The sequence below is a fragment of the Calidifontibacillus oryziterrae genome (genome assembly GCF_000331575.1).
Taxonomy (GTDB): domain Bacteria; phylum Bacillota; class Bacilli; order Bacillales; family Bacillaceae_J; genus Calidifontibacillus_A; species Calidifontibacillus_A oryziterrae.
On the sequence record NZ_KB223527.1, the window covers coordinates 1,601,626 to 1,659,296 of the forward strand.

Below are 57,671 nucleotides of genomic sequence, written 5' to 3' on the forward strand. Positions count from 1 at the left end.
GTCGTCCACAAGAATTCCGATTGCAAAAATTAGCGCAAATAGCGTAACCCGGTTTAATGTATAGCCGTACATCTTACTTAGAAATAATGCGAGCGAAAGCGTAACTGGTACGGCAATTCCGACGACAATTGCTTCACGGACGCCGAGAACAACCCCAATTAAGAGAGTAACAGACAATGTTGCGATTAATAAATGCTTAATGAGTTCATCGGCTTTCTCCTCGGCGGTATCACCGTAATTTCGCGTTGTTGTCACATGGAAACCTTCCGGAATGACTTTCCCTTCCATGTCTTCTATCTTTTTCTCGATATTATCAGCAATCCAAACAGCGTTTGTATTTGGCTTTTTCGATACAGCAATCGTGACAGCAGGAAAGATCTCTCCTTGCTCCTTCTCAATTCCTTTTTCCTCAGCCATTGGACCGACACCGAAAAGAACGTAATTATCAACCTCTTTCGGTCCATCTTTGACTTCGGCGACATCCTTCACATAAACAGGACGATTTTCATAAATGCCGATAACGAGGTTTTCAATTTCAGTTTTATCTTTGAAGTATTGGCCGGTCTTTACTTTATATTCTTCGTTGCCTTGGTCGAATGCTCCCGATGCTAACGATATATTCGCTTGCCTGATCGTTTGTTCTATCGCAAGCGGTGACAAGCGGTAGCTCGCAAGGCGGTTAGGATCAATTTGGATTGTAAGCTCTCTTGAAAGACCTCCAATGACTTCTGTTTTCGATACATTTTCAATTTTGTTAATTTCATCAGCAATGACATCTGCAACCCTTTTGATTTCGTAATGGGTATACTCGTCACTCCAAACCGTTAACGACACAATCGGAACATCGTCGATTGTAATTGGTTTCACTAACGGTTCCATCGCCCCTTCTGGGAGCTCGTCAATATTGGACATGAGTTTGTTGTATAACCTGACTAAGCTTTGGTCTAAATCGCTTCCAACTTTGAAGCGCGTAATAAAGTTTGCCATCCCTGGTGTTGATGTGGAGTAAATGTATTCAATCCCATCAATTTCCCAGAGCTTTTTCTCGATCACCTTCGTAATTCGGTTTTCGATATCCTCTGCAGTATGTCCCGGATAGGCGATATATACATCCATCATCGGTACGGATATTTGCGGTTCTTCTTCGCGCGCTGTGTTGAGAACAGCAAAGACGCCTAGTAAAATTGTTGCTATTACGAGTAATGGTGTTAACTTTGAGTTGATAAATGCTTTTGCAATTTTGCCCGATAGGCCGATTTTTTCGTGATTGTTTTTGTGATTGTGTTGATTGCTGTCGTGATTGTGGTTGTGATTGTTGTTGTAATTGTTGCCGTGATTGTTGCCGTGATTATTATTGCGATTTTGTTGATTGTTGTTGTGATTGTTGCCGTGATTGCTGTTGTGATTGTGTTGATGCTCGTTTATGCGTTCGTTCTTACGCTTACTTATGTGTTCGTTTTGAAGTTCATTTTGTTGTGTGTTTCGGCGCAAGTTCGGATCCTCGTTTGATTGCTGGTTTTGAGACAAACCATCGTATTCGCTTTGATTTAAGTTTTCGGACAAGCCCCCGTCCTCGCTTTGATTTCGGTTTTGGGATAAGCTCTCGTCCTCGCTTTGATTTTGGTTTTGGGATAAGCTCTCGTCCTCGCTTTGATTTTGGTTTCGGGACAAGCCCTCGTCTTCGCTTTGATTTTGGTATTGGTGTTCATTTTGCTGATCTTTTTGAAGTTCATCTTGATGTTCATTGTGGCTCAAATTTTGGTTCTCTTGTTCGTTTTCATTTTTGTTTATATCATGGCGTTCATTTTCGTGATCGTGTCCGTTTTTGTTTTTCACTCAACGTTCACCACCTTGAAGCCATCCTTTACTTTTTCAACATCAGTAACTACAATGAGCTCACCAATATCCAGCCCGCTTAACACCTCAACACGACCATCATTTTCTTCACCGAGCTGCACATAACGAAGTCGGGCGATGCCTTCCTCATCAACAACAAACACCGCTGTTAGCTGTGACCAATAATAAATCGCTGTTGTAGGTATAAAAATTCCCTTTTCGTCCGTTTCCGGAAAAACAGCATAGCCAAACATCCCGCTTTTTAAACTTTCTTGGTTGTCATCGATTTCAATTTTTACTTTAAAGGTGCGGCTTGCCGGATCAATCTTCGGTGTAACCTCCGCTACCTTGCCTTGCAACGTTTTATTGAGGGCATCTATTGTCACTGGGATTTCTTCACCAAGTTCGATTTGGTTTTGCTTTCGCTCATCCACAAATACCTCAAGAAAATACGGCGATTTTTCTACTGTAATCAACTGCATCCCTGGATTTACCATATCACCAATATCAACTAACGTTTCAACGACAACCCCATCAAACGGTGCTATAATGGTTGCATCTGCTGCCGTAATACTTGCAGAACTGTAAGCCGCTTCAACCACGCCTAAATTCGCGATGACTTCAGCACGATTCGCCTTTGTCATTTCTAACTGCGCTTCTGCTTGAGCAAGCTGAGCTTTTGCCGCAAGGTACGCTGTTTCTGCTTCTTCTTTTTCCTGAAGGCTTGCCGCACCTGCTTCGTATAAGCTATTTACGCGTTTATAGCTTTTTTCCTTCATCGTAAAATCCGCTAATGCTTTTTGTACAACTGCTTCGACTTGTTTAATCGTTTCCTCAATGCTTGTTACCTTTGCTTTTACTGTGTCCACACTTGCTGAAGCTTGACTTAAGGCTGCGTCCACTTTCTCTTTGTTAAGTTGTACTAAAGTTTGCCCTTGTTTCACATAATCCCCACTTTTGACGAGGACATCACTTACATCGGCCATAATTTCCGACGATATCTTAGCACTTTCATCGGATACGGTTGTTCCATAAACCTTATTCCCAGAATCATAGTTTTCATTTTTGATTTCAACGACTTTAATCCCGTCTATTTGCTTTGCCTCTACGGCCTTCATTCCAGGCTCCACTTTTTCAATAAATACCCCAGATAAAATTAATAAAAATACTGTAACTGGAACAATTAGAAAAACAACTACCTTTACCCAACCCTTCATTCAACTTCCCCCCAATGTTTGATTTTTGTGTGTTGGATGTAACATTGCTTGAAAAGTAAAACTGTTGACTACTGCGGTTTGCAAATCCCCCCCATTTGCTTCACCGCTGAATCTAAAGTATCTAGGGCTACTAAGTAACGCCCCTATGTACTATTAACCCCATTTCAAATTGGTTAACCTTATACCCATAAGGGTATATTAATATTAAAAGTATTAGAAGTCAACTTTAATATATCGACAATTTTAGATTTTGGTTGGTGAGATAAATGATGCAATTATTATGATTACGAATATTTTTCAAAGAGGTAACAAGTAAGAAAAAATGGGCTATACAAAAAAAATAAGAGAGCTTTTTTTCGCTCTCTCTGAAATACTAGTCTTTTTTTTTAAAATGTTTTTTCATTTCTTCTAACCCAAGTGATTGGCTCAATTTATATATCATATATTGATTTAGAGAAACCCCTTCTTGTTTTGCTTCACCAGCTAATCCCCAGTGTAAAGTTTTGGACATTCTTAATACTATTATATATGAAATTTTTAAAGGAAAATAAAAAGACAGGTTTAAAATTCTCCTGCCTTTTGTTCCAGATGTATTTTAGTTTTTCGGTGTGTCTTTTTCTACAAGGTCGATTAAGTGCGACCAAGTGGATGTTTTCAATATATCGATGGCTTTGCCATCACCAATGACACCATAGCCAAACATTAAGCCTGCGGTTACACTGATCAGCAATAAAAAGGCAATAATTAGCAAGCGAGCCCATATTGGAATGAGACGTAGCTTTGGACGTCTTTCGTAGCTTGACTCATTAGTTTGGCTTTCTGATAGTTGTTCTTGTTCTACTTGGGCAGAAATCCGGGCTTGCCTTCGCTCTTGGCGAAGCTGTTTGCGTGTATTCCGTTCGCTTTGCCTCATATTTTCAAATTCACTTGCCATTGGTTTGTGACTCCTTTTAGTGCAGATATTATTTTGCAGGTAAATGATGCATGTTCTGTTTGGCTTGTCTTAGGCGACTGTGCGTTTATTTCTCGATTTGTTTGTTCGTTTAAGGTGGAAATTATTATTGCATAAGTTGCTATCATAAATATGATTGGCGTTTTGTTGCTTTCTACCATGTTCGCATTAGAAGATGGCCTTTCTCGAAAGCAGGTTATGTTTCTTCTATTATATAGAAGGTTTATTTTCGTATTTTATTTTATCTTAGGCTTGTGATTAATCCAGCCATTTGATCAGAGATTGAGATTGATTTTGCATTGAACTGATAAGAGCGTTGCGCTGTCATTAGTTCGGTCATTTCTGCTGCGAAATCAACGTTAGACATTTCTAGCGCACCTTGTTGGATTGAACCTTCGGTCGGATCGACATATTCAAAGACTTCTTCTTCAAATAGGTTTAATGCTTCAAGGTCAGGTAATCCGTATTGATTATCACCCGTTGAAAGCAGAAGCTGTGGACGAATTACACGCACGAGCTGAAGCTGACCGACTGATTGTTCCGTATTATCGTCGTTTGTAACAATAATTTCCCCAGTTTCAGTAAATTTTATATTTTTATAGTTGTCAGGAAGGTAAATCGGTTCACCTTCGCCATCAACGACATAATCACCTTTGCTAGTTACAAGGGCAAGCTGGCCTTCCTCTTCTGTAGGTGACAAGTAAAAGGCACCGTCTCGCGTATAGCGTGTTAAGTATTGACCGTTTTCCTCTGTTAACAATTCAAAAAATTCATTCGGTCTTGTCAACGCCAAATCTAACGGGCGCTCTGTGATGTTGAGCGCACCTTGTTCCATGCGGATATTTGTTTCTGATAGCTTTGCGCCACTGCCTTGGCGAATTCCGTCTGGTGTGCGGCGACCAACTTCCTTCGGTGCGTCCGGTTGGTTATTGATTTGCTGGAAAAGAAGGTCGTTGAAGCTTGTTTCTCTTCGCTTGAAGCCGTTTGTATTCGTATTAGCAAGGTTTTGACCAATTGTATCTATTTTTTTCTGTAGCTGCGCCATTGTGGAGCTAGCTGATAATATTGAACGATTCATTGATCATCCCTCCTTAGCGAATTCGGCCGATTTCGTTAACCGCTTTTTCCATGCTTGAATCATAGGCTTTTAAGATTTTTTGATTGGCTTCGAACGTGCGGTATGCCATCATCATTTCGGTCATCGTTTGTTCGATGTCAACATTCGAGCGCTCGATGAATTTTTGCTTCACTTGAAAAACAATTTCAGGATCCTCGATTGCACTTGGCAGCTCTTGGCCCGCGCCTTCAACACGGAAGAGGCCATTGCCTTCTTTGACAAGGTTGTCCGGATTTTCTGCATAGACGATGTTGAGCTGTTGATCGGTATCTTCGCCATCTTCAAAGAAGCGACCGTCAGATGTGATCGTAAATTCATTTCCGTAAATGATAATCGGGGCCCCGTATGTATCAGTGACATAGTAGCCATCGTTTGTTGTAAGGTATCCTTCTCCGTCAATGGTGAAGTTGCCGTTGCGGGTATAGCGCGGTTCACCATCGGCGTTTAGTACTTGTATGAAAAGCGCACCAGGTCGATTTGTTTCTTCGTTAATCGGAAGATTGACGTCAACGAGGGCGATGTCGGTTTGATTGCCAGTTTCTTGAATATCACCTTGGCGGAATTTCGGCTGCGTTTCTTGCATGTATACGCCCGTATTAATTGGACCGACTGTGTAGGCGCCTTTAATTTGGTAGCGCTTCGTGACAGGCAGTGTTTCGGTATTCATGCTTGTGATCAGCATTTCCGGGAATGCACGTAAACTGCCTTGGTCTTCCTTGAAGCCCGGTGTATTAGCGTTTGCAAGGTTATTCGTTAGCATTTCTTGGCGGCGTTGCTGCGATATCATACCGGCTGCCGCTGTATAAAAACCACGGAGCATGTTAATCTCTCCTTCCGGGGACAGGTTTGATGTCCCATTATTTAAGAATCACTGGGACAAGGAACCTGTCCCTATGTCTTTTATCGACACGTTTAGCCCCAACGTTTACTTGGAAGTTTATCCATGTTATCGAGCATGATGCCTGTGCCGACGGCAACGCAGTCTAGTGGGTTTTCGGCTATTAGCACTGGTACTTTAAGTTCTTCGGCTAGTAGCATGTCGATGCCGTGTAGTAATGCGCCACCACCTGTTAGGATGACGCCACGATCGATGATGTCGGCTGATAGCTCTGGTGGCGTCCGTTCGAGTACGCTCTTCGACGCTTGGACGATCATTGATACTGGTTCGCGTAGTGCTTTTTCGATTTCTTCTGAGTAAACGGTGATCGTGCGCGGTAGGCCTGATACCATGTCGCGACCGCGAATATCGATTTCTTCTTTGCGTGCGCCTGGGAATACAGTGGCAACGTTGATTTTGATGTCTTCGGATGTCCGTTCACCGATAAGGAGCTTGTATTCTCTTTTGATATAGGCGAGGATTTCGCTGTCGAGCTTGTCCCCTGCCATTTTAATTGAAGAGGCGGTGACGATGTCGCCCATGGAAAGCACTGCAACATCTGTTGTTCCACCGCCTATATCGATGACCATGTTTCCGCTTGGTTGAAATATATCCATGCCTGCCCCGATGGCAGCTACTTTTGGTTCCTCTTCAAGGAATACTTTTTTACCGCCGCTTTTTTCTGCTGCTTCGCGAATTGCTTTGCGTTCGACTGATGTGATGTTTGTTGGGCAGCAAATGAGCATGCGTGGCTTTGAGAAAAAGCCTTTGACGTTGATTTTTTCGATAAAGTATTTGAGCATTGATTCTGTTACGTCAAAGTCCGCGATGACGCCGTCTTTCAGTGGGCGGATCGCTACAATATTTCCTGGTGTACGTCCTACCATTCGTCTTGCTTCCTCACCTACTGCGAGGACGCGACCTTGATCACGATCAATCGCTACTACTGATGGTTCGTTCAAGACGATTCCTTTTCCTTTGACGTGTATTAATACATTGGCAGTCCCCAAATCAATTCCAATATCCCTAGCAATCATTTATTTGTTATCCTCCTTAAACATTTCCATGCCTGGACGTTGCTTTTATTGTTTGTTTTCGCTCGCGGTTTACCGGTTTGCGTGGCTAAATTTAATTGAGTTCGACTTAACGTTCCATTTGTTTCGAGTATTTTTTTGCAGCCGGTCCGTTACGTTAGTATCTAAGGTTATATTTTAACATATTTGGGCATGGTTCGTCATTGTTTGTTTTTAGAATTTGGTTGGTATTTGGAATATTGGGTGTTGCGTTTGTGTTTCGGAATTTCGGGCTTTGGATTTTGGGTGTTGGGTTTGGGCTTTGATTTTTTATTTTTGGAACTCTGTGTGTTGGGTTTGGGCTATGATTTTTGATTTTTTGGAACTCTGTGTGTTGGGTTTGGGTTTTGATTTTTGATTTTTTGGAACTTTTTCTTAGTGTTAGGCTACGTTTTTGATTTTTGGACTTCGACTGGTGTTGGGTTACATTTTGATATGATATTGAGTTTAACAAGTGTTAGGTTGCGTGTGATTTTGTTTTTTGAGTTTGAATACTATTCGATTACATTTTTGATTTTGTTTATTGAGTTTGACTGGTGTTGGTTTGCATTTTTACATGAGTTTGACTGGTGTTGGGTTGCATTTTTACATGAGTTTGAATAATGTTTTTCGGTTACATTTCTTTATTAAGTTTTGCTTAAAATGGTCTGGATTCTTTGTTTACTAGACGTTTATTTGATTGGCTTTGGCTTGGCTCGGGCGACTTATTTCACTAGCTCACCTTCGGCTTTGTCTGATTTGTATTTCTGTTTTGTTGCTTCACCGCCTCTGAGGTGTCGAATTGATTTATGATAATCGAGGATTTCTTTTACTTCATTCGCTAGTTCGGGATTAATATCAGGTAGTCGCTCTGTCAAATCCTTATGGACAGTACTTTTGGAAACGCCAAATTCTTTCGCTATTACACGAACTGTTTTCTTTGTCTCCACGATATACTTGCCAATCTTGATAGTTCGTTCTTTGATGTAATCGTGCACACCGCTCGCCTCCCTAAGTTGGATGTGAGATGGGTGAAATGAGACTTGCGCTCACCTCAAACTCTCTTTGTATGGTTTATATATGTTTATTAGAGAACAAGTTGTATTATGCTAAAAAGTCAAGGGGGACAAGGGATTTGTTTGAATATTTTAAAAATTCGTTGGTGGGGTTGAAGTAAATAGGGGAGAGTTTGGTGGGAATGGGAAAACTTTAAGGAGCAATATATACTGTTATGTTTTCAGAACCTTTTCTTAAAGTGAAATTTTCGTGGTTTTTCTGAGGTTGTTATGAATAATGAGTTTACACATAGAAATATGAGATTTATTTTTGTTTTTATGTAGTAATCGTGGCGTTTTGGTGATTTTAAGCGTTTTTTCTTAATTTTTAGTTAGTTGGTAGTGGTTCTATTGGCTACACTGGCCAATTTTTCAGTTTGAACTTACTGATTTATTTAGTTTTTATGGATTTTTTTACTAATATTTACTAATTTTAATGAGGATTTTTATAATTGAGAATGTTTATTGTCCGGCTGAGGGGTTTTATTGTCCGCTGGCGGAATTTTATTAACGCGGAATGGAATTTATTGTCCGAGAATGGAGTTTTATTAGCCGATTGACAATTTGTGGAAATCCGTGGCTCGTTTTTTTTTATTGATTCAATGAAGAGGGTTTTTTTCGCTGTTTTTTAACCGAGGGTTTGTGGTTATTTTTGTAAAATCAAATTTTAAAGGAGCAGCTTCACACTTGCGTGGACACCACTCCTGTTTTTTTAGTAAATATTTTTGGCGTACTAGGATGAATTTTTTCTACAGATATTTCTTTTTTCTATATAGGCCGTAGCATGGCGTGCTTTTGTGAACCTCATCTGCCAAATGAATTGGTGGCGGAAATGAAGCACCTGATTTTTTTTTCAAAAAATTCCTCAACCTAAAACGTTGCCAAGCGCGCCTCTGCATCGCTATATTTCAGCAATTCTCCCCATGTGCGATAGCCGCGGTCGACAAATTGCTGCAGTAATTCACTGAAAAGGTATGCTGTCGTAAGTGCATCTCCCAACGCAGAGTGTCGCTCATAAATTCGCGTTCCAAATGCCATGGCGTACCTCTCTAAATCGCGCATTTCCCAAGATGGACTAAGAAAACCGATGACATCAAGGGTGTCAACTGTTCTCGGCTTTTTAAGAGCTTGTTTCGCTCGCCGTAATTCTTGTCTGAGTACCATTATATCGAAAGAGACATAATGCCCAACCATCGCCACACTATTATTATTTCCAATATATTCAAAGTACTCCATTATTGCTTCAAGTGAGTCTGGAGCGCCTTTCACCTTCTCTTCGGTTATTCCCGTGAGTTCTGTTATCTTCTGCGGGATATCTCGTTTTGGTTTAACAAATGTTTGAAACGTTTGGTGTTCAAGTACTTCAAAGCCTCTCATGTTAACAGCACCTATCTCAATTAAGCGATCGGTCGTTGCTACTTGAAAACCAGTGGTCTCTGTATCATATACAGTAAAAGGGAGTTCTTCAATTGGTGTCGATAAAGGCACAGAGTCATCTAGTGGACATGAAATTGATTTTCGCAACCAGAACAAACATAGGCCCCCTTTCTTCTTTCTTCCTTCCTAAAGGTGTTGAAGGTTGATGCTGAAATATCACTTTCAATTACCCCCCTGTAATTGAAAGGATCGTTTCATTAAGTTTTGTATTGTTGTCCATTTATGATAGAAATAGGTTTCCGTTACAAATGGATAACTGTCGTTTAGTACTTTACTTATGTTCGTAAGCTATCAATGCACTGTATTTTTAACTTTTATTTAGGTTGATTCTTTGCAATTTTTAGGTGTAAGTAGATTTGTGAACTCTAGCTAGATTATTAAAATATTAGTTTTACATTTTAATAACGCCACAGAAACTTCGTAGACCAACTCTTACGATCAAAAATATTTAGATGACCATATAATATTCATTTTTTCTTACTTTGTTTCCGCTTTCATTTATAGTTGTGATTCTTTATGCTTTAATGAGCTTCAATGTGATTTAATGCTCTTGCTTCAAATGTGCTTCAATGTGCTTCAATGTGCTTCACTTCAAGTGCTTCATTTCCTTGAATCTACTTCAAATGTGCTTCAATGTGCTTCACTTCAAGTGCTTCATTTTTCTTGAATCTGCTTCAATGTGCTTCAATGTGCTTCACTTCAAGTGCTTCATTTCCTTGAATCTACTTCAATGTGCTTCATTTTTCCATATTTTGCCTCATCATTAATATTTTTCCACCCAATCGTTCCCTCTATCCAAACGTAGGCGAATTCAATTACTCTGAACTGTTTAGATACGGCCGATTTTTTCATAAAAATCTAGCAACTGATGTGACTGATAAATCCAGATAGACACCCTTGGTACCATGGCGTTGACCACAGAGGTAGCCAGGGCAGTAGCCACCAAGGAGCCTGGAACCCTACCAAGGTGGTAGCCACCCCAGTGTCCATAGCGGTATCCATAGCAGTAGCCACCAAGGAGCCTGGAACCCTACCAGGGTGGTAGCCACCCCAGTGGCCATAGCGGTATCCATAGTGGTGGCCATAGAGGCGCCTGACCCCTCCAGTTATTGCTAGATTGAGAATTCTCCGAGCATTTGGCTTTGGAGTTCGCGGAATGTTTTGAGCGTAAGGATGAGTTCTTCTTTTTCTCTTGTGGTGAGGTGTGTGAATGTGAGTTTCGAAGAGGCTTTTTCCCCGCGTTTGTACCCGCCCCATTTTTGTTTAATATAGATCATCATGACTTGTTCGAATGCTGTTTTTAAGTCGGTTGCAAAGTTTTCGGTGATGATTCCTTTGCGAACTAGGAAATCGATGCGTTCTTCTGGTGTTCCAGCCACAATTAAGTGTGATAGTGTTAAGATTTGCAGGCTGTGATGGAACGGGAAGAGAATTTCCTTTTTAATATCAATATGCTTGCGGTCCAATCTGAATAATGACCGAATTGGATGGTCAAGGTTTGGTATCGTACGTTCCTTTTCTTCTGATGCCATCCGATATAGGAATATTTTTGCGCGCTCAAGCTGCTGAGCGATTTGGTTCTCAAATTTTTCATTTAAGCGCAGGCTTCCATATAAATAGCGGAATGAAAAGAAGTTTTGCGCCAATAAAATATTATCGTTTGTTGCTTGGAGCATCCACTGGCGTTGCCGTGTTTCCCATGTTTTAAGGGACCCGCGCCAAATTGGATTGTTCGACATCATATGACCGATACAACGTGCGTACCCCGCTCTTTCCATATAAATAACTATTTCTTCACCGAGCAATGCAAAATATTCATCTGTCCGCTCGCGCTGACCTGCCTCACTATCTTCATATACTAAGAAATGATCCTGGTCCGTCATCATAAACTGTTCACCACGACCTGAGCTTCCCATTGTGTACCAACAGAAGTCAACTGGTGGCGTTAAGCCTTTATTCACGCGTAGCGAATCAACTGCAAGCTGAACGCAGCGCACGGCCAAACGATCATAAAGAGCCGTGATCACTTCTAAAATGTGAGTCGCTGGCACTTTATCTTGTATTAATGTTTCTAAAACTAAATAGATTGCTTCTTTAATAGATGGTAGATTCTCTTCATCGATTTGTTCAATGCGACGAAGCGTTCTTACTGTGTTTTCGTTTTTCTTCCGCAGCAAATCACCTAATGATACAATGCCAACTACTTCGTTTGTCTCCTCGTGGACTACCGGCAAATGCTTAAACCCTTGCAGCAACATAGTTGTTAAAGCAGCATAGTAATATTCGAGCCTTGAAATTGTACTTGGATTTTTCGTCATCACATATTCAACCCGTAAATCATATGGCTTTGACTTAGCCAGTACACGATTTACAAGATCTGTTTTTGTTATAATTCCGACTAGCTTCTCTTCCTCTAAAATAACAATTGAATCGATTTTGTTTTGCGCCATTAAAGTTGATACTTCTTGAACGGTCGCTTCCTTCGTTACAGAAACTGCAGGCACCATAATATCCTGCAAACGAACAACGAAATGATTGCTTTCTGATAATTGACGCGTGATTTTTACTTGCTCAGCTAACGACATGTAAATATCCTTCAATCGCATTGCCGTTTGCTGCAATAAATAATCACGAACACCTTCATCTTCCCAGCGCTCTTGGATCACACCAAAAGGTATTAACACACCATAACAAGATTCTAGCGCTCTCACTCGAACCATTTCTTCATATTTATTTGATTTAGACACGCCTAAAAAATTCGCTAACGTCGGGAAGCCGATTAACTCGCCTTTTTGAATAACCTCTAGCGCTTCAATCCGGTCGTGCTCCTCATCATAAATATAAACTTCAGCAGACCCTTCTAGTAAAAGTAAAAGACCATCGCGCCGCTGATTTGCCTGATAAATTAATTCCGTTTGCGCATATTCCTTTATTTCACATAGTTCAAATAGCTGTTTTTCCTCATGCAAAGGCACCCCTTTAAAAAAGGGGTGTCCTTTAATTTGTTCATAAACTTGTTGTTTATCCAATCTTTGCTTCGCTACCTTCATCCATCCATACCTCGCCATCTTTGTATGTCATTTGCTCTGGATAACGTAGATCAAGTACTTCTTCTTGGCTCTCAATTGATGGTGCTGGTGTTGCAAGTGATACAAGGATATTAGCTAAGAAACCAGCTGCAGCTCCAAACAGACCTGCCCCTGTATCGATAATACCTGCGACTGTAAAGCCGCCATATTTTGCTGCAAAAATATAAGCTAATGTTACAGCAAGTCCGATTACCATACCCGCGATAACGCCTTGTGCATTCGAACGCTTCCACCATACACCTAGCATAAGTGCTGGGAAGAATGAACCTGCTGCAAGCGCGAACGCCCATGCAACAATCTGTGTAATAACCCCTGGTGGGTTTAATGCAACTAAACCAGCAATTACTGTCGCGATCAGGATTGACCAACGACCAACTAAAAGACGTTTTTTCTCATTTGCCTTTGGATTAATTGTACGATAGTAAATATCATGTGCCAACGCAGATGAAATTGTAATCATTAGACCACCTGCTGTTGAAAGTGCCGCAGCCATTGCTCCAGCAGCTACTAAACCGATAACGAACATACCAAGGTTTGCAATTTCTGGTGTCGCCATAACGACGATGTCGTTAGCGATAACAAGCTCTGCCCATTGTAAAATTCCGTCGCCATTTGCATCTGCAATTTGCAGTTTACCAGTTTCAATCCATGATCCTGTCCAAGCCGGTAAGTTTGCCATTTGTTGACCAGCTACTTGAGTCATAAGGATAAAACGAGAGAACGCTGCGTATGCTGGTGCTGATAAGTATAACAACGCGATGAACAATAATGCCCAAGCACCAGACCAACGAGCTGCTTTCATTGTTGGAACTGTATAGAAACGTACAATTACGTGCGGAAGTCCCGCTGTACCAGCCATTAGCGTAAACATTAATGCTAAGAACTGTGCTTTTGTACCATTTGTAAATGGTGCAAAATATTGTGATACACCCAATGCTTCATCAAGCTCTTTAAATTCAGATACGATATGACCATATGATAACCAAGGAATTGGGTTACCAGTGATTTGTAATGACATGAAGATTACCGGTACTAGGTAGGCAGTGATTAATACAATATACTGCGCAACCTGTGTCCAAGTGATCCCTTTCATACCACCCATTGTAGCGTAGAAAGCGATTAATACAACCCCGATTAATGTTCCTACTTTTGCATCTACCTCTAGTAGACGTCCAATTACAACCCCTGAACCTGATAACTGTCCGATTGAGTACGTAAAGCAGATAATGATTGTTGCAATCGCACCGATCAAGCGTGCTTTATCACTTCTGTAACGGTCACCTAAGAATTCAGGTACTGTATAACGACCGTACTTACGAAGCTGTGGTGCTAGAAGGAAGGTTAACATTAAGTAACCACCTGTCCAACCCATGATATACGCTAAACCATCATACCCTAGAAGCATGATTGTACCAGCCATACCGATAAACGATGCAGCACTCATCCAGTCCGCGCCAATCGCCATACCATTCCAAACTGGTGATACTCCACGTCCTGAAACGTAGAAATCAGATGTAGATTTCGCTGTATTATAAATGGCTATCCCGATATAAAGTGCAAATGATGCCAATATAAACGCCATTGATACTATAAACTGTTGATCCATATAGACCCCCCTGTATTTTTAATATTTTTTGTTACTACTTACTACTTTCTCCCTATTTAAAAAAGTATAAGATTAGTAATCGTTGCTTTCACAATACTTATAAAAGATTGCTATATGCACATTTATTTTTCATTCTTCAATTACTTATAAAGGATTGTTTAATGCTCGACTGTTTTTCCATTACTTAAAGCTTCATTACGCTTCTCGTCAATGCCAAACTTTTTGTCGATCTTATCACTAACAATTGCATTTATAAATAATAGAAGTACGAACGTTAATACTGCACCTTGTGCTCCCATGAAGTAATGGAACGGCATTCCATTAAAAGTCATTCCTGCAAATGCTTCTGCAGACGCAACAATAACGAATGAAGCAATGAATCCAATTGCTAAATAGATAATAATGTTTCTTGTTCGTGCTTTGAAATAAGCATCTGCAATACTTTTGTCAATCTTCTTCATTCAAGATTTCCCCCTTTACTTATTTGCTAGCCAAAAAAACTTTCTCCCCTTGTTACAAAAAGCTACATTATCCATGATCCTCTTAGTAACACCACCTCCTTAAAGTAATTTTGTTGAAACTATCGATTCATACTCTAGTTGCAAAGTTCTCGCCCCTTGATTATCTCTCGGAATACATGATCTTCTTTCGAACTCACGACTAGCTTTCGAACTCATGATCATCTCTTGAGCTAATGATTATCTCTCGATGGAATTGATAATCTTTCGAATCATGACTTACTTTCGAACTCTTGATCATCTCTTGAGCTAATGATTATCTCTCGATGGAATTGATAATCTTTCGAATCATGACTTACTTTCGAACTCTTGATCATCTCTTGAGCTAATGATTATCTCTCGATAGAATTGATAATCTTTCGAATCATGACTTACTTTCGAACTCTTGATCATCTCTTGAACTCACGATCTTCTTTCGAACACGATCATCTCTGAAACTACGATTATCTCTTGAGCTTCGATTATCTTAGATCGAAAATAAATTGGACCGTCTCCCAAAATGGTAATGGAACCATTAATATTTTGATAAATAAGTAGCCAAAGATTCCTAAAAACGGTACTGACAATAACGCTAGCTTTTGTTTCTTTATTGCGAAAAAGACACATAAAACAGTGATAATTCCATATAGAATGACTAAAAACATCGAGATCCCCCCAGACCTTATTCATAGTTGTTGGTCCGCTATTACAATTTGCGGAAATGCCTTTAAGACAAGATTTTATAACTTTATTACATGTAAGCGTATTCAATTAGCGAGGCAAATTTTTTATAACTTTAAAAAATGATAGGGAGCTTCCTGATCTAACTTTTCTTTAGGTTGTCCCTTTTATTCAGGTTGTCCCTTTTATTCACTGGAAGACATGTAAATGAACTTTTTGGCCGAAGACTTTAGTACTATGCTAAATGGCTTTCCACTGTGACTTTAGTATGAAATTGCGATGATCTTTGAGGTAAATACTAGCCTTTTTTCATAAATGTATGTGTTTTAGTATTATGACAGTACCATCTGTTTTATAACACAAATTTTTAGAAAATTCATATATTTGTATTTAAACAGATGAATTTAGGTATCGTCAAGCAATTTATTGAAGGTTTTCTGCATTTTTTTGTATGAAACTACTTTTTATTTTAAAAAAAGCAGCTCTATCATAGCTACTTTTTCTTCGTTTTAATTTTGTTATAATAATAAATTATTAGTGAGACTACTAGTAAGAAAACAAGGAATAACAGTATGGTAGTAAGATCCATATTCGAATTTGTAAGTGACACATCTTGTGAGCTTGTCAAAATTTTCGTTGGCATTGTGCTACTCGTGGAGATTTTGCTTGAAGAAAAAGTTGATAACATCCAATCGAACCAGCCAAGTTTAGAGCCTTCATAGATTACAATTGACCAAACAGAAATACAAACTATAAATAATAGTAATATAATGATTTTTAATCTGTTCTTCATTTGGCTCACCTCGCTCATTTTTTTCAAAAAATCACGATGGGAAACAACGGCATTTTGTGATGATCAACAATTTTTGCTATTTTGAACCTATACTGTTCATGTCAATTATAACAGTATTCTAGTAACTTAGTGTGTTTCGCGCTATATTTACTGTATTTATAGCAAATTTTCGACTGGACAACTAGGGTACTTTGACCGATTGTGCAAAAAAATAACCTTGGATTAAATTTTTCCAAGGTTTCGATCACCATTTTTTGATCCGAGAAAATTATTAATTTTTTGTAGAAAGTAATTTGTTAAACTGAGAACCTTTGTATTTTGATCTAAACACTTGTTTGTCAGTTTTGTCATCAAGACTTGATTGTCTGATTTAATATGAATTATTTTCAGACTGAATACTGATTCTTCTTCATCTTAATGTGAATCATCATCAACTTGATTGAGAATCTTCAGCTTGATTGAGAATCCTCAACTTGATTGAGAATCCTCAGCTTGATTGAGAATCCTCAGCTTGATTGAGAATCTTCATCAACTCGATTACAAATCTTCTTCAGCTTAATGTGAATTTTCAGCTTGATTGTGAATCTTCATCTTAATGTGAATCATCATCAGCTCGATTGTGAATTATCTTCAGAAGCTTCGCCTTCATCGGCATTTTCAGCACTGTCAGCTGCATTTGCCTCATCTACATTTTCATTCGTAGCTTCTGTTTGTTGCTTTTCATTTGCAGTATTTGCTTCCGATTTTTCATTCACAGCTTCAGCCTCTTTTTCTTTCTTGGCTTCATTTTTTGCTGCTTCAGCCTTAACATCTATTGAAGAAAGTGGCTTGTTGAAAAATTCAATCGGATTTACTGGTTCATTGTTTTGACGTATCTCAAAATGGACATGCACCCCGGCATCCTTGTCATAAATGCTTGTCCCTGCTGTACCAATGACTTCACCTTGAACAACTTCAGTACCTTGCTCAACATGCATTTCATCTAAACTTTGATAGAATGTCACGACATCGTTCTCATGCTTAATTTCTACTACATTACCTAAAATTGGATCGTTTTCAGCTCGAATGACTGTACCACTAAGTGATGCGGCAACATCAAAGCTTTCGCCATTTTCCATGGCAATGTCAATTCCAGTGCTAGGATAATAAGTATTATTATAGACAACGAGAGCAGCTTCTTGTTCTTCACTGGATGCATTATTATCATAGAATTGCTTTTTAATCTTCACTTCGTTTTCGTCTAGTACAGGCATTTTGAAGTTTTCTTCTAGAGCGTTAACCGGAACGGCTTCCTGTTGATCCGGATATTGCGAGAGTTGTTTATCTGCTACATCCTGAACGTTGTCAGTTTCATTTCCAATAATATCATCCGTTGCAGCCTGGTACCAAAGCACTCCTGTTAAAATTAGTGCTGCACTCCCAAGATAGATTGCTGGTAATACCCATTTCTTTTTTGTGATACGTTTCCACTTTGAACTTCGGGAAGTTAGTTTTTCTTCCTCTTTCATTTTTTCATCACCTCAGCAACCATTCTGAACAATTGTCTCGAATTCTATACATCTTTTAAAAAAGTTTTTTTGGATTATTTTTCGACAAATCGCGCAGAATTATGCATGGGGGAAAGGTTTTTTTTAGTCATTTTGTGTACGGTTGGCTTATCTAGTTCAATAGGGAAAACAAATGAGGTTAAAATTTATAATTTATTTTTATTAAGTTGCTGTTTTTGCAGAATTTCGATCCTTCATTAGTTGGCTTTTCATTAACATCGTTACTATGGGATTCTATTGAGAATGGTTATTGGCGCGATTTGGTTGTTTATTGTCGGGGTGGGGACATTTATTAACCGGACCTGGGGATTTATTGTCCTGATTTGGACTTTTATTGTCCGACTGCCTTTTATTTACAATAAATCAGTTACTACTAAACCAAAGTATAACTCCCATTCTCCAAAGTATAACTCACATTCTCCAAAATATAAGTCCCTTTTTAAATGAGAGTCGTTATTAATAATCATAATGCTGAATCATACTGGATCGTAGGTTGATTACATTTTCTTTCGATATTAATAAAGTTAAATTTATCCCTCTAGCTCAGGTAATTGATAGTATCTTCCTTTTCGTTCCCCTATCTTTTTACAGTTTAATGAATTTAGTAATTTATTGGAGATTGAAATGGAGCGTAAGTTGAGAAATTGGCGTAGTTGCTTATTCGTAATCATTGGACCATATAGCAACGAATAATCATAAATAGAATTAATATGAGCATCAAGGCTGTTCGTTTTACAGTTTCCACAAAACCATATACCTTTCATTCTAACCATTGGTAGATGGTTACAATTAGGACAATGAACACCCGTTAATATATCTGATTGTTTAATTTGGTATTTATTAAAATAATTTGGGTTATATGGGATATGGCACTTTACTAGTTGACGCGCAATTTTTTTCAAATCCTTCATCGGAATGATTTCAACCGAGTATTTACTATGTAGCTTTTCGATTTCATTCCATATTAATGCTAAATGAATGACTTTTTCTTTCACCACTTTCGCATAATGGGACTGTGTTTTGATAATGGATAATGGATTGCTGATTACAACTTTTGAGGTAATCGGTATTTGAGGCACCTTATATTTCGCTAACCATGATTTCAACTGGGACTCTTGACGTTGTATTTGCAGGATTGGATCTGGGAATGCTTCCTCTTTCTCGTCTAGTGTTCGAATTAGTTGGTGAAAATCTTGGTCAAAAAACAATGTTCCTGAAATATTTTTTGTTTCAAGGTTAAGGATGAAATATGGGGTTAAGATGAGAGTATCTAATTGAAAGTAGTATTTTTGGGAATTGAGCAACCTTATGTTATGGAGTATTAGGTGTTCGAATTCCTCAATGAAGGTTAAATGGTAATCCAGAGCTTGTTCACCACGGTAGCCTATTGTTGCTCGAGAGTACTCCTCTTGTAGTTGTTGTATTTTTGGATGATTTTTTGGTAATCGCCTCAACATTACCTGCAATTTCTGAATACTTAGGGGCGGTTTTCGTTCTTTTATTATCATATGGTTCACACTCCTTATTTATAGTGATTAGTTTCGCTAACTTAAGGCCAGTTTCCTGTGATTATCGGAGGCTATTTTTAGAATTTTTTATGACACTCTTAGTTAATACGAACTTTTCTAAGGGCGGAAGGGCGGAGTTTTATTGCTACTTATTATTTATTTAGATTTAGGTCATTACCGTTTTTTTGAACGGCAACTTGGCGTGATAATTTAGCATTGAATTGTGCATTTTATGTATTTTAACCGTAGTCTTATTTAGAATAGCAATTAGGGCTCATATTTTGACAAAAAATTGCCCGATTTGAGCCCTTATGTGTGTGAATGGTTATCAAATTCATTATAGGTTACGAAATGGAGAGATAATTTATAATTTATTTTTATTAAGTTGCTGTTTTTGCAGTATTTCGGCCCTTCATTAGTTGGCTTTTCATTAACATCGTTACTATGGGATTCTATTGAGAATGGTTATTGGCGCGATTTGGTTGTTTATTGTCGGGGAGGAGACATTTATTAACCGGACTTTGGGATTTATTGTCCTGATTGGGACTTTTATTGTCCGACTGCCTTTTATTGGAGGAATTAGTAGCTTAAGTTTGGCTCTCCCTCTTTGCCGGAAGCTCCATTGCCTTAATTTTTCCATAATGCTTTTTATTTTACCTAAATATGCTGTTTTCATTTATAAAGCTCCCCAATTGCACGGGAGCTTAGTTTTTGTTTCTATATATAAATACTGTTCGAATTTATAAAATTCGGTTATACGTCAAATGTTTGGATGATGACAAAATGTCGTCACCCTTATTCGTCACCCTTATCCAATGTGAACCTCATCCACTAAATTAATAAATTTGGAAGAGGAATTCGTTACCTGTTCTTTATTTCAAGTTCAAGTTAAACTCGAATTCCGGTTTATTTCCTAGCTACGATTGTGTCTTTTAAATATGGGTCGACATTTGAGATTGTTGTACCTTGGTAGTAGTGGGTAATAATGTCCTCGAAGCTTTTGCCTTCGGTTGCCATGCCGTTTGCACCATATTGACTCATGCCGACACCGTGTCCATAACCTTTAGTTGTGATTATAATTTGGTTGCCTTGCTTTTTCCAAGTGAAGTCACTTGATTTTAGTCCGAGGAGCTCACGAACCTCCCGACCTTCAAATATTTTTCCATTTATGTCCACTTTGGCAACGCGGTTTCCTTTTGTACGAGCGATCACTTTTCCGACTAATTGATCACTAACTTTAACACCTAATTTTTTTTCAAAATCTGGTACTGAGATAACGGCTTGATTTTGAAATTTAGGCGAGGCTGTATCCCATGGGCTTTCAACACTTCGTAAGTATGGGAATGAGTTTTTCCAGTAATCCTCTGAATTTTCCGTATACCCATTGCTTGTTGAAAAAAATGAAGCGGTGATTGGCTCATTTTTATAAGTAATTATTTGCCCTTTTGTTGCTTCTACTGCTTCAGAAATTCGTGCCATTTTCCATTCATAATCTGCGGCGCCCCATATTTGTTTTAGTTCAGCTGGGCTTTTGTAAACTTGATGAATAACTGTATCGGTTACGTCCGCTCCTTCTGGGGTGCTAATTTGCTCATTCGTTACCATTTGTTTCACGATGTATGTTCGTGCCGTTAGTGCTTGTGCTTTTAAAGCTTCAAGTTCAAATTCTGCTGGCATTTCTGACGCAACAACGCCTTTTACATAATCCTCAAGCATAATTTTATCGATTTTCTTCGTATTGCTTCGATATACGGCAACTTCAAGAGTTGGTTCTTGGAGTATAGATGCGGCTGATGCTTCTACTGTATTGTTTGCCGATATTTGTGTGTTGTTTTGATTGGCTACTAATGAATTTTTTTCTGTTGTAAAGGGTAACACTAATAGGGTGGGTACGACTATGATGATTGCAAAAAGTACTGCCAATATGAAAAATAGTGGTTTGATTCGTTTCATTGTCTCATCCTCCAATTTTTATTGCTATATTTTTATTTTTATGGGGATGGACAAGCATTTAGAACTTTTAAATTAATTTGTAGGACAAGCTGTTTTATTTTTCTAGCACTTGTCTTTATAAAAAGTCTGATTTTCTTTGTAATTTTTTGTTCTATGGTTTGAGCAAGTACATATATTTTTTAAAAATGGCATATGTATTTTCGGATGTTTTTTCAATGATGAATGTTGTGAATTAAGGGCCGATTTTTATGGTTCAGAGCTTTGATTGTGATTTTTACTTTCTATATATAAGACGGGGAACAGCTCGGTTTTCTGTTCAACATTTTAAACGGTAGTAAAAACAGGGGCTAAAATTTCTGAAAAGGAAAAAGGAACCTAACTAAAGGCTCCTTAATTGTAAAAGTTTTGTTTTGGTCAGCTAGTAGCTGCGATGTAAGAAATACATGCACATTGTGACTTCAGTTGTAATATGTCTACAATTTTGGTCAGCTTTACGCTAAACGACCTTCATGTTAAGCCAAATTAGAGCGAATATTGACGACGTTGCTTGACTTCTTTATCGTTTCTTCGTTAACACGCTCAATGTCAGCACCTAAGCTTGCTAATTTGCCGGCGAGGTCAACGTAACCTCGATCTAAATGGTGAAGCTCAACTACGCGGGTGTACCCTTCAGCGGCAAGACCAGCTAAAATTAAGGCGGCGGCGGCACGAAGATCTGTCGCGGCCACTTCGGCTCCTTGAAGATACGCAGGACCATTAATAATCGCTGAACGACCTTCAATTTTAATATTACCGTTCATGCGGCGGAATTCCTCCACATGCATATAGCGATTTTCAAAAACCGTTTCTGTTATCATGCTTGTTCCATCGGCAACGAGGAGCATTGACATCATTTGGGATTGCATATCGGTAGGAAAACCAGGATATGGCATTGTTTTTACATCGACGGCTTTAAGACGTTCCGGACCCATTACACGAATGCCATCCGCCACTTCTTCAAACCGAACGCCCATTTCCTCCATTTTCGCAATCAATGCAGTTAAATGTTCAGGAACAGCACCTTTGATCGTAACATCCCCTTTCGTAATTGCAGCGGCAATCATAAACGTACCCGCTTCAACCCGATCAGGGATTATGGTGTGGTTGGCACCTTTTAGTTTTTTCACACCTTCAATGCGAATCGTACCCGTGCCAGCACCTCTTACCTTTGCTCCCATAGCATTGAGGAAGTTCGCTAAATCAACAATTTCTGGCTCCTTCGCCGCATTTTCAATTGTTGTTATACCATTAGCAAGCGTCGCGGCCATCATTATATTCTCTGTCGCCCCAACGCTTGGGAAATCCAAATAAACTTTTGCTCCTTTTAGTCGTCCGTTCACTTTTGCCTCAATAAAGCCGTTGCCAACTTGGACGATTGCTCCCATTGCTTCAAAGCCTTTTAAATGCTGATCGATCGGGCGAGAGCCGATTGCACAACCGCCAGGTAATGCGATACGCGCTTGACCAACACGTCCTAAAAGTGATCCCATTACTAAAACGGATGCACGCATTTTTCGAACATATTCAAAAGGCGCCTCTGTATTTAACGGTTTTGAAGCATCAACTTGAATAACATTGTTGTGAAATACGACGTTTGCATTTAACAAACGAAGTACTTCGTTAATCGTGTAAACATCTGCAAGAGAAGGGACGTCATATATATAGCTTTTTCCTTCACTAGCGAGTAGACTTGCTGCGATGACAGGCAGTACAGCATTTTTCGCACCTTCTACTTTAACAGTGCCCGACAACTGCCTACCACCACGGACAATGATTTTATCCAAGGTATTCCCCTCCGCGTCCAATTTCTATATATTAATATTCAGACGTTATGATTGGTGTGCCAATTACCACAGTAGTTGAACCGTCCAATCCATTATTCCGTAATGCTATTTGTATATTCATTTCCCCATTTATCCCAGGGATGTTGTTCTTCCAATTTTCATTATATGCAGATACCGAGACAAATGCCTCCTCTTGTAACGCTTCAATTGGGTTGGCAGAAAACTCGCTTAATATTTTAAGGGCTTGATTATACAAAACACCTTCCATATTATCACTTGTTTGTCCATTTATACAAGAGAATATTAGAGGATATTTATCGAACAATTTTCCTATTTTTAACTGGTAAGTTTTTGAAAGAAGATGCATTTTCTCATTACTCCAGTTATCTCCGCTCACAATATATATAAGATACGTTTTATAATGGTCTTTATGGGGGTAGGCGACAAATTTTATCTGTTCTTTTATCAATGCTTCTGTGTTTTCGTAAGCCCCAACACTTTTGAACAAACCATCTTCCCTCGTTTCTTCCCAGGAAAAGTCCGGAAAAAGGTTCCTGTACTTCGTAACCTCTTCTTTGTACTGATGGAAGTTTTCTACTTTACCTACATCTTCACGAGCATACATTGACCAATTGCTAATATCAATTTTGTGTTTATTCATTACCTTGGCGATTTCAAGTAAATATGTTATTTCCTCTGGCCCTTGATCTTGATATAATGGCGAATTCAATGACTGGGACTTTAATTCATCAAATACACGGTATGCACGGGCGTGAGGATCATTAGTAAATGATTGACTACTTCCGGTTTGGTTCGCAAGGAAAAACACTATATAGGTCAAAGCTAAAAGAACAAAAGATAACTTTTTCATAAAATTTTTTCTTCCTCTCCCATTTTCTCTGTAGCACGGGCAATTGTGGTTATTTGATTTAAAATTTTAATCCAATTTGCCTTGAGCTTTTTCTTTATATGGCAAGTCACCTACGAAGTTTTCTTTACTAAACATTTTTGCCATTGCATGAGCTATCATACGTGGAAGAAGTCGTCAGATATCGACACCTATATTTATACTCTTTATGGGAAGACTATATTTGTTGAAAATGAGCGTATTTAAATGAGGAATTCACCTAATATATGCAAGGCAATATAACTTGAATAAAGAATTCAAACTTATTGTGGTATTAAACTCTAATGAGGGTATTAAACTTTTAATGAGGGTTTTAAACTTTTAATGAGGGTATTAAACTTTTAATGAGGGTATTAAACTTTTAATGAGGGTATTAAACTTTTAATGAGGGTATTAAACTTTTAATGAGGGTATTAAACTTTTAATGAGGGTATTAAACTTTTAATGAGGGTTTTAAACTTTTAATGAGGGTTTAAAAATAATGGGGAATTAAACCTCAATAAGGAATTCAAACATTAATGAGGAATTTTAACATTAACATTAACGAGGAGTCCTGAAAAAAGCCTCGAATTAGTTCGAGACTTTGGTGGTTGCGTTGATTGCACTCTATCGTTCAGACTTAATTTAGTGCCTTTTTGCCTAGCAACGTTAATGGTTACCAACATTAAAATAAATACTTCAACTGTTGGGCCCATAGGAAATAATCTAAAAAGAAATTGCTAACGGTGGATCCGATTGAGATTGTAAGTAATATTAATAATACTTTGGCATGTCCAGTCTTCCCTGATTTGATCAATAAGTCTATACGTAATCCTTGCAGCGTCCACCACGTGATGACAAAAAACATTAAATGAACAATCATACTAATCATCGAGATTTGTCCAAAATTTTCAACCATTAGGTTTTCCTCCCCTTTCGGCAACAAAATTATTTCCCGGAAAATACATGATACGACATATTTCCATTTTAGTACGAACTATCCTGAATGAATAACAAAATCTGTTGCGGTTCGGTTTGTTACGTTACCGACTGCCCTCTGTAGCGTTTCCGTCTTCTCTCTCTTGCCGTTCTATGGTTTTGGTCTGCCGCGGTTCAGCCTGCAGTCTGCCGCGGTTCCGACTGTTGCGGTTCTATTTATATCGTTTCTGTCTACCACGGTTACTTCTGATGTCTTTGCGGTTCTATTTATATCGTTTTTGTCTGCTGCAGTTCAGCCTTCAGTCTGTTTCTGTTCGGTGTGTTATAGTTCTTTCTAGCGCGGTTCGCATCTATTGGAGTTCCGCATTTATCGTAGTTCCGCATCTAGCCCGGTTCCGTTTTCTAATGCGCCGTCTATCGTAGTTCCACACCTATCCCGATTCCGCGTCTATCTCGGTTCCGGGGAAGAGCCTGGAACCCTACCAAGGTGGGTGCCAGAGTGGTGCCCACAGAGGGTGCCAGGGCAGTGTCCATAGTGGTGTCCATAGAGGCGCCTGACCCCGGGAATAAATGGAAAAAGAGACACGGGGTCTCTTTTTCCATTTATGTTTATATTACATGCCTAGTAGTGTGTAGAAGAAGTCTAGTGCTAAGCCTGGTGCGATTCCGAATAGGATTGTGCCGATTACGCAAAGGCCAACGACGATTGAGATACCGATTGGTAGTTGTGAGCCTGTAGCGGTTGTATTCTTTTGGATGCTAGCTCCTGTTGTAACTTGCTTGCCATCCGAGACTGCAGCAGTAGATGCATCTTCATCGTCTGATCCTTGTAATACTTGTTGTGATTCTGTTGATGTTGATTCAGTAGCGCTAGTTTCAGCTTTAGAATCTAAATTAAGTGCCACATTGTTGATCCCAACCACTGCCGGTTGGCCACTAAACATAACCTTCATGACTCTGAAATAGTAGAAGTATGAGATTACAGTTGTTGCCATCATGATGCTGACAAGTACTAGATGTCCTGGGAATGGGCCAAATGCGGTAATTGGTCCTAAGGCACCGATAAAAATGTTCAATTTGCCGATAAAGCCTGCTGTTCCTGGAATCCCTGCTAAAGAAAGCATGAATATAGCCATGGCAACAGCGATTATTGGTGCGCGCTTATATAAGCCATTAAAGCTTGACAATTCTTCACTGCCAGCCCGATCCGTCACATGCTGAATAATGGCAAATGCGCCAAGATTCATCAATAAGTAAGCAACTAAATAGAACCAAATTCCTTCAAGCCAAAGTGGTGATAAAGAGATAAATGGTACTAATAAGTAGCCTGCGTGAGCAATACTTGAGAAACCAAATAGCCGTTTAATATTTGTTTGTCTTAAGGCAATTGTGTTTCCTACAATCATCGTAAGAGCTGCCAGTACCGCTAAGAACGGCTTCATTGACCATAGCAAATTATAGTCTTCTGTCGTTAATCCTGGCGCACTATTAAATGCTGTTATTAACAGCCGAATGATAATGACAAATCCAGCTGTTTTGGACACGACGCTTAAAAACGCGGTCACAGGTGTAGGTGACCCTTGGTAAACGTCAGGCGCCCACATTTGATATGGTACCGTAGCGATCTTAAATGATAAACCAATAAACGTGATGATAAATGCCAATGCTGTTAAAAATGCTAAATCGCCAACCATAATGTTACCAGTGCGCTCACCAATTTCGTATAAATTAGTTGAGCCTGTTAAACCATAAATGTAGCTCATCCCAAATATAGTGATCGCCGATGCAATTCCACCGTTAATCATATATTTCATTGCTGCTTCGTTAGACTGTAAATTCTTTTTACGTAGTCCTGCTAAAATAAATGATGATATGGATAAAAGCTCAAGGCCAACAAATAACGTGATTAAATCTGCACTTGATGCCATGATCATCGTACCTAACAGCGCAGTCATTAACAAATAATAAAATTCTCCGCGGTATTCAATTCCACCGCTTGGCTCATAATGATAGCCCAGTAATAATACAAAGGCCGTTCCAATTAAGAAAAGAAACTTAAATGCCTGAGAGAATGGGTCAAAAATATATGTGCCATATAAAATATCAACTGGCTCATGACCGATTTGACTAACTAAGAAAATTAACGCAATAATGATTCCTGCTAACCCTATTAAGGCAAGAGGTTTTCTGCTTTTCTTAGCTCCCATAAATAAATCAATTAGTGATAGTAGGGTAGCCATACCGAGAATCACAAATTCTGGAGCCATAATTCCCCATTCATAGCTTAACAATGTCTGTAGATCCATATGAGCTTACCCCCCTATCCCTAGTCGTATAGTTTCTAATGTCATAACAATTGCTTCAGTTAAAATATTTGGGTAAACGCCGATTAAAATGATAAATCCAAGTAATACAACGACTGGGACCATCTCAACAGACTGGATTTCTTTAATTCCCGTTAATCGAGTTGGTGTTTTCCCAAATGTCATTTTTAATACTGCTCGTAAAAGGTAAGCTGCTGTTAAAATAATCCCGAGCGCTCCTACTGCAGCAATGACAGGCTCTACTTTAAATAAACCTAAAAATGCCATAAATTCACTCACAAAGCCTGACATCCCTGGTAAACCTAACGATGCCATTGCAGCTGCAAGTAAAAATCCAGCTATAAGTGGAGTTTCCTTTGCTAAACCACCGAGTGAATCAAGCTTCGAGGTACCTGTACGTTCATACATGACACCAACAAGGAAGAATAACAATGCTGAAATTAAACCGTGTGATACAGCTTGGAAAATAGCCCCTTGAATCCCTTCGATATTCAATGCTCCGAGGCCGATTAAAACAATCCCCATGTGCGAAATACTCGAATACGCAAGTACCATTTTAAAATCATTTTGGACAAATGCTAAAAATGCTCCATATAAAAGGTTAATGACACCAAGCACAGCCAGTAGTACCGCAAGACGCGCAAATTCAGCCGGAAAAATTTCTAATCCAAAGCGGATTAAACCGTAAGCACCGATTTTCAATAGAATCCCCGAATGGATCATAACAATCGAAGGTGGTGCTTGAACGTGAACGCGAAGCATCCAACTGTGTAATGGAAATATCGGTAATTTAACCCCGAACGCAATGATTAACGCAATCAGAACACCTAAGCGGAAGCTTTCAGTAATCCCTATTGTCGCTAATGCTTCTGGTGATTCCATCATAATGAGCTTTAATTGCTCAATGTTTGAAGTGCCAGTTTTCGCAAACAATAAAGCAAATACAATCAGCATAATCGCAGAGCCGAGACCGTTATAGATTAAATAGCTATACGCAGCCTTTTCACGCTCGTCGTAGCCCCACTTCCCGATAAGGAAAAACATCGGAATTAACGTTACTTCAAAGAAAATAAAGAATAATACTAGGTTTTGTGCTGCAAATACACCTAAAATTCCCAGTTCAAGTAATAGGAATAACATGAAATAGCCTTTCCATTCTTTTTTAATATGAATGGATGCGACTGCGGCAAGTGCAGCAACGACTGTCGTTAATAAAATTAACACTAAAGATAAGCCCGTTAATCCAAGCTCATAATCCACAACAAACGGGAAGTCTCCACCTAAGTTAAAAGCAATCCACGAATGCTTCTCCGTTAATTGCACTCCTTTTTCAAGGAAGTCAAATTGAGCGTAAGCCACTAATGATAAAAGCAAAGGGACTAATGTTGCGAAAAAGCCAACCCATTTTATCGCTTTTTCATTTGTTTTTGACATAAATGCAAGAATGACAATCCCAAGCAAAGGGGAGAATACTAGTAATGAAAGTAAGCTATTGCTCATCCAAAATACCCCCCCGAAAGCGCGATAATCACGACAATTACTGCCAACCCAAAGAATGCAACCGTACCAGCTGTTTGTATTTGGCCGTCTTGAAGCTTAGAGCCTGCTCGGCCAATTCCTTGTGTTAGTGCGGCAGTACCTTTTACAAGACCACCGACAATACATACATCAATAAACTGCAAAAGATAGCTGATTGCTTTTGTTCCCATGACCACCGTACTGTTATAAATTTCATCGATATAATATTTATTGAAAAGAAGCTTATAACCTGCTGGGAATGGACGTGATAGCCAATCACGTGAAAGAGACTTTTTACCATAAATAAGCCATGCTAGCAATATCCCGAACAATGATACCCCTGTCGCTACAAACATGATCCAGCTTGGGCCTTCAATATGACCATGACCTAATGTTTCTGAACCTTGTACTAACCAATCCCCCAAAAATGTACCAAACCAAGGTGTGTTCACGTAGCCTGAGACAATCGCTAAGATCCCGAGAACGATCATCGGGAAGGTCATCACACCTGGTGATTCATGAACGTCATGCTGAGCACCAGCCGCTGCACCATGCTGCTCTTTTTGGTGAGCTCCAGCTTGCGCATCATGTTGTTCCCCTTGTGGTTTCCCCGTAAACACAAGGAAGAATAATCGAAACATATAAAATGCTGTAAAGAACGCTGCAATAACCGCTAGCCAGAATAAGCCGTAACGACCATCTGCCCATGCAGCAATGAGAATTTCATCTTTACTAAAGAATCCTGACAAGAATGGGAATCCACTAATTGCAAGTGTACCAATTAAGAACAATGGTGCAGTTAGCTTCATCTTGCTCCATAAACCGCCCATTTCATCAATGTTTTGCGTATGAACCGCATGAATGACACTACCTGCTGCTAAGAATAGCAACGCTTTGAAAAACGCGTGTGTCATTAAATGGAATACGCCGGCTACATAGCCTGCTGCCCCTAAAGCAAGCATCATATAGCCTAATTGACTGACTGTAGAATAAGCAAGAACACGCTTAATATCTTTTTGTACTAAACCGATCGATGCTGCAAAAATGGCTGTAAAGCCACCGACAACCGCAACCGTTGTCATTGCCGTCTCGCTTGCAGCAAAAAGCGGAAACAGTGAAGCAACTAAGTACACACCTGCAGCAACCATTGTTGCGGCATGGATTAATGCTGAAACTGGTGTTGGTCCCTCCATCGCATCTGGTAACCACGTATGAAGTGGAAACTGACCCGATTTACCGACAGCCCCAATAAAGATTAATATTGCCGTTAATGTTATCATTCCGGTAGAAATTGTTCCCGCTTCAACCGCCTTAAAAATTTCATCATATTCAAAGCTTCCTACCTGCCAGAATAATAAAATCATTCCGATAAAGAAGCCAACATCCCCGATACGAGTTACAATAAAGGCTTTCTTCGCTGCTGCCCTTGCTTCCTCCTTGAAAAAATAAAACCCAATTAACAAGAATGAGCCAAGGCCTACTAGCTCCCAGAAGATATACACTTGCAGTAGATTTGGTGAAATAACAAGTGATAGCATTGCAAATGTAAATAATCCTAAATAGCCATAAAAGATAGGGAAGCGTTCATCCCCATGCATGTAACCCTTCGAGTACATATGTACAAGAAAGCTTACGAGTGAAACAATAAATAGCATCAACGCGTTTAATTGATTGACTTCAAATCCAGCTGTTAAATTTGTATTCCCGATTGTTAACCATGTTCCCTCAATCTTTACATTTTCCCCTTGCAGTCGTTCTAAAAGCACCATGATCGACATTACGAGCGAGGCAAGCGTTGCCAACATCCCAACAAGCGCACTCGATTCTTTTAATTTCCGACCAAAGAGAAGTAGTAGGACGAAAGACAGAAGTGGAAACAGTGGGATTAGCCATGCATTTTCCATCATCTTATCACATTCCCCTTCTGAGCTCACAGGATGTGAGACATCTTTAATTCAGGTTTCTAATTGGTTAATTCATTATGCAGTGTGTTTGAATATCCCCTTAGCTTTAAGGTTGGTATAGTTCCCTGTTGTTGACATCGGACAACTATTCTGGACATAGATGCACGCTACATTTTTCTGTTTATCTAAGTTTACGAATTCTCGATTAGCAATGAAATATTCTCGCTTAGCAATGAAATATTCTCGCTTAGCAATGAGATATTCTCGCTTAACGATGAGATATTTATTTTTTCAATAAATCCATCTCATCGATATTAACAGTTTTACGATTTCGATATAACGAAATTAAAATTGCCAACCCAACTGCAACTTCAGCTGCAGCAATCGCGATCGTAAATAATGAAAAAACCTGTCCTGTGATACTCGGATTTACCCCATATTTGCTAAATGCAACAAGATTTAAGTTCGCAGCATTTAGCATTAATTCTATCGAAATCAACACGATTACTGTATTTCTTTTTGTTAATGCACCGAATAAACCGATACAAAAAATTGTTAAAGCTAGTACGAGATAGACAGATAATGGCACACTACTCAACGTCTCCCGCCTCCCCGTCATCTTTTTTCGAAAGAATGATCGCACCGATGAGGGCAACTAATAATACGACTGATGTTAATTCAAATGGAATAATATATTTGGAATATAGCTCTGTTCCAATTTGCATCGTATTGTTTTCATGTAGGTTTGTTGCTTGCTCACCTAATGACAAGTCATTGATTGCAAAATACATTGTTAAGAAGAAGCCGATTACACCGATCGATACAAAGAATGTTTTCCAAAATCTTGGCTTATTCACTTCTTGATCATCATGCTTCGTTAACATAATTCCAAACAAAATAATGATGGTTATCGCACCTGAATATATTAACACTTGAACGGCTGCGACAAATTCTGCTGATAACAGGACGTAAAGTCCGGCAAAAGCAAGAAAGGTGAATACTAGTGATATAACCATGTGAGTGACTCTTGTTGTGTTTAGCATTAGCACTCCTCCACCAATTGCAATAAGCGCGAGGATAAAAAAGGCTATTAGTTCTCCACTCATGGTTTATTCACCTCTCTTATGTTTTCATCGTTATTATCAAGCCATGTTAAATCTTTGTATAAATTGTCGCGACTATATTCAGCTAATTCAAAGTTGTTCGACATGATAATCGCTTCTGTTGGACATACCTCTGTACATAAATCACATAAAATACAGATCTCAAAATTAATTGTATACGTATCGATGATTTTCCCCTTTTGGTTTGGGTCTGGATGCTTTTTCCCAGTTAGCTTAATACAGTCCGTTGGACAAATATTGGCGCACTGGTTACAAACGATACATTTTTCCGGATAAAATTTTTGAATCCCGCGAAAACGGTCCGGTAAAGCCAATGGTTCATTCGGATATTCATATGTGACTGGCTTCTTTGTTAATTCTTTCAGGGTATATTTTAAGCCTTTAACTAAGCCCTTCATACTTCCACCCCATTCCTTTTGTCTATGACTTTGTCATTGATGTTTTTATTCATAGACAATGCTTTTTTTGGCATACGTCATTACTGTTTATTTTTTTATATATTGACTTGATTTATTTTAAAAGAATAACTCTTTCAGTAACGCTGATAAAAATAGGTTTGCTAACGCGATTGGAAGGAGAATCTTCCAAGCAAATTCCATTAGTGTATCTGCTTTGAAGCGTGGGAATGTCGCACGGAACCAAACCATAATATAGACAATCAAACTAAACTTAAGCGCGAACCATACCGCACCCGGAATAAAATCTAAACCAGGAATCGGATTCCATCCGCCTAAGAATAAAACTGTCATTAGGGCTGACATTGCAAACAAGTACACATACTCTGAAAGCATGAAAAATGCCATCCTGAAGCCTGTATACTCTGTATGATAACCAGCTACTAGCTCAGATTCAGATTCCGGTAAGTCAAATGGAATACGTGCTAATTCAGCATTCGCTGAGATAAAAAACACTAAAAAGCCGATCGGCTGCAATATGATAAATGCCCACGATTCCTGCGCTGCAACAATATCATTCAAATTAATGCTCCCTGTAAAAAGAACAACCCCAAGGACTGACATCACAAGTGGGATTTCATATGAAATCATTTGCGCTCCCGCACGCATTCCACCTAATAATGAATATTTATTATTGGACGCCCACGATGCCGTAACAGTCCCGACAATTGAAATTCCTGAAAGAGCAATATAATAAATTAACCCTACTCCTAAGTCAGCAAATTGCAGTGCATCTGTAAATGGGATCGTTGCAAGTACCATGAAAGACGGCGCAAAAGCTAAGACCGGAGCAATAATGAACAGCGGTTTATCGGCCGCTTTCGGGATTGAGTCTTCCTTTGCTAAAAGCTTCAATACGTCTGCCACAGTTTGCAGCAATCCCCAGCGGCCCCCTAATTGGTTTGGACCAATACGTGACTGCATAAATGCTAGTACTTTACGTTCAGCTAAAATTGCGTAGGTTACAAACCCAAGGACAACTCCTAATAATGCGGCTGCAAGTCCAAAGAAGATTCCGAAGTTCATCCAGCTTGGAGCAGATTGTAAAAGTGAATCTATCATTAGCCATCAACCTCCCCGAGAACGATGTCAATGCTTCCAAGGATCGCAACCATGTCAGATATATTTTGACCCTCAATTAGCTTTTTAAAGATTTGTAAATTGTAAAAGCTTGGTCGACGGAATTTCAAACGATATGGCTCTTTTTTGCCATCACTTGCAATATAGCAACCAATTTCACCACGAGCCCCTTCAATCCGGACAAATGCTTCGCCCTTTGGAGCTTTGATGATTTTTGGAACCTTCGCCATAATTGCACCTTCGTTCGGAATCTGTTCAACGGCTTGCTCAACTATTTTCAAAGACTCAGCCATTTCCGCCATCCGGACATCATAGCGTGCTTTTGCATCTCCAGCTTGCGCAGTCGGTACATCAAAGTCAAAACGGTCATAAATAGAGTATGGCTCATCCTTGCGGAGATCCCATTTTACACCTGTACAGCGAAGACACGGGCCGCTTAATGAATAATTTAGCGCATCCTCCTTCGTGTACGTTCCAACACCTTTGACACGTGTTAAAAAGATTTCGTTACCTGAAACGAGATCATGGTAGCCTGCTAGTTTTTCACGCATATAAGGCACGAAGTCTCTTACTTTTTCAATCCATCCTTCTGGAGCGTCCCATTTCACACCGCCAACCCGCATATAGTTAAAGGTAATACGAGCTCCAGATAATTCATTTAATAGATTGAGAATCATTTCACGTTCTCTTACAGCATATAGAAACGGACTTGTCGCACCCATATCCATTAAAAATGTTCCAAACGCCATGAGATGGCTAGCAATTCTACCTAGCTCCATTGCGATCACACGTAAATATTCAGCCTTTTCTGGAATTTCTAATCCCATCATTGTTTCAACAGCATGTACAATTACATAATTATTCGTCATCGCTGAAAGGTAATCCATACGATCAGTGTATGGGATAATTTGTGTGTATTGTAGATCTTCTGCTAATTTCTCAGTACCTCGATGTAAATAACCAATGACAGGTGTAGCTTCCTTAATAATCTCACCATCTAGTTTTAGAACGACCCGGAATACACCGTGTGTACTTGGATGTTGAGGGCCTACGTTAAGTAGCAATTCTTCTGTTTTATAAGCCATTTGCTACACCTCCACATCATATTGCTCGTAGTCTTTCCGGAGAGGGTGTCCAACCCAATCGTCTGCAAGCATGATTCTTGTTAAATTTGGATGGTTCAAATACTTAATTCCTACTAAATCGTATGACTCTCTTTCAGGCCAGTTTGCCCCTGCCCAAAGCGGAGCCAATGATTCAATCTCTGGATTAGCTCGATTTATTTTTACTTTTAATGCGACTGATTGGCGATTTTTATAAGAATACAAGTGATTATAAACTTCCATATGAGTCTCGAAATCTGAGCCATGATGCTCGGATAAATAATCAAAGCCCAGTTGCTCGTTGTATTTTAAGAACTCAGCAATTTTGTAATATGTTTCAGGCTTCGCTACTAGCGTAGGAACATCCTTTGAAAGCCTATTAATGTAAGCATCTTCAAGTACATCGGTGCCTAAGTGATCCTCAATCACTTTTATATATTTATCTAGAAATGGTTGATTCGGAGATGGCGCTTCTGCTTGACCATCGTCGCTTGAAGCTGTACTTGCAGCCCCACCTGCTTTTGCCTTTGCGGCGGCTGCGGCTTTTGCTTTTGCAGCTGCGACTGCTTTTGCCTTTTCATCGTCTCCAGCTGCGCTTCCCCCTGCTGCTTTTGCCTTTGCGGCGGCTGCGGCCTTTGCTTTTGCAGCGGCAATTGCTTTTGCCTTTTCATCGTCTCCAGCTGTGCTTCCCCCTGCTGCTTTTGCCTTTGCAGCGGCTGCTGCTTTTGCCTTTGCTGCGGCGGCAGCCTTTGCTTTTGCAGCGGCGGCAGCTTTCGCCTTCTCATCTGCTCCAGCAGCCTCTGATGATGAAGCAGATCCAGTTTCAGTAGCAGATGCTTCTGTAACGTCTGCTGACGCCTGCTTTGCTAGTGCTGCGGCTTTTGCCTTTGCAGCGGCGGCAGCTTTCGCTTTTGCGTCTGCAGCGCCAACGCTTTCATTTTTTTGTTCAGCTTGCGAAGCAGTTTGATTTTGTTCACCTTGAGATGATGATTCACTTTGAGATTTTGATGCACTTTGCGATGATGATGTATTTTGAGATATTGACTCACTTTGCGATGATGATGTATTTTGAGATATTGATGAACTTTGCAATGATGATTCATTTACCTCAGTTGATTTGCTATCAGTCGTAGTCTGAGCCTGTGCACCATTCTTCTCAGCTAGCTTTCGCATTGCAGCTTCTTTTGCTTTCGCTGCTGCTTCACGTTTCAATTGTTCTAAATCCTTTTCACTCATGCCCTACATCACCCGCTTTCCTGTCTTAGCTTCATAGCGGATTTTTTCCTCTAATTTATGCAAGCCATAAATTAAGGCAGCCGGATTTGGTGGGCAGCCTGGTATATACACATCTACTGGTACTATTTGGTCAACACCCTTAACAACTGCATAGGATTTCACATACGGGCCGCCAGCTGTTGCACAAACGCCCATTGCGATCACCCATTTAGGTTCTGGCATTTGATCATATAAGCGTCTTAAAATAGGCGCCATTTTCTTCGTTACCGTTCCTGCAACAATCATACAATCTGCATGTCTTGGTGAGGCACGGAATATTTCTTTACCAAAGCGCGCAACGTCAAAATGCGCTCCCCCTGCTGCCATCATTTCGATTGCACAACAAGCAAGCCCGAAGGTCATTGGCCATATAGACGCACCGCGTGCCCATGCTTTGATTTGTTCAACAGTTGTCAAAAATACATTACGATTTAGTTCCTCGCGCTCTTCTGGTGTAATATCCTGTAACATTAGATCCATTTTAACACCTTCTTTTTCCATGCGTAGATTAAGCCAATGATGAGCATTAAAACGAAAATTAACATTTCTATTAACGCAAAGATGCCCAATTTATCATAGGCGACTGCCCATGGATATAAAAAGACTGTCTCTACATCAAATATGACAAACATTAAAGCGAAAATATAATAACGAACGTTAAACTGTACTCTGGAATCGTGGAAAGGCTCGATTCCGCTTTCATAAGTTGTCTGTTTTTCTTCGCTAGGCTTGTTCGGCCGCAAAATTCTACCAACTGTAAGAGCTGCAACCGGTAAAATAATGCCTAACAATAGAAAAACAACTACAATTAGGTAATTATTCTGGTACAGATGCAATGTGTCCATACCTTCCCCCCCAAATCTTATGTTATCTATTTTTTTGTAGCCGCCCCTATTATAGCAAATAGGTAAATTTGTGTCGACAAACGTTCACAAATATCTTAAAAAAATATGAAAGATAAATATTTTCTATTGACAAACTATTTTGACTTGTTCTTTGTATCATCAAATACGCTTTAATTATGGTTGTTTCCACTCAATTTACAGGTGTTTTATATAAATTTTTTATAAAAATAGTCTCCGTTTACACAAAAAAATAACCAAAAGAAAGACCAATCGGATCTTTCTTTTGGTTAATTAGGAACGGCCGCCTACGTTTAGACGGTTAATTGCACGTTTCAATGCAAGTTCTGCACGTTTGAAATCAATTTCATCCGCTTTAGCTTGCTGCATGCGACGTTCTGCACGCTCTTTTGCTGCACGTGCGCGGTCAACATCAATATCTGACGCCAATTCTGCTGCTTGAGCCAAAACAGTTACTTTATCAGGTCTTACTTCAACGAATCCACCACTAACAGCCACTAGTTCAGTTTTTCCACCATTCTTGAGACGAACGGCACTAATGGTTAATGGAGCAACTAATGGAATATGACCAGGTAAAATACCTAATTCACCACTAACAGCTTTTGTACTAACCATTTCTACGTCTGTTTCAACTACAGGGCCATCAGGAGTAACTACACTGACTTTTATTGTCTTCATGAAATAACCTCCCTTACTAGAGGTGAGATATATGATGTGAGAAATAAGATTAGCATAATTGCTTCGATGATCACAAATACTCTTCATCTCTCATTTCTCTTTCCTAACTTCTCTAGATTTATCCCGTAATAACATTCACTAAGACCCCACCTCGTCGGAAAGGTTCAGAGATACTTTCGTTATAAATTGAAAGTTTTCCTTCGCTTAAAATTCCTGGTGGGGAGCTAGTGATTTTTACAACTTAACAGGTTTTGCTATAAAGTAGATTTAGTTACACTTAACCTGTTACATTTCTTAATTTATGCTTGCATTGCTTTTGCTTTTTCAACAACGTCTTCGATAGGTCCAACAAGACGGAATGCGTCCTCTGGAATATCGTCATATTTTCCTTCAAGAATTTCTTTAAAGCCACGTACTGTTTCTTTTACTGGCACATATGAACCAGGTTGGCCTGTAAATTGTTCAGCAACGTGGAAGTTTTGTGACAAGAAGTTCTGAATACGACGAGCGCGAGCTACGACTAGTTTATCATCATCAGAAAGCTCATCCATACCTAACATTGCAATAATATCTTGTAATTCACGATATTTTTGTAATGTTTGCTGTACTTTACGAGCAACATTATAGTGTTCTTCTCCAACTGTTTCAGGTGCTAATGCACGAGAAGTTGATGCTAGTGGATCCACCGCTGGATAAATACCCATTTCAGAAAGCTTACGCTCAAGGTTAGTTGTTGCATCTAAGTGAGCGAAAGTTGTAGCTGGTGCTGGATCCGTATAGTCATCCGCTGGTACGTAGATTGCTTGAATTGATGTAACTGACCCTACGTTTGTAGATGTAATACGTTCTTGTAATTGACCCATTTCTGTAGCAAGTGTTGGTTGGTAACCAACGGCAGAAGGCATACGTCCAAGTAAGGCAGATACCTCTGAACCTGCTTGTGTGAAACGGAATATGTTATCGATAAAGAATAACACGTCTTGTCCTTGCTCATCTCGGAAATATTCAGCCATTGTAAGACCAGTTAAGGCAACACGTTGACGTGCTCCTGGTGGCTCATTCATCTGACCAAATACCATCGCTGTTTTCTTAATAACGCCTGAATCGCTCATTTCATGATAAAGGTCGTTACCTTCACGAGTACGCTCACCTACGCCGGCAAATACTGAAATACCACCGTGCTCTTGAGCGATATTGTTAATAAGCTCTTGAATTAATACTGTTTTACCAACACCGGCACCACCGAATAATCCGATCTTACCACCCTTAATGTAAGGAGCAAGAAGGTCTACTACTTTAATACCAGTTTCAAGAATTTCTACTTGTGTTGATAGATTTTCAAAAGTTGGTGCTTGGCGGTGGATTGGATCTCGACGAGATTCAGCAGGAATTTCTTCCTTAAGATCGATCGCCTCTCCTAATACGTTAAATACACGACCTAGTGTTACGTCACCAACTGGAACTGAAATAGGTGCTCCAGTATCTACTACTTCAATGCCACGAACTAATCCGTCCGTTGAATCCATCGCAACTGTACGTACTGTATCATCACCTAGATGTAGAGCAACCTCTAAAGTCAAATTAATATCGACTTCTGATTCAGTACGCGCTTTATGTTCAATTCTAAGGGCGTTGTATAGTTCAGGAAGCTTACCGCTTTCGAACTTAACGTCTACAACCGGACCCAAAATTGTCGTTACGCGTCCTTTATTCATCGCTTTCCCTCCTAACAAACATGTTACAACTAAATCCGTTCTATTCTAGTGCAGCTGCACCGCCAACGATTTCGGTAAGCTCTTGCGTAATCGCAGCCTGACGTGCTCTGTTGAATGAAAGTGTAAGACCAGAGATGATCTCTTCTGCGTTATCAGTAGCACTTCTCATCGCTGTCATCCGCGACGCATGTTCACTTGCCTTTCCATCGAGCAGCGCGCCATATATTAAACTCTCAGCATACTGCGGCAATAAAACTTCTAATATTTCTTCTTGAGATGGTTCATATTCATATGAACTTAAAGATGATTTATCATCTGTAATACTTGTTAATGGTAATAACTGTTTCTCAGTAACTTCTTGCGTTATTGTATTCACAAAATGGTTATAGTACATATGAAGCTCATCATATGTCTCATCGATGTACATTTGAACAGCTTGGCTAGCAATCGCCTGAATATCCGAAAAAGATGGCTGATCCGCTATACCAATAATTTCTTTAATTACAGGCATATTGCGTTTTTTAAAGAAATCGCGTCCCATACGTCCAATTGCGATAATCGCATACTCATCTGTAGATGAGTGTCGTTCCTTAATAACCTTAAATACAGTTCGAAGAACGTTGCTATTATAAGGTCCAGCTAAACCACGATCCGATGTAATCACAATGTAACCCGTCTTTTTGACTGGGCGACTTTGAAGCATTGGATGTTGTACGCCTTTACTACCCATTGCTATACTTGAAACGACCTCTTGCATTTTTTCCATGTATGGTCCAAATTTTTTGGCGTTACTTTCAGCACGGTTTAGTTTAGAAGCTGATACCATTTCCATTGCTTTTGTGATTTGCATCATTTTCTTTGTCGATGTTATTCGAGTTTTTATATCACGTAATGAAGCCACTCGTTTTCACCACCTTATTATATAGTGGACAAGGGGCAGAGCGGTGCTCCACCACCTTTTTGATTATTTAGGCGTTGACCAAGGGCCATATCGCCATATTTGGTTCGAATGGTAGGGTTTACGCCCCACCAACTTTATCAAATCAAAATTTTATATATGACAAAATAGTTTTATTCAGAAACTGCAAATGTCTTCTTGAAATCATTGATCGCAGCTGCCATGTCATCATCACTAGCAAGTTCTTTCGTTGTGCGAATATGATCTAAGACCTCTTTGCGATTAAGCTCTAACCATGCGTAGAATTCTTCCTCGAAGCGAGCGATGTCAGCAACTGGAATATCATCTAAGAAACCGCGTGTAAGTGCATATAGAATGGCAACTTGCTTCTCAACTGCAAGCGGCTTATGAAGACCTTGTTTAAGAACTTCAACTGTACGCTCACCACGGTTAAGCTTTGCAAGTGTAGCTTTATCTAAGTCTGAACCAAACTGAGCAAACGCTTCTAGTTCGCGGTATGATGCAAGGTCTAGACGAAGAGTACCCGCAACCTTTTTCATACCTTTAATTTGTGCAGAACCCCCTACACGTGATACCGAAAGACCTGCGTTGATCGCTGGACGTACACCAGAGAAGAACAAGTCAGATTGTAAGAAGATCTGTCCATCTGTAATTGAAATTACGTTTGTTGGAATATAAGCTGATACGTCGCCAGCTTGCGTTTCGATGAATGGAAGTGCAGTCATTGAACCGCCACCTAAATCATCGCTAAGCTTTGCTGCACGCTCTAATAAGCGTGAATGTAGATAGAATACATCCCCTGGATATGCTTCACGACCTGGAGGACGACGTAATAATAACGAAAGTTCGCGGTATGCTGCCGCTTGCTTTGTTAAATCATCATAAATGATAAGCACGTGCTTACCGTTGTACATGAAATGTTCGCCCATTGATACCCCAGCATATGGAGCAAGGTATAATAATGGAGCTGGTTGTGATGCAGATGCAGTAACAACGATTGTGTACTCTAATGCACCATGTTTACGTAAAGTTTCAACAACTGTACGAACTGTAGATTCTTTCTGTCCGATTGCAACGTAAATACAAATCATATTTTCTTCTTTTTGGTTAATGATTGTGTCGATTGCAACCGCTGTTTTACCAGTTTGGCGGTCTCCGATAATTAACTCACGTTGTCCACGACCAATTGGAACTAGAGCGTCGATCGCTTTAATACCTGTTTGTAATGGTTCATGAACTGATTTACGAGCCATAACACCTGGTGCTTTTACTTCAATTGGACGAGTTTCCGTTGTTTCAATTGGTCCTAATCCATCAACCGGTTGACCTAATGGGTTCACAACACGACCTAGTAGTTGTTCACCTACAGGAACCTCCATGATACGGCCTGTACGACGAACCTCGTCTCCTTCACGAATATCAGTAAATGGTCCAAGAATAACGATACCAACGTTGTTTTCTTCAAGGTTTTGGGCAAGACCCATCACGCCGTTTGAAAATTCAACAAGTTCTCCAGACATTACGTTATCTAGACCATGAGCACGTGCGATACCGTCACCGACTTGGATTACAGTACCTACATCATTCACTTCGATTTCCGACTGATAATTTTCAATTTGCTTTTTTATCAGCGCACTAATTTCTTCTGCTTTGATGCTCATGAATTTCACCCCTATCTTCTAGCTTTTTACAGATAGTAATTGACGATTGAGCGTTTACCATTTTCTAATTGGATGAGGTCAGCTCTTTATTTCGCAGCTAACAACTGACGTTCAATACGTTCTAACTTACCTTTTACACTGCCATCATAAATTGTATTTCCAATTCGTAGCTTTACGCCACCAATAAGACTGTTATCAACGATGTTTGTGATGCGTAATTGTGATTTACCTACTTTTTTCGCAAAAACCTCTGAAAGGGCTTTTTCTTCATCGCTCGTTAATGCACGAATTGAGTATACTTTTGCATCCGCAATTCCGCGTTCATCATTTGCGAGAAGGAAATATTCTTCAACAACTTCAAGCAGGATGTCTTCACGTTTACGATCAATTAATAGAAGAATCGTATTAAGTACGATCGTTGAAGCATCTTTAAATACTTCTTTTACCAACGCTTTTTTAGAGTCTTTAGAAATCTTAGGTTGCTTTAGGATCGTTAGAAAGCTCGGATTCTCTTCCACTACTTTCACAACAACCTTAAGTTCTTCCTCTAACTGATCTAATTGGTTTTGTTCTTTTGCTAACTCAAAAAGAGCAACGGCGTAGCGAATTGCAACTGCGTCTCGACTCATCGCTCTTCGCCTACCTCTTTGATATATTCATCAATAAGTTTTTGTTGATCTTGTTCACTAAGCTCTTTTTCAATAACTTTTGATGCAATTAAAACTGATAAAGAAGCAACTTGCTCACGTAAAGCAGTAATTGCTTGTTCTTTTTCTTGCTGAATTTCTTTCACAGCAGATTCTTTAATTCGATTAGCTTCTGTCTTAGCAGCTTCGATAATATCTTTTTGTTGTTGCTCGCCAAGCTTCTTTGCGTTTTCAATTAGATCATGAGCATCCTGGCGTGCAGTTTTTAAAGCTTCAGTTTGCTCTCGTACAAATTTTTCAGCTTCTTTACGACTTTTCTCAGCCGCATTAATTTCGTTTGCAATATGCTCTTCGCGCTGCTTCATAATTCCCATTAGCGGACCGAATGCATACTTACGAAGTAATAGCATAAGAATAATGAAAGCCGCAAGCTGATAGAGGATGTCGCCAATATTTATGCCTGTTGCATGTGTACCTGCTTCAGCTGATGCCAATACTAAAAAGTCTAACGACACTGTATTTCACTCCTTTCAATACGTGCCCTGCTCAAAATAAAAATACAGTTAACAGAATGCTAGATGTTTTTAAAAATTCGACTTATCGTCGCTAAAATGTCTTTGACCTATGGATACATATAAAGGAATGGCGAAGGATCACGCTTGTGATGCGATCTTCGCCATTATGAATATGGACCATGATCCTTGAAATGCTCTTTGATTACGTATGGGTATGTAATTATTATTGACCTTGACCCATTACCATGAATGCAATAACTACACCGATGATCGGTAATGCTTCAACTAACGCAACCCCGATGAACATTGTAGTTTGAAGTGTACCGCGAAGTTCTGGCTGACGAGCAATCCCTTCTACTGTACGACCAACGATAAGACCGTTACCAATACCAGCACCTAGTGCCGCTAAACCTACCGCAATTGCAGCTGCTATTAAATTCATTTAAAAGTCCTCCCTTTTTCCATTGAAAGTAGTTTATTATAAGGAAATTTTTATATTAATGGTCATGACTCACTTTGTGTGCCATATATACCATTGTTAACATTGTAAAAATAAATGCTTGGATTGTACCTACGAAAAGACTAAAGCCTTGCCATGCTAGCATCGGAAGAGCTGCACCGATACCACCAGCTAATCCACTTATGCCTAGTCCTGCTAGTAAACTAAATAAAATTTCACCTGCGTAAATGTTACCGTAAAGACGCAAACCAAGAGTTAATGTGTTTGAAAACTCTTCAATAATCTTAAACGGAAATAAGAACGGTAGTGGAGAAACGAATGTTTTTCCATACGCCTTTGTACCATTTAACTTAATGCCGTAATAATGAGTTAAACCTACAATCATAACGGCTAAAGTTAACGTAATTGTCGGATCTGCTGTTGGTGATTTCCACCAAAGCTCTCCATTAACTTGCACTGAAAACGGTAGACCTAACATATTGGAAACAAATATGTACATAATCAGCGTTACACCTAATGTTAGGAAGCGTCCGCCAGTTTTCCAGTCCATTGTACTTCCGATAATATTTTTCACAAAATCCAATACCCATTCGAGGAAGTTTTGCGCACCTGTTGGACGAAGCTGCAAGGATCTAGTACATGCAATCGCTATCAGGAAGACAATCACCGAAGAAACAGTAATCATAAGGACATTTGATAAGTTAAAATTAAGCCCATTAATTCCTAAGAAATTCTCTAATATTGGAGCACCATGTCCCATGTTCTCTCACCTCTCTTTCAGTTGTTCAATAGTGACTCTATTTATTTTTTATAGATTGGAAAAATAAATCTATCATAATGACGAAATGATACGTCATTAATCCAATAATCACACTTACAAAGTGGAACGTGTCCGGATATCGCATAGCAATAACAACTGCTAAGGCAGCAGCTGCTAGTCGTTGTAAAGAACCAAGTGATCTCACTTTCTTCTTTTTCTCATCTTCTTTTTTTGCGAGATTCTCAACGATAGTTTCACCAAGGCGATTTACTTTACTATGCATGGTCCATAGGTTATAGGTACTGAGGACGGTTCCAAGAATTAGTCCTAGAAAAATAGTAGGATAAGGTGTAAAACCCCATCCAATCACAAATAAAGCTAATAAATTTATGATCATCTTTAATTGCCGGATAAACATTTGATTGTATTCTTTAGTAAGCTTCTTGTTCATCTCGTTAGTCTCCTGAAAAACGCCGGATAAGCTGGAGCATGCTATAAACTCCTGTTCCAAGTCCAATTAAAAGACCGATTATTAAAAACAGTGGTAACGTATCCAATGATTCATCCAGCCATTTTCCTAAGAATATTCCTACTAAAATAGATCCGACTAGTTGGGCGGTAATGCCCGTCATTAAAGCGTAGGCTTTTAATGGGTATTTTTGCCGTTTATCATCACGCATTTCAAACGCTCCTTCGGCTATTATACAACGTTTTCATTTCATGCAGTTAGAGAAAACACGTTGTAAAATTAAGGGAATAATTAGGGAAATAATTAAGAAAATAATTAAGAAAATAATTAAGAAAATAACTAAGAAAATAACTAAGAAAATAACTAAGAAAATAACTAAGAAAATAACTAGGGAAATAATTAGGGAAATAATTAAGGATATATTCAAGAATTAATCTTAGGATATCATCGCATTTCTTCCCTACAATTTTTGAGCCAGTTTTCCCTGTCGTTTTTTCTATGTATATGTAACTTTTTTAAAGGGAAAACGCCGTACCTTATGGTTATTTTCGTTTTTCAAATGAATGGATTTTTATTCCTTTTTATCAGAAAAAGCCCCTGTTTTCACACCCTTTGTAAGCATACAACAGGGTACTTTTAATGTCAATCCATTTTAGGTGAAAATGTTCACACATACGACATAATTGTCACAATATTGTAAACTGCCTTAATTTTTAAACTGTAGCTTTCACGACGTGTGAATTTGTGACGAACAACAACGTTTTCTCGGGCAATTAGTGTGATTGGTTTGCTTTCCGTGATAATAAAACCTTATTTATCGTAAGCTAATCGTGAATTCGGCTGGTTTGCTGATAGTAAACCTTATTTATTGTCAGCTAATCGTGAATTCGGCTGGTTTGCTGATAGTAAACTTTATTTATTGTCAGCTAATCGTGAATTCGGCTGGTTTGCTGATAGTAAACCTTATTTATTGTCAGCAAATCGAGAATTCGGCTGGTTTGCTGATAGTAAACTTTATTTATCGTCAGCAAATCGGGAATTCGGCTGGTTTGCTGATAGTAAACTTTATTTATCGTCAGTAAATCGGGATTTCGGCTGGTTTGCTGATAGTAAACTTTATTTATCGTCAGCAAATTGAGAACTCGGCTGGTTTGCTGATAGTAAACCTTATTTATTGTCAGCTAATCGCATCTGAATCAATTTTGGTGATAATAAAACAGATTTATCGTCAGCAAATCGAGATTTCGGCTTTTTTACTGATAGTAAACCTTATTTATCGTCAGCAAATTGAGAACTCGGCTGGTTTGCTGATAGTAAACTTTATTTATTGTCAGCAAATCGAGATTTCGGCTTTTTTACTGATAGTAAACCTTATTTATCGTCAGCAAATCGGGATTTCGGCTGGTTTGCTGATAGTAAACTTTATTTATCGTCAGCTAATCGCATCTGAATCAATTTTGGTGATAATAAAACAGATTTATCGTCAGCAAATTGAGAACTCGGCTGGTTTGCTGATAGTAAACTTTATTTATCGTCAGCAAATCAGCCCCGATTCACTTTTCATGCTAGATGACAGTGGATTACTTACTGTTTAATTCGAGTTGGCTATGTTGGATCGATTCAATACCACCTTGAACCGCGTATACAACAACATGATAAACTCCGTCTTGGTATGGGATTTCTTCCCTAGTTAATAATTGCTCAAATACCCCGCGGTCAACATTGTTCCTCTGTATTAATAAACCAACATATTTTAATGTAGCTGGCTCAAATAGAGCGACTCCCAGTTCCTCTGCTCCCTCAGGCAAATAGAGTTCACATTTGTAAATGCTATTTTCCGCATCATCCTCCTCAAATGAAAACCCGCTTACGCGCGGATGATTTGGGTCACCGATGACATACAAGTACGGTAAGCTGATACTGCTTGTACTTGTGTCAACGGTGATTGTTCCAAAATGCAATCCGTTCGTTGCTTCCGTTGGGTCCACTTCAATTGCGATGGCCACTGTCTTTTTTTCATTTGGAGCTATATAAAAAGACAACGGCATTGTCCATCTTAATCCCTTCTTATGACGAGGTTGTCGGAACGTGACCTTTTCTGTTTCCGTTGATTTGTTTTCCAACGTTATTTCTATGCTTTTTTTTACAAAATTAGTACTCGTCCTCTCTTTCGAATCAATCGAATCAATTGCACCGAAGGCTAACGAGCCCGGATACGCTAACACAGTCGCCGCAATCGCTTTGTCCACTTGAATTCGCCCAGCCCCCTGCTCTGAGGGAATGTATGGATTTCCATTTTCAGCTTGGAGTGGTTTTGCCGTGTTCATTAATGCTGCCTTCACTTGCATCGGGGTCCAATCCGGGTGAGCTTGTTTTATTAAAGCTGCAGCACCAGCAACATGTGGCGACGCCATGCTTGTACCCCTTAGTGCTAGGTATCCATCAGGAATTGTGCTATCGATTTCAACTCCAGGAGCTACAACATCAGGCTTAATGGTCCAAGAATGGGTGACGGGGCCACGTGAACTGAAGTCAGCAATTTGATCCTGAATTTTTCGAGTTTTTGTGTCTAAATATTTTTTACCTTTTTTTAATTCTTGTTTTATAAAAACTCCGTCTTCACGCGATATCGATCCCGCAGGAATTTCTATCTTTTCTTGGAGCGCTCCTGTGAAGCTACCTTTTTCATTGTTAAAAATCAGAACAGCTTTTGCACCCTTTTGTGATGCATTTTTTACTTTTTCAGAAAAAGGAATTTTCCCTCTTTCCATAAGAATAATTTTTCCTTTAACCTCTGCTTTCCCCTCAGCCTCAACTTCTGTAAGATCATCAATTGTTCCTAAACCGCCATCGATAATTTCGTAGTCTTTCGTTAGATTCCATTGAGCTGCCCCATGTAAAGACTGCATAGATATCACTTTTTCAGGGATTGAATTTAATGTGATATACGGAATTTTGATAGGCGGTGTTGAAGCTCCTACTGAAATTGCTTTTTGCGAGGTGCCAGGTGAACCAACCGTCCAAAGATTCGGTCCAGAATTTCCATTCGACGTCACGGCGATTACACCTTTTTCAACTGCTCGGTCTAAGGCAACACTTGTCGGATAATCAGGACCATTTACGGCACTGCCAAGAGAAAGATTAATAATGTCCATGCCATCATCCACTGCTTTTTCAATCGCAGCTATTACTTGATCTGATGTTCCAATACCACCTGGACCAAGAGCACGATATGCATAAATTTCCGCCTCCGGCGCAACCCCTTTTACTCTACCGTTTGCTGCAATAATTCCTGCTACATGCGTTCCGTGAAGCGTCGTCTCCCCTTGCGCTTTAACCGTTTCCATCGGGTCATGGTCGTCGTCTACTAAATCAAAACCACCTTGATAGTTTTTTTGTAAGTCAGGATGATTGTAATCAATCCCCGTATCAATCACTCCAACCTTGATCCCTTTTCCGGTTAAATGTTGTTGATTGTTGTCAAAATAATGACGGATTGCATCGCCACCGATAAACGGGACACTTTCGTCTAGTTTTGCGGTGTATATAGTTGTTGGATGGATCGATTTCACGCCCGGCATTCGCTTTATTTTTTCAAGAATTGCTACTAAGTTAGTTTGTGGCTGTTCCATTGATATTGAAAGGCCGTAAAACACTGTTTGAAACTCTTTTTCAATTTTTATATTTGGATAGTTTTCGTTTATTTCATCGACTAGCCTTTGGAGATTGGTCCTTATAATAGAAGTATTTGTTATGGATTCTTTTAATTTACTAGTAGTGTTGGTTTTATGCAACTCCAATTCATTAGGGTTGCTGGTATTGAGTTCAGCAAATTCACTAGGGTTGTTTGTTTTGGTTTCTTCTAATTTACTAGTGGTGTTGGTATTGTGTTCTTTTTCTACCTCAATGATAAATTTTTGGGGGGTATTCATTCCAACGCCTACTTGCGAATCTACTTCAATACTTATTGGATCTAGGTGCTGAACTCCAATTTGACGATGGATTGGTATGTAGACATCACTATCTAATTGCGATCGTTTCAATTTAAAATGTTCTTTTTTAGTTTTAACGTTTGTCTGATTAGTTTGGTTTGTTTCAAAAGCGAAAGGTGTTTGTTCAGTTGGATCCGACCATATTGAGGCTTGCACTTTCCTAAAAGTTAGTGCTTCGTTTTGAATACAAGGCAACGAACACAAAGTGGATGTTATAACAATACTCAAAATCGATAGTGATTTGATTTTCTTTTTCACTGATGTTTTGCTCCTTTACGAAGTGCATAATTCCTGTTGTAAATGTTATTTTTCAGTTAATGTATTGAACTTTTTCTATATATAGAAAATGACCTCTCGTACATTTATTATTGATTATTTTCCCGCTGTGTTGGAAATTTTATACAAAACAATTGGTTCGAGGACCATGATTAAGCTGCTATTTGTTGGAAATTTTATACAAAGTAATTGATTCGTGGACCATGATTAAGCTGCTATTTGTGGGTAGTTTTATACAAAGCAATTTGATTCGCGGACCATGATTAAGCTGCTATTTGTTGGTAGTTTTATACATAGCACTTGATTCGCGGACCATGATTAAGCTGCTATTTGTTGGTAGTTTTATACATAGCACTTGATTCGCGGACCATGATTAAGCTGCTATTTGTTGGTAGTTTTATACAAAGCAATTTGATTCGCGGACCATGATTAAGCTGCTATTTGTTGGTAGTTTTATACAAAGCCCTGATCCATGGGGCCATGAGACGAATGCTATCTACAGATAAATGAAAGCATAAAAGAAGGCTGAAACCAAAAGGTCTTTATTTAACAACCTTTTAGATCAGCCTGTTTTTAACTATTTAAAATCTAATTATCTAATCCAAATCTAATCTTCTGTATTATCAAACGCCATTTCTCATAACCTCTAATGACTTAAGTCGCAGGTGATCAGGGTTAGGTCTTAAATTCCAATAAATGCAGAAAAATCCAAATTGATTATGCTTTAGCTCTTTGTGCTACTTAATAAAACAAACGTCTATGGACGTAGTGCGGCTTAGCCTTCGGTTGTAAACAGTGCTGCTTTCTCATTTGCAAACTTCGTTAACTGGCTAGGTGTAGCGCTAGCTTAGCCTTCGGTTGTAAACGGTGCTGCTTTCCCATTTGCAGAGACTTCGTTAACTGGCTAGGTGTAGCGCTAGCTTAGCCTTCGGTTGTAAACGATGCTGGGCGTTCCGAAGTTTGCTTAAGGTGATAGCGGATTGCCTCAGCGATGCGGTACGAAGCTTTGCCGTCACCATAAGGGTTGGATGCTTTCGCCATTTTTTCATATGCTTCGGTATTTGTTAATAGCTCTGTTGCTAGCTCGTAAATCGTTCCCTCATCTGTCCCAGCCAGCTTCAACGTACCTGCTTCGATTCCTTCTGGTCGTTCGGTTGTATCGCGCAAGACTAGGACTGGAACTCCCAATGATGGCGCTTCTTCCTGAACTCCGCCTGAATCTGTTAGAATTAAATATGAACGAGCTGCAAAATTATGAAAATCAATCACATCTAAAGGTTCGATCAAATGGATACGATCATTGCCGCCAAGTATTTCTTGGGCAATTTCCCGAACAGCCGGATTCATATGAACCGGGTATACAACTTGAACATCCTCATGCTCTTCAACAAGTCTATGAATTGCACGGAACATGTTTCGCATTGGCTCGCCTAAGTTTTCGCGCCGGTGCGCCGTCACCAAAATAAGACGACCTTTGCTTGCTTTTTCTAAAACCTCATGATTGTAGTCTTCTTTTACCGTTACGGATAGTGCATCAATCGCTGTATTACCGGTTATAAAGATTGCTTCCTTCTTTTTATTTTCATTCACTAGATTTTCATACGACTTTTCTGTTGGCGAGAAATGAATGTCAGCAATAACACCCGTTAATTGGCGATTCATTTCTTCAGGAAACGGAGAATACTTATTCCATGTTCTGAGACCCGCTTCAACATGGCCTACTGCAACCTGATTATAATAGGCAGCAAGACTCGCAATAAATGTGGTCGTCGTATCTCCATGGACGAGCACGATATCAGGCTTAACCTCTTTTATTACGCGGTCTAATCCTTCTAGTCCCCTTGTTGTTACATCTATTAATGTTTGGCGGTCTTTCATTATATTTAAATCATAATCTGGTTTTACATTAAAAATTTCCAAAACCTGATCAAGCATTTGCCGATGTTGTGCTGTTACAGCAACTATCGATTCAAATTGTTCTGGACGTTTTTCTAACTCAAGAACAAGCGGACACATTTTAATCGCCTCCGGTCTTGTTCCGAAGGTTGTAAGCACTTTAATGCGATTTGACATCTTTTTCACTCCAATAATTTTCCTGCATTTTAAAAAAAATGACGCGGCATATAACGCGCCATTTCCTTTTTAAATTATGGTCATTCCTAAAAGCCGCTAATTATAAGGGCAGCTTTTATTTTGCTTGCCAATTTTTTATCCAAACAAATCCAACCTCAGATCGATCTCATTTTATTTCACTACAATTATTTTGTCCCGAATAATCGATCTCCAGCATCCCCTAAGCCTGGGACGATGTAGCAATGATCATTCAATTTTTCATCTAAGCCTGCAATATAAATATCTACGTCTGGATGTTCTCTTTTGATAAAATCAACACCTTCAGGTGCTGCAATGATGCACATTAATTTAATATTCACAGCTCCGCGCTTTTTTAGCCCAGAAATTGCTGCAGCCGCTGAACCACCGGTAGCAAGCATTGGATCGAGGACAATTAACTCACGCTCTTCAATATCAGAAGGTAGCTTAAAATAATACTCGACAGGTTTTAATGTTTCAGGATCACGATATAAACCGATATGACCAACCTTTGCGGCAGGGATTAGCTTTAATATCCCATCTACCATTCCTAGGCCAGCACGTAAAATAGGGACTAAACCTAATTTTTTGCCAGATATCATTTTGCCCTTTGCCGTGGCAACTGGTGTTTCAACCGTTACATCCTCAAGAGGCAAATCGCGGGTAATTTCAAACGCCATTAAACTAGCTATTTCATCAACTAGTTCACGAAATTCCTTTGTACCCGTGTTTTTATCGCGTATCATTGTTAGTTTATGTTGAATAAGCGGATGATCAAATACGTATACCTTTCCCATTAAAAACCTCTCCTTTGCTTTATTTTTTAGCGTTTCTTAGTTTGTTTGTTAGCATCAGTAAAGTTATCTAAGATGCCTCAGAGCTACCTTATAATTGTAAACTTTCACATACCAACATAATATTTTGTTGATTTTGGTCAAATTATGTATTTTTCTTGCTCTCTAAAATTGTATAAGAAATATGTAGACAGTACAAGCAAATTAGAGAAGTATTCTTTGGATATTGTTATAAAAGCTTTAAAATTACGAGGACTGTCAAAGTTTATTGAGAAAGTTTTTTAGGCATACAGTATTTGTGATAAGTCTACATTTTGTAATTATGAAAAAGATGTCATCATGGACAACGTCACAGGGGTAAATTTGTGATAAGTCCAAATCTTGAAATTAAAAAAATTTAATCATGGACAAGGTGACAATGGAAAATTTGTGATAAGTATACATTTTGTAATTATGAAAAAAATGTAATCATGGACAACGCCACAGGGATAAATTTGCGATTAGTCCACATTTTGTAATTATGAAAAATTTAATCATGGACAAGGTGACAATGGAAAATTTGTGATAAGTATACATTTTGTAATTATGAAAAAAATGTAATCATGGACAACGTCACAGGGATAAATTTGCGTTTAGTCCACATTTTGTAATTATGAAAAATTTAATCATGGATAAGGTGGTTGCAGGAATTCGTGAGTAGGCTACTTTAATATAGAAAAAGAAAGGCCAAATCTTTTTTCGATTTGACCTTTTGTTTGTTACAACCTTTTTAATTTGTTTTGCAACTATTAATATTGAACGGCATTCTTTAATTACAGATTTGGATAAAGTGGATACTTAGCTGTAAGCTGTTCAACACGCTTTGCTGCTTCCGCAAGTTTTTCCTTATTATCAACATTCTTTAATGTTAACGCAATGATTTTTGCGATTTCATCCATATCTTCAAGACCTAAACCTCGGCTTGTAACTGCTGCTGTACCAATACGAACACCGCTTGTTACAAATGGGCTTTCTGGATCATATGGAATCGTATTTTTATTAACTGTAATACCAACATCATCTAATGCTTTTTCGGCAACTTTTCCTGTTAAGTTTAATCCTCGAACATCAACTAATAATAAATGATTATCTGTTCCGCCTGATACTAATGTTAAGCCTTCAGCTTGGAGCGCTTCACCTAAACGTTTTGCATTTTGAATGATTCCGCTCGCATACTCTTTAAAGCTATCTTGAAGGGCTTCACCAAATGCAACCGCTTTTGCAGCAATGACGTGCATTAGTGGGCCGCCTTGAATTCCTGGGAAAATTGCTTTATCGATTTTTTGAGCAAATTCTTCTTTACATAAAATCATACCGCCGCGAGGTCCGCGTAATGTTTTATGAGTTGTTGTTGTTACAAAATCTGCATATTGAACTGGATTTGGATGTAAACCAGCTGCCACAAGTCCGGCAATATGAGCCATATCAACCATTAAATACGCGCCAACCTCGTCAGCAATTTCACGGAATTTTGCAAAATCAATAATACGAGGATACGCACTTGCACCTGCAACGATTAACTTCGGCTTATGTTGCTTTGCTTTTTCTAAAACATCATTGTAATCAATTTGGTGTGACTCCTTGTCCACTCCATAGGCAACAAAGTTATATTGAAGACCGCTGAAGTTTACCGGACTACCATGTGTTAAATGGCCGCCGTGGGATAAATCCATTCCAAGGACTGTGTCACCATGCTCCAAAATTGTAAAATAAACAGCCATGTTTGCTTGGGCACCAGAGTGCGGTTGAACATTGGCATGTTCTGCACCAAAAATTTCTTTCGCACGATCCCTCGCAATATTTTCAGCAACATCAACATACTCACAACCGCCATAATAACGGCGACCTGGATAGCCTTCAGCGTATTTGTTTGTTAAAACAGAGCCTTGCGCTTCCATTACTGCCTCACTAACGAAGTTTTCTGAAGCAATCAATTCAATTTTATCTCGTTGACGTCCTAATTCTAGTTGAATTGCATCATACACAGCTTGATCCTGTGCTTTTAATTTTTCCATCGTTCTCCTCCTAAAAAACATATATTATATTACCCGCTCAAATTCACACTTCACAATAGGGCATATATGAACGGTTTTATTACAAAAATATAAGCTCTCTTTGTGGGTGACCCTCTAAAAGATTCGTAGCTTCCCATTCGATGAGGAACTGACTAAACTGATTAAAAAATTCCATATTCTTTTTAAATTCCGAATAATTTATTTACCCAATCATTGTATCATAAATATTTTTAAGAAAAAACTACTAAATTTTGAGCTTTAATAACTTTTTGTACGCTCAATATCCGAATGAACAAACATATTGTTCGCCTAATTAAATTATGTTGCGTTTTTTGTATAGCCGCCATGACTTCTACATTGTGTTAGAGACACCGTTTATTGTGCATTTTGTTTAATTAAACAGCCACAAAATATTTGAATGAAGAGTTCCAACAACTACCCACTACATTTTTTGCCTAATTCATTATCTGAATAAACCGCCCGCTCCCCACCAATTAATTTTGGTCTTGTTGTCGCAAGCGTAACATGAGCCTGCCCAATTTGTTTAATTTGACTACGAACTGGTACTGCAACATGCTTTAAGTGCATCCCGATTAAAGTATCACCAATATCGATGCCCGCATTAGCTTTGATAAATTCTACAACTATTGGATTTTTAATGTGCTGAAAAGCGTATGTAGCCATTGCACCCCCTGCTTTTCGAACAGGAATGACGGAAACCGGTTCTAATCCTTTCGCAAGTGCCGTTTCCTGCTCAACTACTAAAGCACGATTCAAATGCTCACAGCATTGGAAGGCCAATTGAACACCCGTTTTTTCTTTGAAATCGCTGAATACCTCATACAAAGCTGCTGCAACCTCTTCTGTTCCAGATGTGCCAATCCGTTCTCCAATGACTTCACTTGTGCTACAGCCTATCACTAAAATCTTTCCAGATGATAACTCGGCCACTGCTTGTAAATCATCCAATACCGTCTTTAATTGGCCCTTTAGCTTTGGTATTTCAATTTGCATTGCCGATGTTCCTTTCTACATTATCTTATATGCATTTTACCACGTTAAACTAACTATATCCTAAACCTCTCATGACTAAAGTCACGGGGGCTGGGCTATTTTATAAAATAAAGAATGGCATGTAAAAACCCACCATTCTTCTTGCTTTTCTACTTATTTTCGTAATCGCTAATTTTGCCGATGCGGTTTGCATGGCGGCCGCCTTCGTAATCTGTTGTTAACCATACTTTTGCAATTTCCCTTGCTAAGCCAGGACCAATTACGCGTTCGCCCATTGCTAATATATTGCTATCATTATGCTCGCGAGTTGATTTGGCACTGAATACGTCATGTACAAGAGCACAACGAATTCCTTTTACCTTATTCGCTGCAATTGACATTCCTATTCCTGTTCCACAAATAAGAATTCCACGGTCAACTTCACCGCTTGCAACTTTTTCTGCTACTGGAAACGCATAATCAGGATAATCTACTGATGTGTCGCATTCACAGCCAAAATCCTCGTATTCAATTCCCATTTCATCCATTAATTTTTTGATTTCTTCTCTAATATGGATTCCACCATGGTCAGATCCAATCGCTACTTTCACTTTTACATTGCCTCCTACTGAAAAATTGTTTCTATATTTATTATGATGTTATTGCCGTTATCCAAGCTCCACTCATATTGGCTACTCTTGCACTCGTTTTCTAAGCTCATCCGCATTGGATGCTCTTGCTCTCGGTTTCTAAGCTCATCCGCATTGGATGCTCTTGCTCGTATTACAAGCTCATCCGCATTGGATGCTCCGATTATTTTCGATGCTCCACCGAAACTTAAAACCCGGTCTCTATTATAAAATTTAGTTAATAAAAATGCTAGCTTTTCGTATTGCTTTATTTTTATACTGTAGTTTCATTTAGCCTAACATTTAACGGACATGAGATCCGCTAAACATGTGTAAAAAGCATAATAATTTAATTTAGTGGACACAGGTTCCGCTATTTGAGTAAAAAAGAGGCATTTACTATTTATTTTCGACTAATAACGGATCTCCTGTCCGTAAAAGAGACTACAGTACTTGTTATTTGAAAATAACGGATCTCCTGTCCTTTAAAGCTGGTGTTCCAAAAACTTGATAAGCCGCAGTACTTGTTATTTAAAAATAACGGATCTCCTGTTCTCTAAAGCAGGTGTTCCAAAAACTTGATAAGCTGCAGCACTAGTTATTTGCAGAATAACGGATCTCCTGTTCTTTAAAGCTGGTATTCCAAAAACTTGATAAGCTGCAGCACTAGTTATTTGCAAAATAACGGATCTCCTGTCCGGAACTTTTTGGATTACTATCATTTACGACCAATTTAATAAACTACGAACCTTCATTAAACTAAATTCACCGCAAAATAATAAGCTCTATTTACACTAATCTCTTATAAACAAGAAGGATTGCGCAAATAGAGCTATATCGCCTTTTTATTTGATGCTGGCTATCAACAAAGTTGTATATCAGAACCTATTTTTTTGAAATTGAAAATTGACTAATGGTTTTCTTTAAGTTTTTAGCTTGGGTTGATAATTCAACTGCAATTTCAGCTACATCCTCAATAATAGAAGCCTGCTGATGGGCTGATGCCGCAACTTCCTGGGAACCGGCAGATGTTTCTTCAGCAATTGCAGCAACCTCTTCTGATTGTGTAGACGTTTGATGAATACACTTCATTTGTTCTTGTGCTAACGTCGCAATTTCTTTAACGGCTGCTTCCATTTGCTGTACTGATTCTGCCATTTTTTCAATGGCAGTATTTGTTTCAGTCCCTTTTTCAACACCTTTGTTCGCATAATCAACTTGAGCCAAAATCTGTCCAACTATATTTTTTACTTCCGTCTGCATATTCCCAACTAAACTTGAAATTCCTTGAACAGCTTTTGCACTTTGATCGGCAAGCTGACGAACTTCTTCGGCTACAACAGCAAATCCCTTTCCATGCTCACCGGCGCGCGCAGCTTCAATTGAAGCGTTTAATGCTAGTAAATTCGTTTGGCCGGCAATATCGCCTACTAAGGAAATGATATGTTCAATCTCTGACGCATTTTTTTCAAGCCGTTGAACAACCGAAAGGGATGATTGATTGTCAGTAGCTAATTTTTCAATACTTTCTACTAAACTATGAATAACCTTTTTGCTATTTTCTAACGTAGTTACCATTTTGGATGACAGAGTTTGTGATTCCGTTGCATGATTTAAAACCTCTTGAGATATTTCCGTTACCGTATCAATAGATTCAACGGTGGCCGTAATTGCTAACGCTGACCGTTCCGCGCCATTTGCGATATCCTCAATGGTACTTGAAATATTCTCTGCCTGCATCGCAGCTGATTTTGATGCCTCAGAAATCTTATCAACACTTGCATTTGTACTTTGAAAATTTTCCTCAATATTAATGACCATTGTCCTTAGACTTTTCAACATATTATTAAAAGCAAGACCTAAGGAGCGAATCTCATCATCGGATTTTGTCACTTTTGCATCTTCATCAATTTGTCCACCTGCCGCACGATGAACAGCTGCCTCGAGAAGATGTAATGGCTTCGTAATAAATCCCGCTGCAAAATATGCTAAAATACCAGACCACATGATTCCTAATAATAAAGTGATAATTGTAAATAGTTCTTCACTCATTGGCAAAAAGTCTTTAGCGTAGTCATAGACTACATAAATGAAAAATCCACTTGTTGAGTACGTAATAATGGAGACTACAGTGATAAACGCAACTAACTTCATCCGTAAACTAAATCGATACTTCTTCTTCACTTAATGTTCCTCCTCAAGTGTTAATTAAGCTATCTCTATTGATGGGTTTTTAATTTCACTAATAATTGTTTAATCGCTTCATCTATTTGCTCATAAACCTCTCTGTAGTCTTCGATCGTTCCGCCAAACGGATCAAAAATATCAGCTGGACTATTTAAGGCAAATTCCAATAAGCTATAAACCTTGTCAGCAGCCTTAGGATACCGCTCCAATATAAGCTTCTTATGGGCATTAGTCATTGTTAAAATTAAATCCGACCATTCAATCAATTCGTCGTCTAATTGCGCTGATTTATGATTGATAGGAATTGATTGTTTTGTTAA

52 protein-coding genes (2 of these 52 only partly in view) are annotated in these 57,671 nt (G+C 39.0%); 2 read left to right on the forward strand and 50 right to left on the reverse strand.

All coding sequences use genetic code 11. The annotated features are described in order from the left end of the window. The 41 genes from D612_RS0116270 to D612_RS0116485 all read right to left on the reverse strand — a co-directional run. Positions 1–1,836 carry the beginning of an efflux RND transporter permease subunit gene (locus D612_RS0116270; protein WP_017756561.1) on the reverse strand. The gene continues 1,992 nt to the left of window position 1, outside the view, so 1,836 of the gene's 3,828 nt are visible here — the first part of the coding sequence; its start codon is at positions 1,834–1,836; the stop codon falls past the left edge of the window. Beyond that, positions 1,833–3,053, reverse strand: a complete 1,221-nt coding sequence (locus tag D612_RS0116275; RefSeq protein ID WP_017756562.1) for an efflux RND transporter periplasmic adaptor subunit — start codon at positions 3,051–3,053, stop codon at positions 1,833–1,835. Before D612_RS0116275 ends, D612_RS0116270 begins: the two co-directional genes overlap by 4 nt. Before the next feature lie 373 nt (positions 3,054–3,426). Beyond that, complete coding sequence (locus tag D612_RS19315; RefSeq protein WP_083888530.1) at positions 3,427–3,564, reverse strand: toxin-antitoxin system HicB family antitoxin; 138 nt, start codon at positions 3,562–3,564, stop codon at positions 3,427–3,429. 84 nt (positions 3,565–3,648) lie between these two features. Continuing rightward, positions 3,649–3,987, reverse strand: coding sequence for a DNA-directed RNA polymerase subunit beta (locus tag D612_RS0116280; protein WP_017756563.1), 339 nt, complete (start codon positions 3,985–3,987; stop codon positions 3,649–3,651). Between the two features lie 259 nt (positions 3,988–4,246). Next, the gene (locus D612_RS0116285) at positions 4,247–5,083 is read right to left on the reverse strand and encodes a flagellar hook-basal body protein (RefSeq protein ID WP_017756564.1); all 837 of its coding nucleotides are present in this window, start codon (positions 5,081–5,083) and stop codon (positions 4,247–4,249) included. A 13-nt stretch (positions 5,084–5,096) separates the two neighbouring features. Next, positions 5,097–5,942, reverse strand: a complete 846-nt coding sequence (locus D612_RS0116290; RefSeq protein ID WP_017756565.1) for a flagellar hook-basal body protein — start codon at positions 5,940–5,942, stop codon at positions 5,097–5,099. Between the two features lie 92 nt (positions 5,943–6,034). Next, positions 6,035–7,036: a rod shape-determining protein gene (gene mreB, locus D612_RS0116295; RefSeq protein ID WP_017756566.1), complete on the reverse strand. Its 1,002-nt coding sequence runs from the start codon at positions 7,034–7,036 to the stop codon at positions 6,035–6,037. Positions 7,037–7,776: 740 nt separating this feature from the next. Continuing rightward, complete coding sequence (spoIIID, locus tag D612_RS0116305; RefSeq protein WP_017756568.1) at positions 7,777–8,049, reverse strand: sporulation transcriptional regulator SpoIIID; 273 nt, start codon at positions 8,047–8,049, stop codon at positions 7,777–7,779. 927 nt (positions 8,050–8,976) lie between these two features. Beyond that, the gene (locus tag D612_RS0116310) at positions 8,977–9,639 is read right to left on the reverse strand and encodes a 3'-5' exonuclease (RefSeq protein WP_017756569.1); all 663 of its coding nucleotides are present in this window, start codon (positions 9,637–9,639) and stop codon (positions 8,977–8,979) included. 1,016 nt (positions 9,640–10,655) lie between these two features. Beyond that, positions 10,656–12,593, reverse strand: a complete 1,938-nt coding sequence (locus D612_RS0116320; protein WP_017756571.1) for a DUF294 nucleotidyltransferase-like domain-containing protein — start codon at positions 12,591–12,593, stop codon at positions 10,656–10,658. Next, a complete protein-coding gene (locus tag D612_RS0116325; protein WP_017756572.1) occupies positions 12,565–14,238 on the reverse strand; it encodes a sodium:solute symporter family protein in 1,674 nt (557 codons plus the stop codon). Before D612_RS0116325 ends, D612_RS0116320 begins: the two co-directional genes overlap by 29 nt. A 158-nt stretch (positions 14,239–14,396) precedes the next feature. Further along, on the reverse strand, positions 14,397–14,699 hold the full coding sequence (locus D612_RS0116330; RefSeq protein ID WP_017756573.1) for a DUF4212 domain-containing protein: 303 nt from the start codon (positions 14,697–14,699) through the stop codon (positions 14,397–14,399). Between the two features lie 518 nt (positions 14,700–15,217). Further along, a complete protein-coding gene (locus tag D612_RS0116335; RefSeq protein WP_017756574.1) occupies positions 15,218–15,400 on the reverse strand; it encodes a hypothetical protein in 183 nt (60 codons plus the stop codon). A gap of 509 nt (positions 15,401–15,909) precedes the next feature. Then, complete coding sequence (locus tag D612_RS19590) at positions 15,910–16,209, reverse strand: hypothetical protein (RefSeq protein WP_154649499.1); 300 nt, start codon at positions 16,207–16,209, stop codon at positions 15,910–15,912. Between the two features lie 608 nt (positions 16,210–16,817). After that, a complete protein-coding gene (locus D612_RS0116345) occupies positions 16,818–17,717 on the reverse strand; it encodes a M23 family metallopeptidase (RefSeq protein ID WP_017756576.1) in 900 nt (299 codons plus the stop codon). Positions 17,718–18,286: 569 nt separating this feature from the next. Next, positions 18,287–19,264, reverse strand: coding sequence for a nuclease-related domain-containing protein (locus D612_RS0116350; RefSeq protein ID WP_017756577.1), 978 nt, complete (start codon positions 19,262–19,264; stop codon positions 18,287–18,289). A 906-nt stretch (positions 19,265–20,170) separates the two neighbouring features. Continuing rightward, a complete protein-coding gene (spoIID, locus tag D612_RS0116360) occupies positions 20,171–21,217 on the reverse strand; it encodes a stage II sporulation protein D (protein WP_017756579.1) in 1,047 nt (348 codons plus the stop codon). 512 nt (positions 21,218–21,729) lie between these two features. Next, entirely contained in the window at positions 21,730–23,040 is a 1,311-nt protein-coding gene (gene murA, locus D612_RS0116365; protein WP_017756580.1) for a UDP-N-acetylglucosamine 1-carboxyvinyltransferase, read from the reverse strand. Between the two features lie 31 nt (positions 23,041–23,071). Beyond that, positions 23,072–23,911 (reverse strand): YwmB family TATA-box binding protein, encoded by an 840-nt coding sequence (locus D612_RS0116370; protein ID WP_017756581.1) that lies wholly within the window; start codon positions 23,909–23,911, stop codon positions 23,072–23,074. A 700-nt stretch (positions 23,912–24,611) separates the two neighbouring features. After that, positions 24,612–24,845 carry a DUF1146 family protein gene (locus D612_RS0116380; protein ID WP_017756583.1) on the reverse strand — a complete coding sequence of 78 codons (234 nt, stop codon included), beginning with the start codon at positions 24,843–24,845 and terminating at the stop codon, positions 24,612–24,614. A 634-nt stretch (positions 24,846–25,479) separates the two neighbouring features. Next, a complete protein-coding gene (gene nuoN / locus D612_RS0116385; RefSeq protein ID WP_017756584.1) occupies positions 25,480–27,171 on the reverse strand; it encodes an NADH-quinone oxidoreductase subunit NuoN in 1,692 nt (563 codons plus the stop codon). A gap of 6 nt (positions 27,172–27,177) precedes the next feature. Further along, positions 27,178–28,689 carry a complex I subunit 4 family protein gene (locus D612_RS0116390; RefSeq protein ID WP_017756585.1) on the reverse strand — a complete coding sequence of 504 codons (1,512 nt, stop codon included), beginning with the start codon at positions 28,687–28,689 and terminating at the stop codon, positions 27,178–27,180. Then, complete coding sequence (gene nuoL, locus D612_RS0116395) at positions 28,686–30,614, reverse strand: NADH-quinone oxidoreductase subunit L (RefSeq protein WP_017756586.1); 1,929 nt, start codon at positions 30,612–30,614, stop codon at positions 28,686–28,688. Before nuoL ends, D612_RS0116390 begins: the two co-directional genes overlap by 4 nt. Before the next feature lie 280 nt (positions 30,615–30,894). Next, entirely contained in the window at positions 30,895–31,230 is a 336-nt protein-coding gene (gene nuoK, locus D612_RS0116400; RefSeq protein WP_169330976.1) for an NADH-quinone oxidoreductase subunit NuoK, read from the reverse strand. Continuing rightward, positions 31,202–31,717 (reverse strand): NADH-quinone oxidoreductase subunit J, encoded by a 516-nt coding sequence (locus tag D612_RS0116405; protein WP_017756588.1) that lies wholly within the window; start codon positions 31,715–31,717, stop codon positions 31,202–31,204. Before D612_RS0116405 ends, nuoK begins: the two co-directional genes overlap by 29 nt. Further along, positions 31,714–32,133, reverse strand: coding sequence for an NADH-quinone oxidoreductase subunit NuoI (gene nuoI / locus D612_RS0116410; RefSeq protein WP_017756589.1), 420 nt, complete (start codon positions 32,131–32,133; stop codon positions 31,714–31,716). Before nuoI ends, D612_RS0116405 begins: the two co-directional genes overlap by 4 nt. Before the next feature lie 117 nt (positions 32,134–32,250). Further along, complete coding sequence (nuoH, locus tag D612_RS0116415) at positions 32,251–33,252, reverse strand: NADH-quinone oxidoreductase subunit NuoH (RefSeq protein WP_017756590.1); 1,002 nt, start codon at positions 33,250–33,252, stop codon at positions 32,251–32,253. Further along, complete coding sequence (locus D612_RS0116420; RefSeq protein WP_017756591.1) at positions 33,252–34,355, reverse strand: NADH-quinone oxidoreductase subunit D; 1,104 nt, start codon at positions 34,353–34,355, stop codon at positions 33,252–33,254. The genes nuoH and D612_RS0116420 overlap by 1 nt, the downstream gene beginning before the upstream one ends. A 3-nt stretch (positions 34,356–34,358) precedes the next feature. Continuing rightward, entirely contained in the window at positions 34,359–35,609 is a 1,251-nt protein-coding gene (locus tag D612_RS0116425) for an NADH-quinone oxidoreductase subunit C (RefSeq protein ID WP_017756592.1), read from the reverse strand. 3 nt (positions 35,610–35,612) lie between these two features. Continuing rightward, positions 35,613–36,128, reverse strand: a complete 516-nt coding sequence (locus tag D612_RS0116430) for a NuoB/complex I 20 kDa subunit family protein (protein ID WP_017756593.1) — start codon at positions 36,126–36,128, stop codon at positions 35,613–35,615. Next, entirely contained in the window at positions 36,119–36,493 is a 375-nt protein-coding gene (locus D612_RS0116435) for an NADH-quinone oxidoreductase subunit A (protein WP_017756594.1), read from the reverse strand. The genes D612_RS0116430 and D612_RS0116435 overlap by 10 nt, the downstream gene beginning before the upstream one ends. Positions 36,494–36,784: 291 nt before the next feature. Further along, positions 36,785–37,189, reverse strand: a complete 405-nt coding sequence (locus tag D612_RS0116440) for a F0F1 ATP synthase subunit epsilon (RefSeq protein ID WP_017756595.1) — start codon at positions 37,187–37,189, stop codon at positions 36,785–36,787. 299 nt (positions 37,190–37,488) lie between these two features. Further along, entirely contained in the window at positions 37,489–38,904 is a 1,416-nt protein-coding gene (atpD, locus tag D612_RS0116445) for a F0F1 ATP synthase subunit beta (protein ID WP_017756596.1), read from the reverse strand. A 40-nt stretch (positions 38,905–38,944) separates the two neighbouring features. Further along, positions 38,945–39,805, reverse strand: a complete 861-nt coding sequence (locus tag D612_RS0116450) for a F0F1 ATP synthase subunit gamma (protein ID WP_017756597.1) — start codon at positions 39,803–39,805, stop codon at positions 38,945–38,947. Between the two features lie 170 nt (positions 39,806–39,975). After that, a complete protein-coding gene (gene atpA / locus D612_RS0116455; RefSeq protein WP_017756598.1) occupies positions 39,976–41,484 on the reverse strand; it encodes a F0F1 ATP synthase subunit alpha in 1,509 nt (502 codons plus the stop codon). An 86-nt stretch (positions 41,485–41,570) separates the two neighbouring features. Next, positions 41,571–42,113: a F0F1 ATP synthase subunit delta gene (locus tag D612_RS0116460; RefSeq protein WP_017756599.1), complete on the reverse strand. Its 543-nt coding sequence runs from the start codon at positions 42,111–42,113 to the stop codon at positions 41,571–41,573. After that, positions 42,110–42,646, reverse strand: a complete 537-nt coding sequence (atpF, locus tag D612_RS0116465; RefSeq protein ID WP_017756600.1) for a F0F1 ATP synthase subunit B — start codon at positions 42,644–42,646, stop codon at positions 42,110–42,112. Before atpF ends, D612_RS0116460 begins: the two co-directional genes overlap by 4 nt. Positions 42,647–42,869: 223 nt before the next feature. Beyond that, a complete protein-coding gene (atpE, locus tag D612_RS0116470) occupies positions 42,870–43,088 on the reverse strand; it encodes a F0F1 ATP synthase subunit C (protein WP_017756601.1) in 219 nt (72 codons plus the stop codon). A 55-nt stretch (positions 43,089–43,143) separates the two neighbouring features. Continuing rightward, positions 43,144–43,866: a F0F1 ATP synthase subunit A gene (gene atpB / locus D612_RS0116475; RefSeq protein WP_017756602.1), complete on the reverse strand. Its 723-nt coding sequence runs from the start codon at positions 43,864–43,866 to the stop codon at positions 43,144–43,146. A gap of 37 nt (positions 43,867–43,903) precedes the next feature. Continuing rightward, entirely contained in the window at positions 43,904–44,317 is a 414-nt protein-coding gene (locus tag D612_RS0116480) for an ATP synthase subunit I (RefSeq protein WP_017756603.1), read from the reverse strand. Positions 44,318–44,321: 4 nt separating this feature from the next. Further along, positions 44,322–44,546 carry an AtpZ/AtpI family protein gene (locus tag D612_RS0116485; protein WP_017756604.1) on the reverse strand — a complete coding sequence of 75 codons (225 nt, stop codon included), beginning with the start codon at positions 44,544–44,546 and terminating at the stop codon, positions 44,322–44,324. 657 nt (positions 44,547–45,203) lie between these two features. On the opposite strand from D612_RS0116485, the gene D612_RS0116495 reads away from it, so the two are divergent. Continuing rightward, positions 45,204–45,473 (forward strand): hypothetical protein, encoded by a 270-nt coding sequence (locus D612_RS0116495; RefSeq protein WP_017756605.1) that lies wholly within the window; start codon positions 45,204–45,206, stop codon positions 45,471–45,473. After that, on the forward strand, positions 45,436–45,930 hold the full coding sequence (locus D612_RS0116500; protein WP_017756606.1) for a hypothetical protein: 495 nt from the start codon (positions 45,436–45,438) through the stop codon (positions 45,928–45,930). The genes D612_RS0116495 and D612_RS0116500 overlap by 38 nt, the downstream gene beginning before the upstream one ends. Here D612_RS0116500 and D612_RS20045 read toward each other — a convergent pair. The 9 genes from D612_RS20045 to D612_RS0116545 form a co-directional block, all read right to left on the reverse strand. Continuing rightward, positions 45,916–48,585, reverse strand: a complete 2,670-nt coding sequence (locus D612_RS20045) for a S8 family serine peptidase (RefSeq protein WP_017756607.1) — start codon at positions 48,583–48,585, stop codon at positions 45,916–45,918. The genes D612_RS0116500 and D612_RS20045 overlap by 15 nt on opposite strands. Before the next feature lie 939 nt (positions 48,586–49,524). Next, positions 49,525–50,676 carry a non-hydrolyzing UDP-N-acetylglucosamine 2-epimerase gene (gene wecB, locus D612_RS0116510; protein ID WP_017756608.1) on the reverse strand — a complete coding sequence of 384 codons (1,152 nt, stop codon included), beginning with the start codon at positions 50,674–50,676 and terminating at the stop codon, positions 49,525–49,527. Positions 50,677–50,861: 185 nt separating this feature from the next. Beyond that, complete coding sequence (gene upp / locus D612_RS0116515) at positions 50,862–51,491, reverse strand: uracil phosphoribosyltransferase (protein ID WP_017756609.1); 630 nt, start codon at positions 51,489–51,491, stop codon at positions 50,862–50,864. Positions 51,492–52,300: 809 nt separating this feature from the next. Further along, a complete protein-coding gene (locus tag D612_RS0116520) occupies positions 52,301–53,542 on the reverse strand; it encodes a serine hydroxymethyltransferase (protein ID WP_017756610.1) in 1,242 nt (413 codons plus the stop codon). A 435-nt stretch (positions 53,543–53,977) separates the two neighbouring features. Then, the gene (locus tag D612_RS0116525; RefSeq protein ID WP_017756611.1) at positions 53,978–54,556 is read right to left on the reverse strand and encodes a TIGR01440 family protein; all 579 of its coding nucleotides are present in this window, start codon (positions 54,554–54,556) and stop codon (positions 53,978–53,980) included. A gap of 149 nt (positions 54,557–54,705) precedes the next feature. Then, the gene (gene rpiB, locus D612_RS0116530; RefSeq protein WP_017756612.1) at positions 54,706–55,146 is read right to left on the reverse strand and encodes a ribose 5-phosphate isomerase B; all 441 of its coding nucleotides are present in this window, start codon (positions 55,144–55,146) and stop codon (positions 54,706–54,708) included. Positions 55,147–55,691: 545 nt separating this feature from the next. Next, on the reverse strand, positions 55,692–55,844 hold the full coding sequence (locus tag D612_RS19595) for a hypothetical protein (protein WP_017756613.1): 153 nt from the start codon (positions 55,842–55,844) through the stop codon (positions 55,692–55,694). Between the two features lie 205 nt (positions 55,845–56,049). Next, the gene (locus D612_RS0116540; RefSeq protein ID WP_017756614.1) at positions 56,050–57,348 is read right to left on the reverse strand and encodes a methyl-accepting chemotaxis protein; all 1,299 of its coding nucleotides are present in this window, start codon (positions 57,346–57,348) and stop codon (positions 56,050–56,052) included. 35 nt (positions 57,349–57,383) lie between these two features. After that, positions 57,384–57,671: the 3' portion of a low molecular weight protein arginine phosphatase gene (locus D612_RS0116545; RefSeq protein WP_017756615.1), read on the reverse strand. It continues 156 nt past the right edge of the window; only the last 288 of its 444 coding nucleotides appear in the window; the start codon falls outside the window, past its right edge; the stop codon is at positions 57,384–57,386.

What these genes read in the sequence shown, in the direction of transcription:
- D612_RS0116440 (WP_017756595.1), bottom strand. Translation starts at nt 37,189, where the DNA reads ATGAAGACAATAAAAGTCAGTGTAGTTACTCCTGATGGCCCTGTAGTT.
- D612_RS0116420 (WP_017756591.1), bottom strand. Translation starts at nt 34,355, where the DNA reads ATGGCTTATAAAACAGAAGAATTGCTACTTAACGTAGGCCCTCAACAT.
- atpB (WP_017756602.1), bottom strand. Translation starts at nt 43,866, where the DNA reads ATGGGACATGGTGCTCCAATATTAGAGAATTTCTTAGGAATTAATGGG.
- spoIID (WP_017756579.1), bottom strand. Translation starts at nt 21,217, where the DNA reads ATGAAACGAATCAAACCACTATTTTTCATATTGGCAGTACTTTTTGCA.
- D612_RS0116325 (WP_017756572.1), bottom strand. Translation starts at nt 14,238, where the DNA reads ATGGATCAACAGTTTATAGTATCAATGGCGTTTATATTGGCATCATTT.
- D612_RS0116370 (WP_017756581.1), bottom strand. Translation starts at nt 23,911, where the DNA reads ATGAAAAAGTTATCTTTTGTTCTTTTAGCTTTGACCTATATAGTGTTT.
- D612_RS0116430 (WP_017756593.1), bottom strand. Translation starts at nt 36,128, where the DNA reads ATGGATCTAATGTTACAGGATATTACACCAGAAGAGCGCGAGGAACTA.
- D612_RS0116285 (WP_017756564.1), bottom strand. Translation starts at nt 5,083, where the DNA reads ATGAATCGTTCAATATTATCAGCTAGCTCCACAATGGCGCAGCTACAG.
- D612_RS0116380 (WP_017756583.1), bottom strand. Translation starts at nt 24,845, where the DNA reads ATGGTTGAAAATTTTGGACAAATCTCGATGATTAGTATGATTGTTCAT.
- D612_RS0116275 (WP_017756562.1), bottom strand. Translation starts at nt 3,053, where the DNA reads ATGAAGGGTTGGGTAAAGGTAGTTGTTTTTCTAATTGTTCCAGTTACA.
- D612_RS0116290 (WP_017756565.1), bottom strand. Translation starts at nt 5,942, where the DNA reads ATGCTCCGTGGTTTTTATACAGCGGCAGCCGGTATGATATCGCAGCAA.
- D612_RS0116330 (WP_017756573.1), bottom strand. Translation starts at nt 14,699, where the DNA reads ATGAAGAAGATTGACAAAAGTATTGCAGATGCTTATTTCAAAGCACGA.
- atpE (WP_017756601.1), bottom strand. Translation starts at nt 43,088, where the DNA reads ATGAATTTAATAGCAGCTGCAATTGCGGTAGGTTTAGCGGCACTAGGT.
- D612_RS0116390 (WP_017756585.1), bottom strand. Translation starts at nt 28,689, where the DNA reads ATGAGCAATAGCTTACTTTCATTACTAGTATTCTCCCCTTTGCTTGGG.
- D612_RS0116520 (WP_017756610.1), bottom strand. Translation starts at nt 53,542, where the DNA reads ATGGAAAAATTAAAAGCACAGGATCAAGCTGTGTATGATGCAATTCAA.
- D612_RS0116350 (WP_017756577.1), bottom strand. Translation starts at nt 19,264, where the DNA reads ATGATAATAAAAGAACGAAAACCGCCCCTAAGTATTCAGAAATTGCAG.
- D612_RS0116480 (WP_017756603.1), bottom strand. Translation starts at nt 44,317, where the DNA reads ATGAACAAGAAGCTTACTAAAGAATACAATCAAATGTTTATCCGGCAA.
- wecB (WP_017756608.1), bottom strand. Translation starts at nt 50,676, where the DNA reads ATGTCAAATCGCATTAAAGTGCTTACAACCTTCGGAACAAGACCGGAG.
- D612_RS0116460 (WP_017756599.1), bottom strand. Translation starts at nt 42,113, where the DNA reads ATGAGTCGAGACGCAGTTGCAATTCGCTACGCCGTTGCTCTTTTTGAG.
- D612_RS0116435 (WP_017756594.1), bottom strand. Translation starts at nt 36,493, where the DNA reads ATGGACACATTGCATCTGTACCAGAATAATTACCTAATTGTAGTTGTT.
- D612_RS0116345 (WP_017756576.1), bottom strand. Translation starts at nt 17,717, where the DNA reads ATGAAAGAGGAAGAAAAACTAACTTCCCGAAGTTCAAAGTGGAAACGT.
- atpD (WP_017756596.1), bottom strand. Translation starts at nt 38,904, where the DNA reads ATGAATAAAGGACGCGTAACGACAATTTTGGGTCCGGTTGTAGACGTT.
- D612_RS0116280 (WP_017756563.1), bottom strand. Translation starts at nt 3,987, where the DNA reads ATGGCAAGTGAATTTGAAAATATGAGGCAAAGCGAACGGAATACACGC.
- mreB (WP_017756566.1), bottom strand. Translation starts at nt 7,036, where the DNA reads ATGATTGCTAGGGATATTGGAATTGATTTGGGGACTGCCAATGTATTA.
- nuoK (WP_169330976.1), bottom strand. Translation starts at nt 31,230, where the DNA reads ATGACGGGGAGGCGGGAGACGTTGAGTAGTGTGCCATTATCTGTCTAT.
- D612_RS19590 (WP_154649499.1), bottom strand. Translation starts at nt 16,209, where the DNA reads ATGAAGAACAGATTAAAAATCATTATATTACTATTATTTATAGTTTGT.
- nuoL (WP_017756586.1), bottom strand. Translation starts at nt 30,614, where the DNA reads ATGATGGAAAATGCATGGCTAATCCCACTGTTTCCACTTCTGTCTTTC.
- D612_RS0116525 (WP_017756611.1), bottom strand. Translation starts at nt 54,556, where the DNA reads ATGCAAATTGAAATACCAAAGCTAAAGGGCCAATTAAAGACGGTATTG.
- D612_RS19315 (WP_083888530.1), bottom strand. Translation starts at nt 3,564, where the DNA reads ATGTCCAAAACTTTACACTGGGGATTAGCTGGTGAAGCAAAACAAGAA.
- nuoH (WP_017756590.1), bottom strand. Translation starts at nt 33,252, where the DNA reads ATGATAGATTCACTTTTACAATCTGCTCCAAGCTGGATGAACTTCGGA.
- D612_RS0116320 (WP_017756571.1), bottom strand. Translation starts at nt 12,593, where the DNA reads ATGAAGGTAGCGAAGCAAAGATTGGATAAACAACAAGTTTATGAACAA.
- upp (WP_017756609.1), bottom strand. Translation starts at nt 51,491, where the DNA reads ATGGGAAAGGTATACGTATTTGATCATCCGCTTATTCAACATAAACTA.
- D612_RS0116405 (WP_017756588.1), bottom strand. Translation starts at nt 31,717, where the DNA reads ATGAGTGGAGAACTAATAGCCTTTTTTATCCTCGCGCTTATTGCAATT.
- D612_RS0116425 (WP_017756592.1), bottom strand. Translation starts at nt 35,609, where the DNA reads ATGAGTGAAAAGGATTTAGAACAATTGAAACGTGAAGCAGCAGCGAAA.
- nuoN (WP_017756584.1), bottom strand. Translation starts at nt 27,171, where the DNA reads ATGGATCTACAGACATTGTTAAGCTATGAATGGGGAATTATGGCTCCA.
- D612_RS0116335 (WP_017756574.1), bottom strand. Translation starts at nt 15,400, where the DNA reads ATGTTTTTAGTCATTCTATATGGAATTATCACTGTTTTATGTGTCTTT.
- atpA (WP_017756598.1), bottom strand. Translation starts at nt 41,484, where the DNA reads ATGAGCATCAAAGCAGAAGAAATTAGTGCGCTGATAAAAAAGCAAATT.
- D612_RS0116485 (WP_017756604.1), bottom strand. Translation starts at nt 44,546, where the DNA reads ATGCGTGATGATAAACGGCAAAAATACCCATTAAAAGCCTACGCTTTA.
- nuoI (WP_017756589.1), bottom strand. Translation starts at nt 32,133, where the DNA reads ATGAAGGGCTTAGTTAAAGGCTTAAAATATACCCTGAAAGAATTAACA.